The sequence below is a fragment of the Marivita lacus genome, assembly GCF_014637725.1.
GTDB lineage: Bacteria > Pseudomonadota > Alphaproteobacteria > Rhodobacterales > Rhodobacteraceae > Marivita > Marivita lacus.
Map to the genome: position 1 here is coordinate 224,827 of NZ_BMFC01000004.1, position 55,470 is coordinate 280,296.

The window sequence follows — 55,470 nt, forward strand, 5'->3', positions numbered from 1 at the left end:
GCAGCGCGCTGGCCGACCTGATCGCCCGGCTGCAGCATGACGCGCCAAAGCGCCCCATCCACCTGTTGGGCCATTCGCTGGGCGCGCGGGTCGCACTGACCGCGCTGCGCCACAGCGCACCGGGCGCGGTGCGCACCGCGATCCTTCTGAACGGCGCGGATTTCGACCGGCACGCGACCTGTGTCGCGGATCACCACCGGGGCACGCCGTTTCACCTGATCAACGTGACCAGCCGCGAAAACGCGGTGTTCGACGCGCTGACCGAGCTTTGCCTGCTGGCCCCGATGCGGTCCGAACGCGCCATAGGTCGTGGGCTGAGCGGGCCGAACACCGTGACCCTGCGGCTGGATCATGCCGAGGATCGCAAGCGGCTGGTCGGACTGGGCTTCGACGTGCCGCCACCGGACCGGTCGATCTGCCACTGGTCGACCTATCTGCGGCCGGGCACAGGCGCGCTTTACCGTGCGCTCTTTGACGGCTCGCTGCCCGCGCACCGGCTGCGCGCCGCATTGTCCGACACCCAACGCGGCAGCGCCCCACCCGCGCCGGACCTCGCTGCGCAGGCCATCCAGGCGCAGTCTCCAGCTTCTTCTTTTTCCAAATATGCACACGCAACAGCCCCCAAAGGCACATCGCCTGTCATGTCTTGAGGACCGATCGCCAGAGGCACCAGAAACCTGCATGCGCGTCAGCGCATTCACCCTGCTTCAGAAGGGCACGTCATCGGCGGCACAGATGAACCGTGCGACCACTTTCTTGGTGCCCGCCTTGTCGAACTCGATCTCGAGCTTGTCGCCCTCGATCCCCATCACGGCACCATAGCCGAATTTCTGGTGAAACACCCGTTCGCCCAGCGCGTGGGAGCTGATTGCGGTGGCGTCGATCACCGTGTTGCGCGCCTCGGTCGGCTGGCTGACCGGGCGCTGCTGCGACCGCGCCTGCAAGCGTCGCCAGCCGGGGGAATTGTAGACATTCGCGTCCGCCGCCTTCTGGTGCAGATCGGACCCGGCCATCATCTGGGTCGCGGGCGACGCCATGCCCGCAGCCCCGTAGCCGCCGCCATAAAGCCCCGGTGGGGTCAGCACGTCGACATGCTCTTCGGGCAGCTCGTCGATGAACCGCGAGGGCATGGCCGATTGCCATTGGCCGAAGACCCGGCGATTGGCGGCAAAGGACACCGTGCAAATCTCTTTGGCCCGCGTGATGCCGACATAGGCCAGACGGCGTTCCTCTTCCAAACCCTTGAGACCGCTTTCGTCCATGGAGCGCTGCGACGGAAACAGCCCGTCCTCCCAGCCCGGCAGGAAGACGGCGGGAAATTCCAGACCCTTGGCCGCGTGCAGCGTCATGATCGACACCTTCTCGCCGTCGCCGCCCTTGTCATTGTCCATGATCAGGCTGACATGCTCCAGAAATCCTTGCAGATTCTCGAATTCCTCCAACGCCTTGACCAGTTCCTTGAGGTTCTCGAGCCGCCCCGGCGCCTCGGGTGTCTTGTCGTTCTGCCACATGCCGGTATAGCCGCTCTCGTCCAGAACGATGCCTGCAAGTTCGGAATGATCGGTGTCTTCGGCCATGCGCCCCCAGCGGTCCAGATCGCGCACAAGCTGGCCCAGTTCGGATCCGCCCTTGCCCTTGATCAAGCCCTGTTCCACCGCCAGTCGCGCACCTTCGACAAGGCTCACGCCATTGGCGCGGGCGACGGTCTGGACGGTCTGCTGTGCCTTGTCGCCAAGACCGCGCTTGGGGGTGTTGACGATCCGCTCGAAGGCCAGATCGTCGTCCGGGCTGGTGACGAGGCGGAAATAGGCCATCGCATCGCGAATCTCCATCCGCTCGTAGAAGCGCGGGCCGCCAATGACGCGGTAGGGCAGACCGATGGTCAGGAACCGGTCCTCGAAGGCGCGCATCTGGTGCGAGGCGCGGACAAGGATGGCCATTTCGTCGAGCGATACCGCGCGCATGCCGCGCGTGCCGGACTGCATCGCCTCGACCTCTTCACCAATCCAGCGGGCCTCTTCCTCGCCGTCCCAATGGCCGATCAGACGGAGTTTCTCGCCCTCCTGCGCGTCGGTCCAGAGCGTCTTGCCCAGCCGTCCCTGATTGCCCGCGATCACGCCGGACGCCGCCGCCAGGATATGCGGCGTGGAGCGGTAATTCTGTTCAAGCCGCACCACATGCGCGCCCTCGAAATCCTTTTCGAATCGCAGGATGTTGCCCACTTCGGCGCCGCGCCAGCCATAGATCGACTGGTCGTCATCGCCCACGCAGCAGATGTTCTTGTGCGCGCTGGCCAGCAGACGCAGCCAGAGGTACTGCGCGACGTTCGTATCCTGATACTCGTCCACGAGGATGTATTTGAACCAGCGTTGATACTGGTTCAGCACATCGGGATGCGCCTGAAAGATCGTGACGACATGCAGCAGCAGGTCACCGAAATCCACCGCGTTCAGTTCCTTGAGCCGCGCTTGATAAAGCGCGTAGAGCTTTGGCCCCTGATGGTTGTACGCCCCCGCATCGGCGGCAGGTACCTTGTTGGGGGTGATCGCGCGGTTCTTCCAACCGTCGATGATGCCCGCCAATTGCCGCGCAGGCCAGCGTTTGTCGTCGATGCCGGCGGCCTGCACCAATTGCTTGAGCAGCCGCAGCTGGTCGTCGGTGTCCAGAATCGTGAAGTTCGATTTCAGCCCCGCCAGTTCGGCATGACGGCGCAGCAGCTTGACGCAGATCGAATGGAAGGTGCCGAGCCACGGCATGCCTTCGACGGTCTGGCCCAGAAGCCGCCCGACCCTGTCCTTCATCTCGCGCGCGGCCTTGTTGGTGAAGGTCACGGCCAGGATCTCGTTTGGGCGCGCCCGCCCGGTGTTCAAGAGATGCACGATTCGCGTGGTCAGCGCCTTGGTCTTGCCGGTGCCGGCCCCGGCCAGCATCAGGACCGGGCCATCCATCGTCTCGACCGCCTGGCGCTGTGCCGGGTTGAGATCATCCAGATAGGGCTGCGGGCGCGCGGCCATCGCGCGGGCGGACAGCGAGGCGTTTTCGAACGCCTCCATTTCATCGAAACTGCTCATGGGGGCCAAGATAGCGCCGGTGACGCCAGAGATAAAGATGTTCCGATAATGTTCACTTCATCACGGGGCGATTTCCAGTTGGGGAAATCATCGAATTTTCGAAAAATCCGCTTCTGGACAATTCCCCTCTTCTGTCCACAAATGCGCCTCTATGGATCATCACGCAAAATACCCCGCCATCCAGGATCTGAAAGCGCGCGCAGAGCGGCGCATTCCGAAATTCGTCTGGGAATATCTCGACAGTGCAACCGGCAAGGAAGCCACCTTGCGGCGCAATCGCGCGGCGCTGGACCGGGTGCTGTTCACCCCGTCCATCCTGCATGGCGAATTGCCCGTGGACCTGAGCACGACGCTCTGCGGCAAAGACTATGCCTTGCCCGTCGGCATCAGCCCGGTGGGCATGTCCGGCCTGATCTGGCCCGATGCCGAACGCAAGCTGGCGCGGGCCGCGACCAAGGCGGGCATTCCCTACAGCATCTCGACCGTGGCGACGCGCACCCCCGAAGAGGTTGCGCCGCATCTGAACGGCAATGGCTGGTTCCAGATGTATCCGCCCCGCGACGAGGGCATCCGGACCGACATGCTCAGGCGGGCCAAGGAGGCCGGGTTCTCGACGCTGATCCTGACCGTGGACGTGCCCGTGCCATCACGGCGCGAACGTCAGGTGCGGTCCGGCCTGACCACACCGCCGAAGCTGACGCCGCGCCTGCTGGCACAGATCGCGATGTGTCCGACATGGGCGATGGGCACTGCGACGCTTGGGATGCCGCGGATGCGGCTGATCGACGATTACGCGGGCAAGGTGACGGGGCTGAGTTCGACCCAGCACGCGGGCTACCTGCTGCGCACCTCGCCCGATTGGGACTACGTGCGCTGGCTGCGCGATGCGTGGGACGGCACGTTCTTCGTCAAGGGCGTTCTGAACCCCGACGATGCGCCGCGCCTTGAATCGGCGGGTGTCGATGCGATCTGGCTGTCGAACCATGCTGGGCGGCAGTTCGATGCCTCCCCCGCCCCGATCGAGGTCCTCCCCGCGATGCGCGACGCCACCACCCTGCCGCTGATCTTTGACAGCGGCATCGAAGGCGGGTTGGACATCCTGCGCGCCATCGCGCTGGGGGCGGATTTCGTCATGCTGGGCCGTGCGTGGCACTATGCGCTTGGCGCGCTGGACACCGAAGGGCCGGCGCATCTGATCGACATCCTGCAAAAGGACATGACCGCGAATATCGGTCAATTGGGCGTCACCCGACCGACCGATCTGCGCACGAAAGCCCGGATTGACGGGCTCGAGACCTTCGGACCACCGAGGCCGACCAGTTGAGACATTGACAAATCCTTTATAGTTTCCCTGAAGACCCAGAACGTCAGGACTCCTGCCATGCCAGACTTCAAGAAAATCCTCATTGCCAACCGGGGCGAAATTGCAATCCGCATCATGCGGGCCGCCAATGAGATGGGCAAAAAGACGGTCGCCGTCTATGCCGAGGAAGACAAGCTGGGCCTGCACCGATTCAAGGCGGACGAAGCCTACCGCGTCGGAGAGGGTCTGGGACCGGTCGCGGCCTATCTGAGCATCGACGAGATCATCCGCGTCGCCAAGAAATCGGGCGCGGACGCGATCCATCCGGGCTACGGCCTCCTGTCGGAGAACCCGGCCCTCGTGGATGCCTGCGTTGCCAACGGCATCACCTTTATCGGCCCGCGCGCCGAGACCATGCGCGCGTTGGGCGACAAGGCCAGCGCGCGGCGTGTGGCGGTCGAGGCCGGTGTGCCGGTGATCCCGGCAACCGAGGTGCTGGGCGACGATTTCGACGCCATCAAAAAGGAGGCCGAGGCGATAGGCTTTCCGCTGATGCTCAAGGCGTCCTGGGGGGGCGGCGGTCGGGGGATGCGCCCTGTCAACAACGCCAAGGAGCTTAAGGAAAAGGTGCTCGAGGGTCGCCGCGAGGCCGAGGCCGCGTTCGGCAATGGCGAAGGCTATCTCGAGAAGATGATCATCCGCGCCCGCCATGTCGAGGTGCAGATCCTCGGCGACAAGCAGGGCAACATCTATCACCTCTACGAGCGCGACTGCTCGGTCCAGCGCCGCAACCAGAAGGTGGTGGAGCGTGCCCCTGCCCCCTACCTGTCGGAAGCGCAGCGCGAAGAGCTGTGCGAACTGGGCCGCAAGATCTGCGCGCATGTGAATTACGAATGCGCGGGCACTGTCGAATTCCTGATGGATATGGATGACGGTAAATTCTACTTCATCGAAGTGAACCCCCGCGTGCAGGTGGAACACACCGTCACCGAGGAAGTGACCGGCATCGACATCGTGCAGGCGCAGATCATGATCGCCGAGGGCAAGTCGCTTTCCGAGGCAACGGGCAAGGCCTCGCAATACGACATCCGCCTGAACGGCCACGCGCTCCAGACCCGCGTGACGACCGAGGATCCGCAGAACAACTTCATCCCGGATTACGGCCGGATCACCGCCTACCGCTCGGCCACGGGCATGGGCATCCGTCTGGATGGTGGCACGGCCTATGCAGGCGGCGTGATCACGCGCTATTACGACTCGCTGCTGACAAAGGTGACCGCCTGGGCGCCGACCCCGGAAAAAGCGATTGCGAGGATGGACCGCGCGTTGCGCGAATTCCGGGTGCGGGGTGTGTCGACCAACATCGCGTTTGTGGAAAACCTGCTCAAGCACCCGACCTTCCTGAACAACCAGTACACGACCAAGTTCATCGACGAGACACCGGAGCTGTTCCAGTTCCGCAAGCGTCGCGACCGGGGCACCAAGGTGCTGACCTATATCGCCGACATCACAGTGAACGGCCATCCCGAGGTGGCGGGCCGTGCCAAGCCGCATCCCGATCTGAAGCCCGCCCGCGCGCCGAAATCGCGGGTGGACACGCCGCCGCCGGGCACCAAGACGCTACTGGACGAAAAGGGCCCGCAGGCGGTGGCCGATTGGCTGGCGGCGCAGACCGAAGTGTTGATCACCGACACGACGATGCGCGACGGGCACCAGTCGCTGCTGGCAACGCGGATGCGGTCGATCGACATGATCACCGTGGCCCCGGCCTATGCCGCGAACCTGCCGCAGCTCTTCAGTGTCGAATGCTGGGGCGGTGCGACCTTTGACGTGGCCTACAGGTTCCTTCAGGAATGCCCGTGGCAGCGCCTGCGCGACCTGCGCGCGCGGATGCCCAACATCATGACGCAGATGCTGCTGCGCGGCGCGAACGGCGTGGGCTACACCAACTACCCCGACAACGTGGTGCAGTTCTTTGTCAAACAGGCCGCCGAGACCGGGGTCGATGTGTTCCGCGTGTTCGACAGCCTCAACTGGGTCGAAAACATGCGCGTCGCGATGGATGCGGTGCTGGACACGAACCGCGTTCTGGAAGGCACGATCTGCTACACCGGCGATCTGAACGATCCGGCGCGGTCCAAGTACGACCTGAAATACTATGTCTCGATGGGCAAGGAACTGCGCGACGCCGGATCGCACATCCTCGGGCTGAAAGACATGGCCGGGCTGATGAAACCTGCCGCCGCCGGGCCGCTGATCAAGGCGCTGAAGGAAGAGGTCGGCCTGCCCGTCCACTTCCACACCCATGACACGTCCGGCGCGGGCATCGCCACGATCATGGCCGCCGCCGCTGCGGGCGTCGATGCGGTGGACGCGGCGATGGATGCGCTGTCGGGCAACACGTCCCAGCCGACGCTGGGATCGGTGGTCGAGGCGCTGCGCCACACCGAGAGGGAAACGTCGCTGGATATCTCCGCCATTCGCGAGATCAGCAATTACTGGGAAGCGGTGCGCGGGCAATACGCGGCCTTCGAAAGCGGCCAGCAGGCCCCGGCGTCCGAAGTCTACCTGCACGAGATGCCTGGCGGGCAATTCACCAACCTCAAGGCGCAGGCGCGGTCGCTTGGTCTGGAAGAGCGCTGGCACGAGGTGGCGCAGACCTATGCCGACGTCAACCAGATGTTCGGCGATATCGTCAAGGTCACGCCGTCCTCCAAGGTGGTGGGCGACATGGCGTTGATGATGGTGTCACAGGGTCTGACCCGCGCCGATGTGGAGGACCCCGAAAAGGACGTGTCCTTCCCCGATTCGGTGGTGGACATGATGCGCGGCAATCTGGGCCAGCCTCCGGGCGGGTGGCCCTCGGCGATCCAGAAGAAGATCCTCAAGGGCGAGACAGCCTTCACCGACCGCCCCGGCTTGCATGCCGCCCCGGTGGACATCGAGGAAACCCGCGCGAAGGTCATCAAGGAGCTGGAAGGCAAGGCGATCGACGACGAGGATCTCGCCGGATATCTCATGTATCCCAAGGTGTTCCTCGATTACATGGGACGCCATCGCACCTACGGCCCGGTGCGGGTGCTGCCGACGCACACGTTCTTTTACGGCATGGAACAGGGCGACCAGATCAGCGCCGAGATCGACCCCGGCAAGACGCTCGAGATTCGCCTGATCGCGGTGGGCGACACGCAGGACGATGGCGAGGTGCGGGTGTTCTTCGAGCTGAACGGCCAGCCGCGCACGATCCGCATTCCCGACCGCAAGGCCAAGGCCACCACGGCGGCGCGACCCAAGGCGGAAGTGGCCAACCCCAACCACATCGGCGCGCCGATGCCGGGGGTCGTGGCCTCGGTCGTCGTGACGGCGGGGGCGAAGGTCAAGGAGGGCGACCTGCTGCTGACCATCGAGGCGATGAAGATGGAAACCGGCCTGCACGCCGAGCGCGACGCGGTGGTGAAGGCGGTGCATGTGCAGGCGGCGGCGCAGATCGACGCGAAGGATTTGTTGATCGAGTTGGAGTGAGGGTGGGGTGTGGGTGGGGTGTGGGGCTCGAATCAACCATTCCTTTGGGAAGCAAAAATTGAATGCAGATGCTGCTGAGCATTCAAAAAGAACTTTTCTGAAAAGGATAAGTTGATGATTAACTTGCAAGAGGAGACACAGAAACTTCTCAAATCAAAGTCTGGATCTCCATTTCTTTTTGTTGGTTCGGGCTTCTCTCGAAGATATATCGGAATAGAAGATTGGAGAGGATTACTAACCCGATTTTGTGACGATATATTGGAATTTGATTACTACTCCGCGACAGCGAACGGAAACCTTCCAAAAGCAGCGACTCTCTTGGCGAAGGATTTCCATGAGATATGGTGGAAGGAAGCAAAGTATGAGAACTCCAGAAAAAAATACAAAGACAGCACAACTTCGATTTCCGACGCCTTAAAAAACGAAATTTGTGAGTACATTGGAAGCGTAGACACCACTGGGAACTCAGCTAAAAATATTCAGGCGGAACTCTCAATCCTAAAAGAGATAAACGTTGACGGGATTATAACGACAAATTGGGACTTTCTTCTTGAGGAAGTATTTCCTGAGTATAGAGTTTTTATCGGACAAGAAGAGTTACTTTTCTCAAATCCACAAGCGATTGCAGAGATATACAAAATCCATGGATGCGCGAGCAGACCAAGTAGTTTAGTCCTCACTGAAGAAGATTACGAAGATTTCGAAGGTAAGAACCCATACCTGGCCGCTAAGCTCATCACGCTCTTTATCGAACATCCTATATTTTTTATCGGATATTCAGTCACCGACCCACATATACAAACAATTATTTTCTCAATTGCCCAATGCCTCACAGAAGAGAAATTAGAGAAATTCAGCGAAAACCTCATTTTTGTTCGAAGGGCAAACGGTGAAAAGGAGTCCATGCAAAAACTAAACTTCAGCACAGCTGGTCGAAACATAATTGCTACTGTACTCGTAACCGATGACTTCTCAAAAATATACTCAGCAATAAACGAGAATAAACGCAAGATTCCTGCCCGAATACTGAGATACTGCAAGGAGCAAATGTATGAGCTTGTCAACTCAGAAGAACCAGAGAAAAAACTTTCAGTAATCGACATCGATGAACTCGACACTAGCGATGAGGTGGAGTTTTTAGTTGGCGTGGGCGTCGCCCAAGCGCACTCTGAAGAACAAGATAAACTTGTTGTACAAACGGAAAAGGCGCTTGCTGAAAGCGGGTATCAGGGCGTGAACCTGTCAGATATATATACAGATTTCACAAAAGCAAAATCAGTTTTCGACGCCGAAAAGCTATTGAAACTCGCCTTTCCTGTGTTTCGACGATCAAATACAACTTTTATTCCTGTATTCAGGTACCTCCATGAAGTAGGAATAACCAATGCTCACGAACTTGATAAGTCAACTTACACCTCGGCCAAGATCATTTGCAAGAAGATGGCCAAAAAGAAATACGCGCTTTCATCTTATAAAAGTCAATACGACAATTATTGGTCGAGCAAATCCACATCTGAAATAATCCGTGAAGCTGATCCACAAAAGGTGGCAATATTTGTCACTCATCAAGACCCGAAGGACGTTGAACTTGACGCACTCAAGGAGTTCTTGTCGGTACACAAGCCAGATGACTTTGGAGACCCGTACTCATCATACTACCGAAAGCTTTGTTCCTTTTACGACAGGCTGGCGTACGGGTTTGATCTCAAGGCTTAACTGATAAATACATAAGAGAGAATCTGAGGCGCGTGACGAGAATGGCTACGGACTAGCCTCCCCCACCCCCAAATTTTCCTCTTGCACCCTGCCCCGACACACACTAAATCCGCCCATACCAGATTGGCAGCGCGGGCGTAGCTCAGGGGTAGAGCATAACCTTGCCAAGGTTAGGGTCGGGCGTTCGAATCGCCTCGCCCGCTCCAATCCGGTACGACGATGGCAGCGCGGGCGTAGCTCAGGGGTAGAGCATAACCTTGCCAAGGTTAGGGTCGGGCGTTCGAATCGCCTCGCCCGCTCCATCGTCCTTTCTCCTTCCGTGTGGTGCATCTCCCCCCTTTTCGGGGCGCGCGGTGCTGCCTATAAGGCCGCAACCCAGCCCAAGGAGAGGCGATATGCGCAGCGCCACGATCACCCGCACCACAGCCGAGACAAAGATCACCGCAACGGTCGATCTGGACGGCACCGGGAGCTATGACAACCAGACAGGCGTGGGCTTCTTCGACCACATGCTGGACCAGTTGGCGCGCCATTCCCTGATCGACATGACAGTGCGCTGCGAGGGCGATCTGCATATCGACGATCACCACAGTGTCGAGGATGTGGGCATCGCGCTGGGTCAGGCGCTGAGCGAGGCCATGGGCGACAAGCGCGGGATCGTGCGCTACGGCGCGTGCCTCCTGCCGATGGACGACGCGCTGGTGCGCGCGGCGCTGGACCTCTCGGCGCGGCCGTTCCTCGTGTGGAACGTGGCGATGCCGACCGCCAAGGTGGGCACATTCGACACCGAACTGGTGCGCGAATTCTTCCAGGCGTTCAGCACCCATGGCGGCATCACGCTGCATGTCGACCTGCTGCACGGTGTGAACAGCCACCACATCGCCGAGGCCACGTTCAAGGCGGTGGCGCGCAGCTTGCGCGATGCATTGGAGGTCGATCCCCGCAAGGGCGATGCGATCCCGTCCACCAAGGGGGCGCTGTAACCCGTGCTGACAGCGATCATCGACTACGAGAGCGGCAATCTGCACTCTGCCGAGAAGGCGTTTCAGCGCATGGCTCTGGAGGTCGGCGCGGGATCGGTCGTGGTCACGGCCGACCCCGAGGTGATCGCGGGCGCCGACCGGATCGTGCTGCCCGGCGACGGCGCCTTCCCGGCCTGTGCTGCGGCGCTGCGCGCGTCAGGGGCGTTCGCGGCGATGATTGAGGCGGTCGAGGTCAAGGCCCGCCCGTTCCTCGGAATCTGCGTCGGCATGCAGCTCATGGCGCGTCAGGGTCTGGAATACGAGGCGACGGATGGTCTGGGCTGGATCGACGGCGTGGTCGAACGGATCACGCCCGAAGGTGCGGGCATGAAGGTGCCGCATATGGGCTGGAACGATCTGGTGATCGACGCGCCCCACCCGGTGCTGGAGGGGGTCGAGACCGGCGAACACGCCTATTTCGTGCATTCCTACCAGATGCGCGTCGATACCCCGCACCAGCGTGTGTCCCATGTCGACTACGGCGGCGACGTCACTGCCGTCGTGGCGCGCGACACCATGGTCGGCTTCCAGTTCCACCCCGAGAAAAGCGCGGCCACCGGCCTGCGGATGATCGCCAACTTCCTGCGGTGGGCGCCGTGACGCGCTGAACCCGCAGGAACCGGATCGCCCCGGCACCGGAACAGGCGCAAGCTGATGTCCTGACACAAGGGACATCCCCATGACCGAACCCGTCCTCGCCCTGCTGATCTTTCTGTTCCCGCTGGCCTACAGCCCCGGCCCCGGCAACATGCTCTTCGCCGCCAATGGCGCAGTTTTCGGGCTCCGTGCCACCCTTCCCGCCAGCGCCGGCTATCACCTGGCCACATGGGCGGCGACCGGCTTGCCCGCGCCTTCCGCGACGACCAAAGCGCTGTCTGGCTGAACCGGGGCTTTGCGGCGGTGCTGGCCGGGGTGGCGGTCTGGATGCTGCTGGTCTGAGGCATGTGCAGGGCTCACGCCCGACCGACATGCTCCAGTCCGATCTTCTTCGGTTTCGAAATACCTTGGGGGGTCTGGGGGGCAAAGCCCCCCAGCGTGTCGCGGGGGCGCTGCACCCGCGACACGCAGATCACTTCACCCGCGTCCAGGTCTGGCCGCGACAGATGCCCAGCACGCAGCCTTCGACCTCGAGCTGGTTGCCGCTGAGCGTCATCTTGGAATTGTAGGTCTTGTCGCGGTCCGGGGCCCAGATCTTGCCACCCCCATACGCGCCACCGCCCTGCGGTTTCATCGCCCAGATCATCTGTCGTCCGATATTGGGCGAGGCGATCTTGTTGCCGCTGGCATCATAGCCCTGCCCCAGCACGCCACAGATCTCGGCACCGCAGGGGCTGATGGTGACCAGCCCGTAATTGCCGTCATCACCGGGCTGGGTTTTCCACGTGCCTTCGACCGGATCGGCAAAGGCGGCGGTTGCAGCAAGGACAAGTCCTGCGGCGAGTGTCATCAGTTTCATCTCTGTCTCCTCCCTCAGAGTGGTGCGGAAACTCTGACCCACGGAGTTCGAACCGATCAAGATTGACGCGAGGTCGCGTTGCATGTGCCGTTCCGTCATGTCAAAGCGCGAGGCGACATCTGACCGGAGACCGCGCCATGATCCTTTACCCCGCCATCGACCTCAAGGACGGACAGGCCGTGCGCCTTTTGCGTGGTGACATGGAGAAGTCCACCGTGTTCAACGACGACCCGGCCGCACAGGCGATGGCCTTCGTCGAGGCCGGCTGCGAGTGGCTGCATCTGGTTGATCTGAACGGCGCTTTTGCCGGAGAGCCGGTGAACGCGGCAGCGGTCGAGGCGATTCTCGAGCGCTGCAAGGTGCCCGCGCAACTGGGCGGCGGCATTCGTGACATGGCGACCATCGAGCGCTGGCTCCACAAGGGCTTGCAGCGGGTGATCCTTGGCACCGTAGCGGTCGAGAACCCCGATCTGGTGCGCGAAGCGGCAAAAGCGTTTCCCGGCCATGTGGCTGTCGGCATCGACGCCCGCAATGGCCGCGTGGCGACCAAGGGCTGGGCCGAGGAGACCGACGTGATGGTGACGGATCTGGCAAAATCCTTCGAGGACGCGGGAGTGGCGGCGATCATCTATACCGACATCAACCGCGACGGCGCGATGCAAGGGCCCAACGTGGAGGCCACCGCCGATCTGGCGCGCGCCGTGTCGATCCCGGTGATCGCCTCGGGCGGTGTGTCCTCGCTCGACGATCTGATCGCGCTGCGCGATTGCGGCGCGCAGCTTGACGGTGCGATCTCGGGCCGGGCGCTGTACGATGGCGCGCTCGACCTGACAGAGGCGTTGGCGGTGCTGCGCGCCTAGTTGCTCGCAGCGTCCGTAAACCGCGCCAACGCGCCTGCCATGGGCTGCAGATAGGCGGCATCCTCGGACACGCCGCCAAGCCTGCCCAGCATCGCGGCCGGGTCTTCATAAACCACCTTTGTGGCGCCCATTGCGTCCTGATAGACCAGCACCTTGAGCGGCAGGAACAGGCCTGCCACCGGATCGTCCTTGATCGCGGGTGTGCCCACCTTGGGCGAGCCAAAGATCAAAAGCTGCGATGCGCCGATGTCTTCGCCGATGGATTGCGCCCCGGCCCCGTGGTCGACACGAGCAAAGACGGTGATCCCCGCGCCCTCCATTGCAGCGACCATTGCATCGACAGTCTCGGTCACGCCCAGGGCGCTGGCCTTGGTGGTCATGCCATTGTCCCCGGCAGGGGCGGTTGTGGCGGCCAAGGCAAGCCCGGCGGCAAAGATCAGGTGTTTCATGACTGTCCCCTCAGGTGATTTGACCGCAGGATCGGACAGGTTCCGGTCACTTGATATGCACGATGACGTGAGCGGCCCAAGGGACGCTCAAATCGACCCCGCTTCGACCATGTAATTGTTGGCGGTGCACATCGCCGCGTCGTCGGAGGCGAGGAACAGCACCATGCGGGCCAGGTAGACCGGTTCGATCAGATCGGGCAGGCACTGGCGGTCGCGATGTTTCTCAAGCGCCTCGGGGCTGGCCCAGAGGTCCTTCTGCCGTTCGGTCATCACCCAGCCCGGCACGACCGTATTCACACGGATGCGGTGCCCACCCAGGTCTCGCGCCATGGTGCGGGTCAGGCCATGCACGGCGGCCTTGGCGGTGGTGTAGGCGGGCATGTTGCCCCCCGCTTCCCACCAGCTGTTCGATCCCATGTTGATGATCGACCCACCGCCTGCGTCGATCATGTCGGGGGCCACGGCCTGAATGGCAAAGAACATGTGGCGCAGGTTGGTGGCTTGCCGTTCGTCCCAATACTCGGGCGTCACCTCGCGCCAGTCGTGGCGGTCATCGCGCGCGGCATTGTTCACCAGCACCTGCGCCGGACCAAGCTTGGCCTTCAGCCTGTCAAACGCCGCCTGCAACGCCGGGATGTCGCGCAGATCGGCCTGTTCCCATGCCACCGTGCCCTCGGTCGCCCCTGCCAGTGCCTGTGCGCCCTCGGCGTCCAGATCGACAAACCCCACCTTCGCCCCCTGCGCGGCAAAGGCGGTGACGATCTCGGCCCCGATGCCGGACGCGCCGCCGGTCACGAAGACGGTTTTTCCCTCGAGGCTGGGGTAGCGGGCGAATGCGTGTGACATGGAAGGCTCCTCTTTCATTGGCCCCAAGGCATAATGCGCAACACGCAGGCTTCACAAGCGGCGATCTTCGGGGTACGCGAAGGGCCATGTTGAAGACCCGTATCATCCCCTGTCTCGATGTCGCCGATGGCCGCGTGGTCAAGGGCGTCAATTTCGTCGATCTGCGCGACGCCGGTGATCCGGTCGATGCCGCTCGCGCCTATGATGCGGCGGGCGCGGACGAGATCTGTTTCCTCGACATCCACGCGACCCACGAAAACCGCGGCACGATGTTCGACGTGGTGACCCGCACCGCCGAGCAATGCTTTATCCCGCTGACCGTGGGGGGCGGTGTCCGCACCGTGGCGGATGTGCGCGCGCTCTTGCTGGCAGGGGCCGACAAGGTGTCGTTCAATTCCGCCGCCGTCGCCAACCCGGATGTGGTGGCCGAGGCCGCCGACCAGTTCGGCAGCCAGTGCATCGTCGTCGCCATCGACGCCAAGACGGTCAGCCCCGGCAAATGGGAGATTTTCACCCATGGCGGGCGCAAACCCACGGGAATCGACGCGGTGGATTTCGCCCGCACCGTAGTCGCCAAGGGTGCGGGCGAAATCCTGCTCACCTCCATGGACCGCGACGGCACCAGAGCAGGCTTCAACCTGCCGCTGACCCGCGCGATATCGGACGCCGTGGATGTGCCGGTGATCGCGTCGGGCGGCGTGGGCACGCTGGATCACCTTGTCGAAGGGGTTACCGAAGGGGGTGCCAGCGCAGTGCTGGCCGCGTCGATCTTCCATTTCGGCGAATACACGATCGGCGAGGCCAAGGCGCACATGGCCGCCGCAGGTATCCCGGTGAGGCTGACATGACGCTGGACGAGCTTGAACAGATCGTGGCAGCCCGCGCCACCGCGCCCGCAGACGAAAGCTGGACCGCGAAACTGCTGGCCAAGGGCCCCGAGAAATGCGCCGAGAAATTCGGCGAAGAAGCCATCGAGGCGGTGATCGAAGCGGTCAAGGGCGACCGCGACCGCCTCACCTCGGAGGCGGCCGACGTGCTCTTTCACCTGCTGGTGATGCTGAAATCGCGGGACGTGGCCTTGGCCGACGTGATGGCCGAGCTTGACCGCCGTCAGGGCCAGTCCGGATTGCAGGAAAAAGCAAAGCGGTCCTGACCTTCTCTGGTTTCCAAATACCTCGGGGGAGTCGCCTGAAAGGCGACGGGGGCAGCGCCCCCACTCGTTTCCGCCTGCGGAAACGCACGATGCGTCACCGCATCGTGACCCGGCCTCAGAGCTTGGAGGACAGGATACCGGTGTTGAACCCGCCCATGCGCAGTTCGCCGAAAAGCCGCTGGTATTCGATCTTGGGGCAGCGGTTCATCACGACATCCACACCGCGCGCTTCGGCCTTGGCCGCCGCGTCGGCATGCTCCACACCGATCTGCATCCACACGGTCTGCAAATCGGGGAACTGCTCCAGCGCCTCGTCCACGATGGGCGGCACCGCCTCGGAACGCCGAAAGATGTCCACCATGTCAACGGGACCGTCGATGTCCGAGAGCGACGCCTTCACCTCCGCGCCGAAAAGCTGCTGGCCCGCATGTCCGGGATTGACCGGGATCAACGTGAACCCCTTGAGCGACAGGTAGCGCGCCACGTAGTAGGAGGGGCGCACGGGGTTCATCGACACGCCCACAACCGCCACGGTCTTGGTGCGTTTCAGGATGGTGCGCAGGAAGTCATCGGAATAGGTCATGGCCCCTCTCTAGCCTGTCGCGCGGCAAAGAAAAAGCGCCCAAGGCAACCTTGGGCGCAAGTGTTGGAACGAGGGACAGTGAAGGTACGACGGGTGTTCCAGTCCCGCGACCCTGCATTTCAGTTAGGGTCGATTCTGAGCGTTTAAAGGGAAAAACCACCAATCCTGGTCACAGTTGCGTCAGCGATCAGGGCAAAAGCGGCTCTGCCACGACCTGAGGCTCGGTGACATGCAGCGTTTCGTGTATGCGCTCGGACGGATCGTCACCCACCCGGCGCGAGCGGCGATAGAGGAACAGCTTTCCCCAGCCTTTCCAATTGCCCGAGGACGGCGCGTGCACGTTCTGCGCAAAGCGCATGCGCCAGTTTTCGGGCAGCGGCAGACCGGCGCTTTCGGCCCGGTCGAGCATCCAGACCAGCGGGATATTGGCCAGCGGCCGCGCCTCTTCATGGCCGCGCAATTGCCCGCCGATATCGCCATGCACCCCCTTGAACCAGACCTGTTCCACATGCCCGCCCCAGCCCGGCGGGCAGGACCAGAGCACGGGCTCATAGGCCATGCGTCGTTCGTGATAGGCCAGCGCGTGAAAGCCGTGCCGGATCGAGGGGCCAAGCTGGTCGCTGTGGAATGCGTGTTTGTCATTGGTGAAGCGCCAGATCAGCGGCAGCCGTATGCCCAGCGCCTTGACCGTGTCCCAGACCCCGACAACCGTGATCTCTGGCGCGTCGTGGCAGTAGGCGCGGACAAAGGCCTGCGCGGTGCAGGCTTCGGATGCATAGCGGTAGAGGCGGTAGGCTTGGCGGACATTGCGTTCGGTCGCATGTTCGGCCCGTACCAGCCCGATCCTGTCGATCACCCCGGCCAGCGACCGCACCGCATAGGCGCCCCGGGAATAGCCGAAGAAAAAGATCCGGTCCCCCGGTCGATAGCGCGAGGCCAGAAAGCCGTAGGCTCGGCAGATCTGGCGGTTGATCCCGCGCCCGACTGCGATGTCCGACGCGCTGCGCCAGTCCGACCATTGCAGTCCGGATTCGTAATAGACCGACAGATCGCCGCCCACCTCTTGCAGCAGGCGGTAGAGACAGCCTGCATTGCTTTCGCATCCCGGCTCGAGCGAGGACAGCGTGCCGTCAAGGATGATGACGTGATCGCGGGAGCCGCGCCGGACGGAAACCTGTGACTGGCCCGCAGAAAACCGTCTGCGGAACCAGCCAAGAATTGTGTCACTCAGCCGCGACGCGCGCATCCTGCAACATGCCCCAGACCCGTTGCGGTGTGAACGGCATGTCGGCCTGACGCACGCCGCGTGACCACATGGCGTCCTGAACGGCGTTCGCCACGGCTGCCAGCGCACCGACAGTGCCCGCCTCTCCGCAGCCCTTCATGCCCATCGGGTTGGTTTTGGACGGCGTCGCTTCCGTGGTGAATCCGATCATGGGAATATCATTGGCGCGCGGCATCGCGTAGTCCATGAACGTTGCCGTGAGCAGTTGCCCGTCTTCGTCATAGACCACCCGTTCGGTGATCGCCTGCCCCAGACCCTGCGCCACGCCGCCATGCACCTGGCCCTCGGCCAGCATCGGGTTGATGAGATTGCCGAAATCGTCCACGACCGTATAGCGGTCGACGATGACATGGCCCGTGTCGGGGTCGATCTCGACCTCGGCCACGTGAGCACCGTTGGGGAAACTGCGCGCGTCCAGAGTTGCGGTCGCGTCAAAGGTCAGCAGGTCCTCGCGCCCCGCCTCGCGCGCCATCTGCGCCACTTCGAGCATGGTCGGTGTGACGTTCGACGTGCCGACGCGGAACTGTTCGTCGTCAAAGCTGATCTCGCTTTCCTCGACGCCCTGCGCGTCGGCAAGGAAGGCTGTGAAGGCGGTGAGGATCTTGTCCACCGCCGCCAGCGTCGCGGTGTTCTGGATCGTGACAGACCGCGATCCACCCGTGCCACCGCCGCGCGCGATCAGGTCGCTGTCGCCCTGCACGAAACGGATCTTCTCCGCCGGGATGCCCGTCTGGTCCGCCAAGAACTGCGTGAACACGGTCTCGTGCCCCTGCCCGTTGGATTGCGTGCCGACATAGATCGACGCGCCGCCATCCTCGTCGAAGGTGACCTTGGCGTCCTCGACCGGCGCACCGAGAATGCTTTCGATGTAGTAGCACAGCCCGATGCCCCGCAGCTTGCCCTCTGCTTCGGACGCAGCACGGCGGGCATCGAACCCGGCACGGTCGGCAAAGCCTTCGGCGCGGGTCAGAACGCGGTCGAAATCGCCAACGTCATAGGTCTCGCCGGTGGTTGTCTTGTAGGGAAACTGGTGCGGCTTGATGAAATTGATGCGGCGCAGTTCCCACGGATCAAGACCCAGATCGCGCGCGGCGCGGTCCATGACGCGCTCCAGAAGGTAGATCGCCTCGGGCCGCCCGGCCCCACGGTACGCATCGACCGGCGTGGTGTTGGTATAGACGCCTTCGACCTGCAGCCACGAGGTCTGCACGTCATAGGTGCCCATCAGGACCTTGGAGAACAGGTTCGTCTGGATGGCCTGCGCGAAATGCGAATTGTACGCGCCCATATTGGCCACGGTCTGCACCCGGTAGGCGGTGATGCGGTTGTTCTGGTCAAAGGCCAGTTCAGCCGTGTGGCGCAGGTCGCGGCCCGCATTGTCCGACAGCATCGCCTCGGTGCGGTCCGACATCCAGCGCACGGGCTTTCCCAGCATCTTGCAGGCGATGGCGGTCAGGAAATTCTCGGGATGCGGCATCGCCTTCATGCCGAAGCCACCGCCTGTGTCGGGGTTGGTGACGCGGATATCACCCTCGGCCATGTTGAGCACGCGGGCCATCTGTTTCTTGTGCTCCCAGACACCCTGCGCGTTCAACGCGAAATGCAGGCGGCCGCCCTCCATCTCGGCGTAGCAGCCGCGCGGCTCCATCGCGTTGACGATGATGCGGTTGTCCTCGACATCCAGACTGACGGTGCGGTGCGCGGTCTTGAACGCCTGTTCCGTCGCGTCCTCGTCACCCATGCCCCAGTCGAAAGCCACGTTGCCCGGTGCCTTGGAATGCAGTGCTTCACCGCCCGAGGCGAGGCCCAGATGCACCGGCTTGTCGGTATAATCGAACTCGATCAGCTCTGCGGCATCGCGCGCCGCCTGAAGACTTTCGGCCACGATGAACGCCACCGCTTCGCCGACGTAGCGCACGGTATCCGTCGCAAGGATCGGGCGGAACGGTGCGGCCCCCATGGTGCCGTCGCGGTTCGGAACGGTGGTGCCCCAGAGCCCCTCTGTATAGCCCGCCTCGGCCAGATCGGCGGCCGTCAGGACCAGATGAACACCCGGTGCCTCGCGCGCGCCCGACACATCCAGCGTGTCGATATCGGCATGGGCCACGTTGGAGCGGAAGACGTAGCCCCGCAGAGCATCCACCGGCGCGATGTCATCGACATAGCGCCCGGTCCCGTTGAGAAAGCGAATATCCTCAACCCGTTTGACAGGCTGTGACTTGCCGAATTTTTCCATGTCCGTCCTCGCGCGATTGACCCCGTGGGCTTGAGCGGGACACTAGCCTGCGAGACCGTACTGTCCAGCCTCTTCGCGTCAATCGGACAGGTCGATCATGTGGCGTGTGCCATATCCGTTGAACCCGGTGACCAGCGCGAGACTGTAGGCCCCTGCCCCGGTCAGCAGGATATGGTCCTGTTCGGCTGTATCGGCAGGCAAGGCCCATGTGCCGGGCACCCGGTCGAGGCTGTCACAGGTGGGGCCGAAGATGGTGAAGGGCTGTGCCTTTGCGCTGCGGTTTTGCCCCGAACCATCGAACACGGAATGCTGCGCAGGCACCGGCATGTCGCGCCATTCGCCCAGCGCGCCGTACAGCCCGTCATTGAGGTAAAGCGAGTCCCCGCTGCGCGCCTTGACCCGCAGCAAAAGCCAGAGCGCATCGGCCACCATCGCCCGCCCCGGTTCACACCAGAGCCGCGGCGTGTGATCGGGAAACCGCGCGGCGGTGGCGCTGCGGATGGTGTCGAAAATCCGGGCAAGCGGGTTGTCCTGCGTGTCGCTGACCGCCGGAAATCCGCCACCGACATTGAGCGCAGCAAGACGCACCCCGGCGTTCCGGGCGATGGTCGCACAGGCGGCGATGTAATCCGCCCAGCTGGACGCATCGGTACATTGCGTGCCGGGATGGAAGGTCAGCGCAGGCGTCAGCCCCCGCGACGCCACCTCTTTCAGAAGCGCAGTTGCGTCCTCGGGTGAGGCGCCGAACTTGCTGCCGAAATCATAGGCACCACCGCTGCGGCGCAGGGTCAGGCGCACGGCGATTTCGGTGTCTGGCGGCAGATCGCCCAGTTTGTCGAGCTCTGACACGCGGTCGACGGACCAGGACGCGATGCCCAGCGCCTTGGCCTCTGCGATCTCGGTCATGGACCGGATCGGGTTGTGATAGTGCAGCCGCGCGTTCGGACAGACGCGCCGCGCCGCCTGCATCTCGGCGACCGAGGCGACATCGAACGTGGTGATCCCTGTCTTCGTCAGAATGGACAAAATCTCGGCGGCGGGATTGGCCTTGACCGCGTAGCTGACCGTTCCGGGAAACCCACGCTGAAAGCCTTGCGCGGTGCGGATCAGCGCATGGGGCCGGAACAGCGCCAGCGGCGCGTCGGGCTGTGTTTCGCGGATCAACGTTGCAACACGGGCCTGATCGAACCGCGCATGTTTGATGTCGTCTTCGCCTGCACTCATCGGGGGCCTCGTTCTGCGACGGGTTATGCTCTGGTCCAAGTCTGCGGCCGGACGCCGTCAGATCCTGTCGGCAGTTCTTGCAAAAATGACTCTTTTGCACTCAAACTGACGGGATGACGCTACAGATCGACGAAACAGATGCCGAATTGATCGCCCTGCTGCGACGCGATGCGCGCATGCCGGTGGCAGAACTGGCGCGCAAGCTGGGGCTGGCGCGCACAACGGTGCAGGGCCGCATCGACCGGTTGCTGGAACGCGGCGTGATCGCCGGGTTCACCCTGCGCAGCGGCGATGCGCTGGCGGCACCGATCCGGGCGACGGTGCTGGTGTCGATTGCGCCACGCACCGGGCCGGGGGTGCTGTCACGGTTGCGGGCGCTGCCCAGCGTGGAAGCGGTGTTCACCGTGTCGGGGAGGGTCGATCTGGTGGTCGAGATCAGCGCGCAGACAACACAGGATCTGGACCGCGCGCTGGACGACATTGCCGAAGCGAAAGGCGTTCAGAGCTCCGAGAGTTTCATCCACCTGTCGACCAAGATCGACCGACGGGGATAGGCGACGCGCCTAGTCTTCCTCGGCGGTGCTGTACTTCTGGATCAGCCCCGCCTGCGCGACGAAGAAGGCAAAGGTCACGCCCATTTGTCCGACCGTGTCCCACAGGACGAAAGCCTGTTCCGACATCAATTGCCAGATCGCAACGTTCAACACCGCCATCCCGAAAAAGAACCCGGTGACGCGGCGCGTCAGCTTCATCCAGCCGTCATCCTGAAGGGGCATCAGTTCTTCCATCACGTAGCGCAGCCATGATCGGCCGAAGAGCAGCCCGATGCCAAGGATGGCCCCGAAGGCACCATAGATCAGTGTCGGCTTCAGCTTGACGAAGCGGTCATCATTGAACCACACGGTCAGCCCGCCCATGACAATCAGAACCACTGCCGTGAACACCTGCATGCGCCCGATGGTGCCGGTGAGCCACCAGATCGCTGCCATCGAGGCAAGCAACACGGGCACGAACACTGCCGTCATCGCTACAAAGGCGCTGTAATCCTGCCCGCCAACGGTGAAAACAGTGTCCTGAAACCAGAAATAGGCTGCAAGAAAGCCCAGCACCGGACCCAGTTCGAGGGTGGATTTCACCCATTGCGGGATGTGCCGTTGTGTCACTGATCAGTCTCCGAATTCCACGATGACAGCCCCTAACGCGATCAGGGCCATGAGCGCAATCCTGCGCGGTCCCACGGTTTCCTTCAAGAACACCCAGCCGATGATCGCAGCGAACACGGTCGATGTCTCGCGCAACACCGCCGCTTCGCCCACATTGTCGAGGCGCGTGGCCACCATGATGGAGCCAAAACTGAAAAAAGCCACCAGCCCGCCGATCACACCTCTGACAGCCAGCGGCCCCAGAGCGGGCCTGAGCGCCATGTTGCGATAGCGCCGCGCCGCGATGACCGGCATGACAAACCCGTCGATCATGAAGAACCACGCAAGGAAGGTGAACGGGTCGGCCGTCGCGCGGATACCGTAGGCGTCATAGGTGGTGTAAAGCGCCACGAAGAGCCCCGTGGCAATCGCCAGCATCAGCGCCACCGCAAGCGTGTCGCGTTCGGGCACGAGGTAGATCAGGTTGTAGACCGCAAGCCCGAAGATGCCCGACAGCAGCACCGCAAGGCCAAGCCATTGCGTTGGGGAAAACACCTCTCCGAAGATCAGATAGGCACCGATCACCGCGAAAAGCGGCCCCGTGCCGCGCACCACAGGGTAGACGACCGTATAGGCGCCCTTGGTGTAGGCCTGCGCCTGCAAGAGCTTGTAGAGCAAATGAATCACGAAAGCCCCGAAGAAGATCAGCCACATATGCGGCTCGGGCCAGGGCACGACGAAAAGCGCAAAGGGTGCGGCCATCAGGCAGTAGCTCGCATCAATCGCGCCGCGCGACATCCAGGGATCATGCCGCCCTTTCTGCAAGGCACCAAAGATGGCGTGCAGCAGCGCCGCCAGAAGCGCAAGCCAGAGGGCAAGCTGCTGACCGGCAGCCGTCCCTTCGATCGACACAAGCCAGGCGCTCATCTGCGGAACAATGCCTCGCGCCGGATCGTTGGGAGGTGAGACATGTCTGAGGCCACTTTATGGAATTCCTGCTCGACGACCTGACCAGCACCTTTTCGGAAGTGCCCGCAGGTGTTGCGTTCCTGCGGATCGTGAGCGCGGTGGTTCTGGCAGCCGTGATCGGTCTGGAACGGGAACGGCGAAAAAAGCCCGCCGGGTTGCGCACGCATATCCTTGTGTCCGTTGCGGCCTGCCTTTTCGTGATTTTGGGTCAGGAGATTGCCGCGCTGGATTTCGGCGGTGACGCCAAGCGGGTCGATCCGCTGCGCATGATCGAAGCGGTCACGGCCGGTGTCGCGTTCCTTGCGGCCGGTCTGATCTTTACCTCCAACGGCGAAGTGCGGAATGTCACCACGGGCACATCGCTCTGGCTGGCGGGTGCGGTGGGTCTGGGCTGTGGTGCGGGTCAGATCGCGCTCGCGGCGATGGCAACCGGGGTTGTCATGTTCGTGCTGATGCTGTTGCGCCAGTTGGAAAAACTGATGGGCACGCACTAGTCGGTCACACCGGTGAGCGCCGCCGCGAATTCCTCGGGGTCGAAAGGCTGCAGATCGTCGATCTGTTCGCCCACACCGATGGCGTGAATGGGCAGGCCGAACTTGTCGGCCAAGGCCACCAGCACGCCACCCTTGGCAGTGCCGTCGAGTTTCGTCATCACGAGGCCGGTGACATCGGCCAGTTTCTGAAAGGTTTCGACCTGGCTCAGGGCGTTCTGGCCCGTGGTGGCATCAAGGACAAGAATGGTGTTGTGCGGCGCGTCGGGGTCTTTCTTGCGGATCACGCGGACGATCTTGGCCAGTTCCTCCATCAGGTCGGCGCGGTTCTGCAACCGACCTGCGGTGTCGATCATCAAGAGATCCGCACCATCCGACTGTGCCTTGGTCATGGCGTCAAAGGCAAGGCTGGCGGGGTCCGATCCTTCGGGCGCGGTCAGCACCGGCACACCGGCGCGGTCCCCCCATATTTGAAGCTGTTCCACAGCCGCCGCGCGGAACGTGTCACCGGCGGCGATCACGACGTTCTTGCCCGCGGCGCGAAACTGGCTGGCCAGCTTGCCGATGGTCGTCGTCTTGCCCGACCCGTTCACGCCCACCACCAGCACCACCTGCGGCTTGGTCGGATAGAGAGGCAGTGGTCGCGCGACAGGTTCCATGATGCGGGTCACTTCGGCGGCGAGCAATTGCTTGATCTCGCGCACGCTGAGTTTCTTGCCATAGCGCCCTTCGGCGATGTTGGCGGTGACCCGCAGCGAGGTATCGACCCCCATATCGGCTTGGATCAACAGCTCTTCGAGCTGTTCCAGCATGGCGTCGTCAAGTTCGCGCCTCAGTTCCGTGGGTGCCGCTTTCCGTCCCAGAAGGCGATCCAGGAAACCCGGCTTGCCGGCAGTTTCAGGGCGGGCTTCCTCGACAGGTGCCATGCCGCCGCGGGCGATCTCGGCAACACCGATGTCCTGCACGGCGGCCTGCCCCATCGATTGCACGGGTATTTCGGTCGGCGGGCCCGGCGGGATTTCCGATGGCGGCGACGGGGTCGGGTCACTGGGTTGTGGTGCCTCCGACGGTGGCGGTGGCGGGCTCACCGGTGTCGGTTCGGGCGCGGGCATGTCCGGGCCGGGTGTGCTGGGCGGTTCCTGCCCCGGCACATCGGGTTCCGGCACTTCCTGCGGGCGCTCGGGCTCGGGCAGATCCGGCTGCGGCACCTCGCGCGGCGCGTCCGGGTCGGGCAGATCGGGTTCCGGCACCTCTTCGGGCGTTTCGGGCGCTGGCACGTCCGGCGGCGGCGAGGCCGGCTCCGGCTCGTTCGGAGGCGTGTCGGGGGGTGGATCGTTCGGCGGGGGTGCTTCGGGTGTGGGCGTTTCCGCGCCGCCATCCGCGACGATGGCGTCAAGCCCCTCGTCCAGCTTGGACGAGGATTTGAAAAGCTTCGATTTCAGCTTGCCGAAAAAGGACATAGGGGACCGTTCGTTCAAGGGTCGTTCCCTTTCACCTAGTCCTTTCCGGGCAAAGATGGAAGGCTCAGACCTCGTCGGGGAAATGCTTCATGGTCAACCGGATGGGGTTCGGCGCCGCCTGTCCCAGACCGCAGATCGACGCATCCGCCATCGCCTGACAAACGTCCTCCAGAAGCGGTTTGTTCCAGCGTTCGGCCTGCATCAGCTTGACCGCCTTTTCGCAACCCACCCGGCACGGGGTGCACTGACCACAGGACTCGTCCTCGAAAAACCGCAGCATGTTGAGCGCGGCATCGCGCACGCGGTCGGTGTCGGACAGCACCACGACAGCAGCGGACCCGATGAACGACCCGTGCGGCTGCAACGTGTCGAAGTCGAGCGGAACATCATCCATCGACGCAGGCAGGATGCCCGAGGACGGACCGCCGGGCTGATACGCCTTGAAGCCGTGCCCCTCGGCCATGCCGCCCGCGGCCGCGATGATGTCGGTGATCGTGCTGCCCGCGGGCAGAAGATAGACACCCGGATTGGCGACGCGACCGGATACGGAATAGGACCGCAGCCCCTTGCGGCCGTTGCGTTCGACGGTGTTCAGAACTTCCGGCCCCTCGCGGCAGATGCGCGTGATCCAGTGCAGGGTCTCGATATTGTGCACCAGCGTGGGCCGATCAAAGAGCCCGACCTGCGCCACATAGGGTGGACGGTGACGCGGGATGCCGCGCTTGCCCTCGATGCTTTCGATCATCGCGGATTCTTCACCGCAGATATAGGCCCCCGCCCCGCGCCGCAGGTCGATATAGCCGGGTGCGACCATGCCAGCGGCTTCAAGTGCCGCGATCTCGCGGCGCAGGATGGCAAGCACGGCGGGGTATTCGTCGCGCATGTAGATGAAGCAGGTCTTGGCCTCGACCGCCCAGGCGGCGATCAGCATGCCTTCGAGGAAGAGATGCGGGATGCGTTCGAGGTAGAACCGGTCCTTGAACGTGCCCGGTTCGCCCTCGTCGCCGTTTACGGCAAGATAGCGCGGGCCGGGATTGGCACGCACGAAGCCCCATTTCCGGCCTGACGGGAACCCAGCCCCGCCCAGACCGCGCAGGCCAGAAGCCAGCACCTTGTCCTGTACGTCTTCCCAATTGCCATTGGCGCGCAGGTCGATCAGCGCGGAATAGCCGCCGGTCTTCAGGTAGGCGTTCAGATCCTGGTAATCGGGGATGTGGGCATGGGTGTCGCCCGCCGCGATCGCCGTCTGCACCTTTTCGGGGGTGGCGTGGTCGATATGGTTGTGGCCCAGCTCCAGCACCGGTGCGGTGTCGCAACGGCCCATGCAGGGGGCACGCACGACGCGCACCGCAGTCGGATCAAGCCCGTCCTCCAGTGCCTGTTGCAGCGCCTGCGCGCCTGCCAGTTCACAGGACAGCGAATCGCAGACCCGGATGGTCAGCGCGGGCGGCGGGGTTTCGCCTTCCTTCACGACGTCGAAATGCGCGTAGAAGGTCGCGACCTCGTAGACCTCGGCCATGCTCAGGCGCATCTCTTCGGCCAGCGCGCGCAGGTGGTCGGCGCTCAGATGGCCGTATGCGTCCTGAATCAGGTGCAGGAACTCGATCAGCAGGTCGCGCCGGCGGGGTTGGTCGGCCAGCAGCGCCTGTACCTCGGCCAGCGCTTCGTCGGTGTATTGACGGCCCTTGGGCGTCTTGCGGCCCTTGCCACGTCCGGATTTCCACACACCCTTGCGTTCGTCCAATGCCATCGAGATCGTCCTTTGTTCGCGCCACGCCGCAAACTCGCACAGGCGCGACCCTGCCACGAGCCTGAAAACGACGCTAAACGCAGCCCAACCGCCTTGGCACCGGCGTGCATGGGCAACCTGTGTGGAATTTCGGAAATCTTACGCCGATGTCATTTGAACCGGGCGCGCGTCTTGGCTAGGCTTGCGCCATGTTGAACACACTCAAATCCGCCACGCTTGCGATCCTTCTGGCCACGCCCTGCCTTGGGGCTGAGCCGATGAACGGCGCGCAGTTCGAAGCTTATGTGACCGGAAAGACGCTTTATTTCGGGCAGGGCGGTCAGGCCTACGGCGTTGAGGAATATCTCGAGGACCGCCGCGTGCGGTGGTCGTTCCTGGACGGCAAGTGCAAGGACGGCATCTGGTACGAAGAGCAGGACATGATCTGCTTCGTCTACGAGGACAATCCGACGCCGCAATGCTGGTCGTTCTTCAAAGAGGCCAACGGGTTGCGGGCAATTTTCGAGAATGACCCGAACGCGACGACACTTTACGAGGCGCAGCAGAATGACGAGCCGATGGTGTGCCTTGGCCCGGAGGTTGGGGTCTGAGGTTTGTGCGGTCGGTGCGGATGATGCGCTCTGCGCCGAAATAGCAAAGCGCATGCGTTGATCACAGCTGCGTTCGACCCCGCACTTGGCTGTTTTTACGGCAGAAACAACTATTTTTTAAGAACTGTCTTAGAAACTTAGTACTAAGTTTCTTGGGGCCCTCCATAAAATTCTGGCGGAAGCGTGCGGCAGGTGGCGCACCATGTCACCACCAGAAATCCCAAGCTCGGTCTGAACAGGCGGCACTCCAAACGCACAAAAAAAGGGGCCAGCCTTTCGGCCAGCCCCTTCGATGTCGGAAGGTCGACGTTACTCGCGGTTGCCGAACAACTGCAGCAGGAACATGAACATGTTGATGAAGTTCAGATACAGGCTCAGCGCGCCCATGATGCCCGACTTCGTCATCCATTCCTTGTCGCCGTGCGCGGCGTGCTCAAGGTACGTGTTCTTGATGTTCTGCGTGTCATAGGCCGTCAGACCTGCGAAGATCAGCACGCCAAGGATCGAAATCGCGAACATGATCGCCGGCGACTGCAGGAAAATGTTGACGATCATCGCCACGACCAGGCCGATCACACCCATGATCAGGAACGCGCCCCAACCCGAGATGTCCTTCTTGGTTGTGTAGCCATAAAGCGACAGCCCCGCGAAGGCGATCGAGGTCACGAGAAAGATCTGTGCGATCGACATGCCGGTGAAGGCCACGAAAATCCACGCGAGGCTCAGGCCCATGACCGATGCGAAGGCGTAGAAGAACAATTGCGCGCCAGCGGCGGACAGCTTGTTGATCATCGCGCTCATGGTGAAGACCATGATCAGCGGGGCGAACATGATGATCCAGCCAAGAATGTTCGGCTGAAGCGTCGCCGGATCGCGGAAAATCGCCAACAGGTCAGGGCTTGTGCCCACGGCCCAAGCGACAGCAAAGGTGAGCAGCATGCCGACAGACATGGTGCCATACACCTTGTTCATGTGCGCGCGCAGACCCTCATCAATCTGGGCGGCTCGGGCGCCAGCAACGCCGGTCGACCGGATTGTGTTAAACTCAGCCATTCATCCCTCCGAAATACAATGGATGCCACCCGCGTCTGCGGGGACAGATGAGCAGAATATCGGGGCTTGCCGACCGCATTTCAAGCATTGCTGCATGATCTGCATGTCAAAAAATGCACCGAATTTGCATTTTTGGGCATTTTGGGGGGAAGGTCGGTCCTGAGTCATCCGATCCAAGAGGCCGGAGCGTCCCAGACCGGGCGATTTGCCTCGGCTTCGGCGGTGCGGCGATCAACACCGATATCCGCCAGAAGATGCGCGTCGAGCGTCGCCAGACGGGCGCGGCTGCGCTGCATCGCCAGCGCGGCCGAAAGGCGGGTCAGCAGGCCGGTGCGGTGGGCGGGCCGCGACGGGATTTCAAAACCAGAGTGCATCATGCGCGACATGTCATGTCCTTTCCATTTCGTGATGTGTTCGATCCGAACCATCGTATTGCCTGATGCATATGGCGATGCTATCGTCATTTGTGAAACGAATGTTATTGAAGTCATCCATCATGGTTTGTGATATATGAGAAACTTGGACATCACGACGCTGCGGTCCTTCATCGCGGTGGCCGATGCGGGCGGCGTTACACGGGCCGCGTCCTTTCTGAACCTGACGCAATCCGCCGTGTCGATGCAGATCAAGCGGCTGGAAGACAGCCTCGATCTGACCCTGCTCGACCGGCAGGGGCGCGGCGTGGCACTCACCTCGGCGGGCGAACAGCTTCTGGCCTATGCGCGGCGCATCGTCGATCTGAACGACGAGGTCTACGGCAAGCTGACCAACACGGTCTGGGAAGGCGAGATCGTCCTCGGCGTGCCGCATGACATCATCTATCCCGCGATCCCCAATGTGATGAAGGCGATGCAGCGCGATTTTCCCCGCGTGAAGGTGCAGCTTATCAGCTCGTACACGAGTGATCTGAAGGATCAGTTTGCGCGCGGCGAGGTCGATGTCATCCTGACCACCGAGACACGGCCCGACAGCGCCGCCGAGATCATGATGAAGGTTCCGCTGCGCTGGTACGGTGCCCCCGGCGGTCAGGCGTGGAAGGTCAGCCCCCTGCCCGTCGCCTTCTGCAACCATTGTTCGTTTCGCCCCGTGGCGCTGGGAACGCTGGAAAAGACCAGCACGGCCTGGGATCTGGTTCTGTCCTCTGACAGCGACCGCGCCATCGAAGTGGCGGTCTGCGCCGATCTCGCGATCACGTCGGTGCTTGAAGGCCACGAACCGCCGCAATTCGAAGCCATCCCGCTGAGCGCCAACCTGCCCGATCTCGGACAGCAGTCCGTTGCGCTCTATCGCGGCACGGCGCGGCCACAGATCATTGAGCCGCTGTGCGACCTGCTGCGCCGGGAATTCGCGGCGATCTCGGGCGTCGATCTGCGCGCGGCGGCAGAGTAAGGCGCGGGCTTAGGCCTCGTCGGCCAGACGGATGACAACCTTGCCGGTGGAGGCCCGGCTGCGCAAAAGCTCCAGCCCCTCCGCCACCGTGTCCAGCTCCAGAACATGGCTGACATGCGGCTTCAGCTTGCCGTCGCAATACCAGTCCATCAGCGTCGCAAGGCTGCCCGTGACCACTTCGGGCCGGAACTGCAGATAGCCGCCCCAGTAGACCCCCAGCACCGAGATGTTCTTGACCAGCAGATGGTTCGACTTGATCTGCGGCACGTCCCCGCTGGCAAAACCGATGGGCAGAAGCCGCGCCTCGGGATTGCAGGACCGGAACGCCGCGATGAACTGGTCGCCACCCACCGGATCATAGACCACGTCCGCGCCGCCCAGCGCCTTCATCTCGGTGCGGATGTCCTGCGTCGCGGCGTCGATCAGGTGATCCGCTCCCGCCGCCCTGGCCGCGTCGAGCTTGGCCGCGCCGCGTGCGCAGGCGACCACCTTGGCGCGCATCAGCTTGCCGATCTCGACCGCCGTCAGCCCGACACCGCCCGCAGCCCCCAGCACGAGCAGCGTTTCGCCCGGTTTCAGCCGCGCCCGGTGATCCAGCGCGACATGGCTGGTGCCATAGGCGATCTGGAACGCCGCCGCGTCGATCATCGACATCGCATCCGGCAGACGCACCGCGCGGCGCGCGTCGAAACAGCCATACTCGGCCAGCCCGCCCTGCCCGCCGAACACCGCAACACGGTCGCCGACCGCAAGCCCCGTCACCGCGTCGCCCAGCGCATCCACCGTTCCCGACACCTCCATACCGAGAGTGAAGGGAAGCTGCGGCGTGTCCTGATAGGTGCCTTTGACCATCAGGAGATCGGCGAAATTCAACCCGCAAGCATGGATTCGCACCCGGATTTCACCCGCTGCGGGGTCAGGAACGGCCACATCGTGAATCTCCGGTGCGGCGTCGTGACTATGGACCTGATATGCCTTCAAAACGGGCTCCCACGTTAAATTTTCATTTTGCCACTTTGGCTTACGTGCACGTCACTGTCACGCGCCGCAGTGCTTTTCGAGCGGCCAAAACGCACCAACCCAGCGTCCGGTTACCGTTTGTTAACCATTTTCCGATGCGGCAGGCCAATTTTCTTGCCCTCATACCTGTCATGCTATAGCTTCCGGGCATCAATAACCGGATAGGTTGTTCTGCCTCCGTCTTGCAAGACTATCGAGACCCGGCATTCTATCCGACAGAACAAGACGCAAGATGCGTTTGGCGAAAGGGAGCAATATGGCACATCCTGTTGACATCCATGTGGGAAAACGAGTTCGGCACCGGCGTTGGCTGGTCGGCATGACCCAGCAACAACTGGCTGAAAAAGTCGGAATCAAATTCCAGCAGATCCAGAAATACGAAACCGGTGCTAACCGCGTCAGCGCCTCCCGGCTCTGGGACATCGCGGATGCGCTGGACGTGCCCGTGGCCTTTTTCTTCGAAGGCATCGAGGACGCGCAGAAGAAAGACGCCGCATCCGTCGGCATCGAAGCGATCCCGGCCGATCTTCTGGGCGACAAGGAAGCACTGGACCTGATCCGCTCCTACTATGCGATCCCGGAAAACCAGCGTCGTCGCCTGTTCGAACTGGCACGCGTCCTGTCCGACGTCGCTTGAGCACGCCTGCCACCTGAGGTAGCCCTTGGCGGGCTGCGTTCAGGAGGCGTTTCATGACAGAGTTTACCCCCGACGATGCCGCTGACCTTTGGTCAGTGGCAGACCGCATGGCGTATGCCGCCCGCGCGGCGATCCTGCCGCATTTCCGGTCCGGCGGGCTGGCCACCGACAACAAGCTTGCGGGCGGGTTCGATCCCGTCACCATCGCCGACCGCGCCGCCGAGACCGCGATGCGCGACGTACTGGCCGACCTGCGCCCCGATGACGGCATTCTGGGCGAAGAGCACGGCAGTGTCGCGGGCACCAGCGGCCTGACCTGGGTGCTCGATCCGATCGACGGCACGCGCTCCTTCATCAGCGGCACGCCGACATGGGGCGTCCTGATCGCACTGTCGGATGAGACCGGCCCTGTGATGGGCATGATCGACCAGCCCTATATCGGCGAACGCTTCATGGGCGGGTTGGGCCGCTGCAACTGGACCGGCCCTCGGGGCAAGGGCGCGCTTGCCACGAAATCCACCACCGACCTGTCACAGGCCATCCTGTTCTCGACCTTCCCCGAGATCGGCAGCGACGATCAGCGCACGGCGTTCCAGCGTGTCACCCGCGCGGTCCAGCTGACCCGCTATGGCTGTGACTGCTACGCCTATGCGCTGCTGGCCGCCGGACAGATCGATCTGGTGATCGAGGCGGGGCTGAACGCCTATGACGTGCAGGCCCCCATCGCCGTGATCGAAGCGGCGGGCGGCATCGTCACCCAATGGGACGGCACGCCTGCGCATGATGGCGGCACGACGCTCGCTGCGGCCACTCCAGAACTGCACGCCGCGGCACTGTCCCTGCTCAACGGCTGACAAACCGCGCAATTCACGCTACACGTTCCCCGCCCGGGCGAGTCCTTGCGCTCCTTTTCTGTCGCCTTGGCGGGTAATCCACACCGAAAAGGGCAGGATATGTGTGGAGCACGCGGCATGACAAGTCTCATCAAGAATGCGTCAACCCTTTTGACGATGGACACGACGCAGTCCGAACTGACCAACGCGGATATCCGCATCGAACATGGTGCGATCACCGAAATCGGGCATGGCCTGACCGGCGCGGACGAGACCATCGACGCCAGGGGCTGTGTCGTCACACCCGGTCTGGTGAACACCCATCACCATCTCTACCAGACCCTGACCCGCGCGGTGCCCGGCGGGCAGGATGCGCTGCTTTTCGGCTGGCTTCAGACGCTCTATCCGATCTGGGCGCGGTTCGGTCCCGAAGAGATGTTCATCTCGGCGCAGATCGGGCTGGCGGAACTGGCGCTGTCGGGCTGCACGCTGACCTCGGATCACCTTTACCTCTACCCCAACGGCGCGCGGCTGGATGACACGATTGCCGCAGCGCAGGACATCGGCATGCGCTTTCACCCGACGCGCGGCGCCATGAGCATCGGGGAAAGCGATGGTGGCTTGCCGCCTGATGCGCTGGTCGAAGACGAGGCGGCGATCCTCGAGGACTGCATCCGCCTCATCGACGCGCATCACGACGCCAGCGACGGCTCGATGGTGCGCGTCGGCGTGGCCCCCTGTTCGCCTTTTTCAGTCAGCCGTGATTTGATGCGCGATGCAGCCCTTCTGGCCCGCGACAAGGGTGTGATGCTGCACACACATCTGGCCGAAAACGACGAGGACATCGCCTACAGCCTCGAGAAATTCGGCTGCCGCCCCGGCCAATATGCCGAAGACCTTGGCTGGACCGGGCCGGATGTCTGGCACGCGCATTGCGTGAAACTCGACGGGCACGAGATTGATCTCTTTGCCAAATCCCGCACCGGCGTCGCGCATTGCCCATGCTCCAACTGCCGCCTTGGATCGGGCATCGCGCCGGTGCGCGCCATGCGCGATGCCGGCGTGCCGGTGGGTCTGGGTGTCGACGGATCGGCCAGCAACGATGCGGGCAACCTTGTCGCTGAAGCCCGTCAGGCGATGCTTCTGCAACGGGTCGCCAACGGGGCCAATGCCATGAGCGCCCGCGAAGCGCTGTTCATCGTCACGCGCGGCGGGGCGGACGTGCTGGGCCGCCCCGATTGCGGCCAGATCGCGGTGGGCAAACGCGCCGATATCGCCATCTGGGACGTGACCGGCGTGGAAAGCGCCGGAAGCTGGGACCCGGCAGCGCTGCTTCTGGCAGGGCCGACGCGGGTGAAACACCTGCTGGTCGAGGGGCGACAGGTGGTGCGAGACGGGCATGTCACGACCATCGACCTGCCCCGCGTGATCGAGCGTCAGACCGCGCTGGCCCAAAGGCTCATGGGCTAGCCCGCATATTCCTGCGCAAAAGAATGCCGGATGCGCCGAAGCATCTGGCACGCGCGATTTGATTTGTTAGTGTCCGTGCAAACCTATGCAGAAACGGGGCCGAGCCAATGACGCGCATCAAGACCACCCATGTCGGATCGCTGCCACGCACGCAGAAGGTGGTTGATTTCATCTTCGCCCGCGAGAACCGGCAGGAGTATGACCCTGCCGCCTTTGACACCGCTATGACCGAGGCATCGGCAAATACCGTGCGCCGTCAGGTGGACGCGGGCATCGACATCGTGTCGGATGGCGAGACTTCCAAGATCAGCTACGCCACCTACGTCAAGGACCGCTACACCGGCTTTGACGGCGACAGCCCCCGCAACGCGCCTGCCGATCTCAAGCTGTACCCGACCTTCCTAGAACGGCTCAAGAACGATGGCGGCACCCCGAAATATGCCCGTCCCATGTGCGTGGGAGAGGTAAAGTCCAAGGGTCAGGGCGAGTTGGAAACCGACATCGCCAATCTCAAGGCCGGGATGGCGGTGCACGGCGCAACCGAAGGCTTCATGAACGCCGCCTCCCCCGGTGTGATCTCGCTCTTCCTGCAGAACGATTTCTACCCCACCCGCGACGCCTATCTTGCCGCACTGGCGGATGCGATGCGCGCCGAATACCGCACCATCGTGGACAGCGGGCTGATGCTGCAGCTTGACTGCCCCGACCTCGCCCTGTCGCGGCACATGATCTTCACCGACCTGTCGGATGCCGAGTTCGTCAAGATCGCGGACAGCCACGTGGAGGCGATGAACCACGCGCTGGACGGGATCGACCCGTCCCGCGTGCGGGTGCATATCTGCTGGGGCAATTACGAAGGGCCGCATGTCTGCGACATCGACATGGACACGGTGTTCCCGACCCTGATGAAGGTGCGCGCGGGCCAGGTGCTGTTCGAGACCTCGAACCCCCGCCATGCCCATGAATGGACCGTGTTCCGCGACCGCAAATCCGAGATCCCGGATCACATGGTTCTGGTGCCCGGCGTGATCGATTCGACCACCAACTTTGTCGAACATCCCGAAGTGGTCGCACAACGGATCGAACGGTTCACCGACATTGTAGGCCCCGACCGCGTGATCGCGGGCAGCGATTGCGGCTTTGGCACCTTCGCCGGGTTTGGTGCCGTTGATCCCGAGATCGCCTATGCCAAGCTGGAAACGCTGGCCAAGGGTGCGGCGCTCGCGTCGGGGCGTCTCTGATCCATGATCGAACCCGTCGTTTTCCTGCCCGGCATGATGTGCGACGCGCGGTTGTTCGAGCCGCAGATCCGCGCCTTTTCCGCCACCCACCCGGTAATGGTCGCGCCGATCACCCATGGCCAGCGGATGGAAGAGATCGCGTCCGGCATCCTGCCGCTCTTGCCGCACAAATTCGCTCTGGCGGGGCTGAGCATGGGGGGCATCGTGGCGATGGAGATCCTGCGCCGCGCGCCCGAACGGGTGACCCGCGTGGCGTTGATGGACACCAATTGCCTCGCCGAAACGCCTCCCGTCGCCGCCAACCGCGAGCCGCAGATCGTCAAGGTGAAGTCCGGCAAGCTGACCGAGGTGATGCGCGACGAACTGAAACCCAATTACCTCGCCCCCGGCCCGCGCCGCCCCGCCGTGCTGCAAACGGTGATGGACATGGCGCACACGCTGGGGCCGGAGGTGTTCATCCACCAGTCCCGCGCCCTGCAACGCCGCCGCGACCAGCAATCCACCCTGCGCAAGATCCGCCAGCCCGCGCTGGTGCTCTGCGGCGCGCATGACGTGCTGTGCCCGGTCAAGCGGCACAGCTTCATGGCCGAACTGATCCCGCATGCGCGGCTGGTCGTGCTCGAGGATGCGGGCCACCTGCCGACGCTGGAAACCCCGGACGAGACCAATGACGCGCTGTGGGAGTGGCTGCATCAGCCCTACGTGCTGCGCTGAGGCCACGATGCGTCGACGCATCGTGGATGGTCCGTCGACGGACCATCTTGAGGGCTCTGCCCTCAAACTCCCGAGGGTATTTTCAAACCAGAGAAGACAAGGGACCGCACAGCGTGAAATGGGGCGATTGACCGCGGTGCCGTCTTCGCCTACGCCACAGCTCGCGCGGAGGGCTGGATGGCCGCCCCTTTCATACGGGGGAGGAAAGTCCGGACTCCCTGAAGCAATGGTGCCGGGTAACGCCCGGGCAGGGCAACCTGACGGAAAGCGCCACAGAGAACAGACCGCCCCGATCTCGATCGGGGTAAGGGTGAAACGGTGGGGTAAGAGCCCACCGGGGGGCTGGCAACAGCGCCCGCATGGCAAGCCCCACCGGGAGCAATGCCGAATAGGGGGATCGCGCCGCGTGTCGGCAGGGTCGCTTCAGCCCAGATCCCCGGGTTGGCAGCACGAGGCCGGTGGCAACATCGGTCCCAGAGGAATGGTCATCCATCCTCGGGGCAACCCGAGGGGGACAGAATCCGGCTTACAGGCCCTCCGCGCGTTTTTCTGGGCCTTTCGTGCAAAGAACCCCGCCTCAAGGGTTGACTCACCCGCGCGCGACGGTAGAAGGCAGCTTTCATGATGGAATTCACGGGCAGTCCTTGCCCGATGCAGGAGACGACCCATGGCGAAGCCGACCACAATCAAAATCCGCCTGAACTCGTCTGCGGGAACGGGTCATTTCTATGTGACCAAGAAAAACGCGCGGACGATGACGGAAAAGATGTCTGTTCGGAAGTACGACCCCGTCGTGCGCAAGCACGTCGAGTACAAAGAAGGCAAGATCAAGTAAGCCTTCCGGTCACACGGACAGTGAAGAAAAAGCCGCGTCAGGGTGATCCTGTGGCGGCTTTTTCATTTGAAGACGCAGGGTTGCTATGGTGATCACGGCATGGTCCTCACCAGGCATGCAGGATTTCGCATGCCGGGAATAACGAAAACGTGATCGCCAAATCCGCGATTTTCGCGCGTCGCAACCATTTCCCCTCAAAGAAATCTGGTAGGCTTTGGTCGCAAACATCCATCGGACATTGCCTTGACCCGATTTCGAGCCCTCTCCGCTCTGGCTTTTATGGCAACATTGCTGGCCATGGCAGCCCCCAGCCATTCGCAGGGCTACGGCACGGAGCGCCGCGGAGGCGGCACGACGCAGGTAGAGGTCGATGGCGTCATTCGGGGCTTCACCGAGGGTGTGCAGCAATTATGCGGCAATATCCCTGACCCTGCTTTCAGGGTAGACTGTGTCGCAGATTATTTCGACTGGCTTGCCGACAGACTTCCTCAAACCCAGGAGTTTCGAGAAGCAGAACGGATCATCCGCGACGCAGCGAGCCAGTTGAACCGCGTTGCGCGCGACAATGCCTCCACGACCAAGCGTCCGGCAGTGTTCCGCCTCGGAAACAGCAGCAGGCAAACCAGCCGCGCCGTGATCCCCGTCGCCCCCGAGCGTCAGGCCAGAGCGCGCTCTGCAGCCCTCGCGATCGTGGAAGAGGCCGAAACAAGACTTCTGCGCTCCGCAGACAGATCACAACGCAGCAGGGTCGCCTTCGCAAACATTGCAGCAATCGTGGGAGATTCGTCTGCAGTCCTGTTGCGAGCGAGCTAGCCCGGGCCGTCCAAGTGACACGCACGTCGAGTACAAGGAAGGCAAAATCCATTGTCCTCCGGTCATGCGGACAGTGGAGAAAAGCCGCCTCAGGAGTGGCTGTAGAGCGTTCATCGAAATATTCCTGCCGGCAGAAGCGTGCAGACCGGTTTCGGCGCGAAAAGCAAGATGCACTTGGTTCGCGCGACCAAACCTCAGCCCATCCTCTGCCCCATCACCCAAACCCCGGACACCGCGCGGTCGTCGCCCATCATGATCGTCGGGAACACCGCCTCCCAGATATCCGCCGCGCGGCGGCTGCGTTGGGCGATGGCGGGGGTTGAGCCCAGATCGAGCGTGATGAAATCCGCCTCGGTCCCCGGTGCGAGGTTCCCCACGCGGTCCGCGATCCGCAAGGACCGGGCCGAGCCTTCGGTGGCCAGCCAGAGAAGCGCCGACGGGTGCAGCGCCGTGCCGCGCAGTTGCGCCACCTCGTAAGCCGCCGCCATCGTTCGAAGCATGGAAAACGAGGACCCGCCGCCGGTATCGGTGGCCAGCCCCACGCGCTGACCCTCGGCCACCAGACCCGCCATGTCGAACAGGCCCGACCCGATGAAGGTGTTGGAGGTCGGGCAATGCACCAGCGCCGCGCCCACCTCGCGCAGACGGTCGCGTTCGCGCGGCTCCAGATGGATCGCATGGCCGTAAACCCCGTTTGCCCCCAGCAGCCCATGCGCCTCATAGGTGTCAAGGTAATCGCGCGCCTGCGGGTAGATCCCGCGCACCCAGGCGATTTCGTCGGTCTGTTCGCTCAGATGTGTCTGCATCAGGCAATCGGGGTGTTCGGCCCACAACGCTCCCAGCGCCGACAGCTGGTCGGGCGTCGAGGTGGGCGAAAAGCGCGGCGTGATCACATAAGACGCCCGGCCCTGCCCGTGCCAGCGCGCCAGCAGCGCCTTGCTGTCGTCATAGGCCGATTGCGCCGTGTCCCGCAGCCCATCCGGCGCATTGCGGTCCATGCAGGTCTTTCCCCCCAGCACCCGCATCCCCCGCGCCTGCGCCGCGTTGAAATAGGCCTCCACGCTTTGCGGATGAATGGTGCAATAGCTGCACATCGTCGTCGTGCCATGCGCCAGCGCCAGGTCCAGATACCGCCCCGCGATCTCTGCCGCATAGTCTGCATCGCCGAACCGCATCTCCTCGGGGAAGGTGTAGGTGTTGAGCCAGTCGATCAGCCGCTTGCCCCAGCTCGCGATCATCGCGGTCTGCGGGTAATGCACATGGGCGTCGATGAACCCCGGCAGGATCAGTGCCTGCCCGTGATCCTCGACCGCCGCCTGCGGATGGTCTCGGCGCAGATCATCCGCCGTGCCCCGCGCCAGAACATGCCCGTCCTGCACCGCGATGGCGCCCCGCGGATCAAAGCGCGCGGCGTCCGGTCCCTCGGTCATGGGATTGTCGGTGAACCAGAGGGTCTGGCCGAGATGAAGCGTGATGTCTGACATGGAAGGCTCTTTTTGGCTTGGCCGGATGACCCTATCGCGGCACGCCACGTTGGTAAATTGCGCGCATGCCCTGTTGTCTCGCGTCCAGATTGCGTAAACGTGAGGGAAGCCATTCAGCAAGGGGGCAGCGGGCAAGATGAGCGACGACCAAACCATCGAGGCACCCGAAATCGAGGAAACCGAAGACGCCTACAGCCTTGGCCGCAAGGCGGTGGCGCAGATCCTCTTTGCCGTGGACCGCGACGACCGCGATCAGCTTGTCGAGTTGATGGAGCCGCTGCACCCCGCCGACATCGCCGACCTTCTAGAGCAGATCAACGCCTTCGACCGGATGCGGCTGATCAAGCTCTATGACAAGGAATTCGACGGCGACATCCTGTCGGAACTCGACGAATCGATCCGCGAGGAGGTGATCAGCCTCCTGTCGCCGCAGGTTCTGGCCGACGCGGTGCGCGACCTTGACAGCGATGACGTGGTCGACCTTCTCGAAGACCTCGACCAGCCGCAGCAGGACGCGATCCTCGACGCGCTCAAAGACAGCGACCGGGTCGCCGTCCAGCAGTCGATGACCTACCCGGAATATTCCGCGGGGCGCCTCATGCAGCGCGAGGTGGTGATGTCACCGGAACACTGGAACGTCGGTGAAGCCATTGATTACCTGCGCAATTCCGACGATCTGCCAGAACAGTTCTACCACATCGTGCTGGTCGATCCGCGCCTGCGCCCGGTGGGCAATGTCACGCTGGGCAAGCTGATGGGGTCGCGCCGCGAGGTGATGCTGCAATCGCTCGTCGAAGAGACGTTCCACATCATCCCGGCCACGCAATACGAAGGCGACGTGGCCTATGCCTTCAACCAGTACCACCTGATCTCGGCGCCCGTGGTGGATGAAAACGAACGGCTGGTGGGTGTCATCACCATCGACGACGCGATGGCTGTGCTGGACGAGGAACACGAGGAAGACGTGCTGCGTCTTGCCGGTGTGGACAGCGAAAGCTCGCTCTCCGACCGGGTGCGCGAAACCACCAAGCGCCGGTTCCCGTGGCTGTTCGTGAACCTCGTGACGGCGATCCTGGCCAGCCTCGTGATCGCGCAGTTCGAAGACGCCATCGCCACCATTGTCGCCCTCGCGGTGCTCATGCCGATCGTGGCCTCCATGGGGGGCAACGCGGGCACGCAATCCCTGACCGTTGCGGTGCGGGCGCTGGCCACCAAGGATTTGACGCGCTCGAACGTCTGGCGGGTGATCCGCCGCGAGGTGATGGTGGGGCTGATCAACGGGCTGGCCTTTGCCGTCATCATGGGCACTGTGGGCTATATCTGGTTCGGTTCACTGGAACTGGGTGGCGTGATCGCGGCGGCCATGGTGATCAACCTCGTGGTGGCGGGGCTTGCGGGCACGGGCATTCCCATCGTGCTCGAAAAGCTGGGCATCGACCCGGCGCTGGCCTCGGGGGCGTTCGTGACCACCGTGACCGACGTGGTGGGCTTTTTCGCCTTCCTCGGACTGGCCGTCGTGGTGCTTCTGTGACGCTGGAACAGCACAAGGCCGACGCGCGCAAGGCCGCCTTTGCCCGGCGCAAGCTGGCGCATGAGGCAGGCCATCGCGGTGCTGCGGGCCATCTGAGCGCCGTGCTGGCGGGCTATCGCGGTGTGCCGCTGTCGGGCTATCTGCCGATCCGGACCGAGATCGACCCCCTGCCCGCCATGGCCGAGGCTGCGGCACACGGGCTGGTTGGCGTGCCAGTGATCCGCGCCAAGGCGCAGCCGCTCGTGTTCTCGCAATGGGAGCCGGACTGCGCGCTGATCGACGGCCCGTTCGGCGCGTCTGTGCCTGCGGTGGAACGGCTGATCACGCCCGAAGTGCTGATCGTGCCGCTGGTCGCCTTTTCGCGCGCGGGTGGTCGGTTGGGTTATGGCGGCGGGTTCTATGACCGCACGCTCGAAGGCCTGCGCGCACAGCGTCCGACCCTTGCCATCGGCTTTGCCTATGCCGCGCAGGAAGCCGACGATCTGCCGCTGGAGGCGACAGACCAACCACTCGACATGATCGTGACGGAACGAGAGGTCATAGAGATCGGTCGGTGACCCGCACCTACCCAGCGCGCGGTCCGCTGTAATCCGCGTCGGACACGTGCTCCATCCAATTGGCCGTCTTGCCGTCGACCGAAGTCTGCACCGCCAGATGGGTCATCGCGCAGTCGGGCGATGCGCCGTGCCAGTGCTTCTCTCCGGGTGCGAACCAGACCGTATCGCCCGGACGCAGCACCTGCACCGGCTGCCCTTCGGACCCGGCCAGCCCCAGACCCGAGACCACGTGCAATGTCTGACCGGCAGGATGCGTGTGCCACGCCGTCCGCGCGCCGGGTTCGAAGGTCACGGACAGGATCTTGACGGCCGACTCATCGTCTCCTGATACAACCGGGTCCATCCGAACGGTGCCGGTGAAATACTCGGGGCTTGGAGATTGCGAAGGCCGGTCTCCGGCGCGGTGGATTTTCATGTCAGGCTCCTTTTTGACTGTGTTGTCCGGGGTATATCAGGCTTTCCCCAACACGCCCGAAAGAAAATGAGCCCGCATTCCACAACCTCTGCGGTCACGCCATCCCGGTCTGCAACCAAGCTTCGGCCTGATCCCGTTCGGTCAGTTCGAACCCCTTGATGTCGATCCCTGGAAACAGCGTGCCCTCGATCTCGGCAGCGTTTCTGATCCACCCGACATCGCACAGCACGGCGCAACGGTCGAACCGGCCCAGAAGCCCGAACATCTTGGGCAGGCGCACCATCTCGACGGCCATCGCCCCGAGATCGGGAAAGGCGAACGAGGTGATCGTATAAAGCATCTTACCCTCGTTCACATCCTGCGACTTGTCCAGCAGGTCATCGAGCCCCTTGGCCATTTCGTCGGAATCGATCTTGCCGGACAGTTCGATATCCACCCGGTTCGGTTCAGGTTTGGTGATGGTCAGCATGGTCGCCTCCTTGAGCTGGAGCCTGAGTCCACACCAGAATCCGTGACACCACCATGACGCAGATCAACCTAAGCAAGAATCCGCTGCAGGAAGACGGCAGGAAAGTCGATGCCGGGGCGCAGTGGCACAACAATGTCGCCCCGTGCCTCAAAACCCATCGCTTCGTAGAACGGGACCGCGGTGCGCGTGCTCTGGCAATGCAGCTGCGACATGCCCGACGCCAGCGCGTGCAGCGCGATATGCTCCATCAGCGACCGCCCGATGCCCTGCCGGGTGCGCCTGTGATCGGTGACGACGTGGCGGATATGGCCGATGCCGCGCGCACCGGGTCTGCCGCCCGGTGCCTGCATCGTCCAGCCGCCCGCGCCGACGATCTCCTGCCCGTCACAGACGACGAAAAAGCTGCCCGACGCGATCAATGCCGGTTGCGCCCGCGAGATCAGCGGCACCGCCGTGACCAGCACCGAAGGCGGGTAATCGTCCTTGAGCAGCGCCGGATAGCTTTGCCCGAACAGCCGGTCCAGCGCCTCGAAATCCGATGCGTCCGCCGGGCGCAATGTCAGCGTGTTTCCCGCCATGTGACCCTCCATCCTGCTGGTTCCTGTGAGGCAACATAGGTCGGAGGACCACAGGCTCCAGCCACTTCGCAGGCAAGTTCGCCCGGTCAGCCATCGGTCCGGGTTGGCCCTGCCGGATCATCGGTCGACCGCACCCGGTACATCGACGCCTCGCCGGTCATGGCGGGGATGAGGCTGTGCGCCAGTCCGGGCGGCACGGCGACCGTATCACCGGGGTTGAGCGCGGTTGTGCCGCCCTCCCAACTCAGCCGCCAGTGACCCCGCACCGGCATCAGCACCTCGTGGTCAGCGACGCTATACATGTCCTCGGGGATCGACCCGCGCGTGATGAAATCCACCTCGAAGCCCGGCCGGTCGCGCAGCTTGGCATCAGGTCCGATCACCTTGGCAGGCTTGCGGCCCGCCAACCCCATCAGATCCCAGTAGCGCGCCACGTGGCCGGGAATGACCTCTGCTGCTGCCGGCTCGGGAAACGCCTTGAGCTGCTCCTCGGTCAGGACCGGCATCGGCTTGACGCCCTCGGGCAACGACTGCCCCGCCTTGGTGTCGTAAAGCTTGCCGTTCTCACCCAGCACCAGCCCGTGATCGCGTGCATCCTCGATCACCTGCGGCGCCCAGATCACCCCGCCCCCGGCATCGTCGCCACCAAGCACCGCCATGATCATCCCGTAATCGGTGCCGATATTCTCGAACCCGCGAAAGATGCCGGTGGGGATGTTGATGATGTCGCCCTGCTCCAGCACCACCTCGCCCGCGGTGCCCCAGCGCCCCCAGAAGAAGCGCCAGCGCCCCGACAGCACAAAGAACACCTCGGCGGTGCGATGGCTGTGCAGCGAATTGCGGCACTTGGGCGGCTGGCCCGCCGCGCCAATGTTGAAGCCCGGCGTTTCGGTGATGTGCACGTGCTGATCGGCGCTTTCCGACACACCGCCGCCGATGATGGTAAAGTTTTCCTTTTGATTGCTGCCCGGCGTATGGGCGTCGATAAAGGCGGTGCGGCAGGGGCGCAGATCGCCGTAACGGACGATGCGGGCTTCCATCTCTTGCGGGGTCATTGGTCTGTTCCCTTTGTGGTGTCAGCCCTGATGGGCCAGAATTTGCATCCAGATCGCGGTCTCGTCGTAGAGCGTCCATTCCCGGCGCAGCCCGCGCGGGCCGAACTCGGCATGGGTGATCCCCATGACATGCACGTCTGCGCCGGTCGGTGCGCCAAAGCTGCCCCACCCGTCATGTGTGCCGCTCAGCGACCAGCGGATCGCGGCGCGCGGCGGCATGTTGGGTTCCTCCATCCCGATCATGTGCTGGATCTTGAACGCCGCAGACGGAAAAGAGGACCGCAGGCCCAGCCAGAACGCATCGACCTCGGCGGTGCCGTGAACGGTCAGACCACCGGGATAGTCCGCCTGCACCGCGCGGTCGTACTGATCGGGGATCACCGACAATTCGCCCGCCATGATCCGCGTCAGCAGCGCCGCAAGGCCCTGCCCCCACTGGTTGTCATTGCCCCGGCCCGTATAGGGGCCCTGCACGTCGATCTCGGGACGGAACGGCTGGGTTTCGGGATCGAGACCGGAAAGACGGGCGCGCGCCCAGTCCTTGACGTCAAAGCCCAGCTGCCGCAGCACCGCGCCATTGTCCCGGATCAGCCATTCGTCGCTGATCATGTTGGCCTTGGCGTAACAATCGGCAATCGCGCGGTACCGCACCTTGCGCCCGGTCGCTGGCCCGAACATCCCGTCGCGCATATGCGTTGCAGTGGACAGGATGCGATGCGACGACAGCATCCCCACCTCGGGTGTACCCGACCAGATCACGTCCTCGCCCAGCAGCACCCGGTCGGGAAATTCCACCAGCGTCGCCATCGTCGCCGCAGTCGAGGCGGGCTCGCCAAACGAGATCCCGCCGGGCATGCGCACGATCACCTCGGGGTGGTAATACTCCTTCATGCGCGCGCCCAGCCCGCGGTCCTCCCAGATCTCCCTGGTGATCCCGAGGATGTAATCGGGGAAATCCGCGAAACGGTTGTCGAACCCTCTCATGCCAAGCCTTCCGGTATGCGGGCCGATCCGCGCAGGATCAGCGGCCCGTCGATTTCTGTCACCTCCGCTTGCGCGGATTTGTCTTCGATTTGGTTAACAAGCGCCGCAACCGTTGCCTTGACCATGCGTCCCACGGGTTGGCGCACGGTGGTCAGGTCGTAGGCCGCAAACCCCGCCATCGGCACATCGTCATAGCCCACGACCGACACGTCGCCGGGGATTTTGAGGCCCAGCGCAGAGCGCAGGTGATCCATCACCGCAAACGCCATGTGATCGTTGCCGACAAACAGCGCATCGACGCCCCTTGCGACCAGCACGTCCGTCGCCCGCACCGCCTCGGCATGGTCATAGCGTCCGTCTTCAATGCCCACCGCCTCCTGCCCCAACTCGGCAAGCCGTGCGACAAACCCCTCGGTCCGGTCGCGCCCGGTGGACGATCCCTGCCAGCCCGCGACATGGCCAATACGCCTGTGCCCCCCCGCCACGAGGAACTCCGCCACCTTTGCCCCGCCCAGCCGGTTGGCCGAGGTGACCTGCGCCAGCCCGCTGCCCGCCTGACCGCGGTTGAACAGCACCACGGGAATGCCCGCCGCCTCGCACCGTGCCGCAAGCGCATCGCCCAGACCGACACTGGCCAGCACGATCCCGTCGACCTGGTGATCCAGCATCTGCTGGATGATCCGGTCCGTATCGGTGTCCCCCGCGCCTTCGGGCAGCGTAAACACCAAGGTATGATAGCCCTCGTCCTGAAACACCCGACTGAACCGCTCCAGCGCGTCGGGGTAGAACGGGTTGCCCAGGTAGGCGACCACCATGCCGATGATCCGGCTGCGCCCCGTGATGAGCGACCGCGCCAGCACGTTGGGCCGGTAGCCCAAAGCCTCGGCCGCTTCGCGCACCTTGTCCGACGTGGCCTTGCTGGCCGATGCGCCGGAAAACACCCGGCTCACCGCCGACTGGCTGACCCCGGCGCGGGCGGCCACATCGAAAGAGGTGACGCGCCGTGTCATCCCGCCGTCCATCCGCCATCGACAAGGATCGACGTGCCGGTGACCAGCGCGCTCGCATCCGAAGCCAGAAACAGGCACGCGCCCATCACATCCTCGACCTGCCCCACGCGCGGCAGCTTGATCTTGGCCTCGATCCACGCGCGCTTTTCCGGATCGTCAAAGGTGGGCTTGGTCAGGTCCGTCAGGATGAAGGTCGGGCAGATCGTGTTGACACGGATGCTCTGCGGGCCCCATTCGATCGCCATCGCCTTGGTCATGCCCTCGACGGCGTGTTTGGTTCCGCAATAGACCGCGCGGTCAATGCCGCCGACATGGGCCATCTGGCTGGAGATCTGGATGATCGACCCACCACGACCGACCATCTGCCGCGCCGCAGCCTGTGCCAGGAAATAGGCCGCCTTGATGTTGACTGCCGCCACCGCATCGAAATCCTCGGGTGTGGTTTCCAGCGCCGGGCTGTGCCGCGCGAGGCCCGCCGAATTGACCAGCACGTCTACCGGCCCGATCGCGTCAAAGGCATCACGCACCGCTGCGACATCCGTCACATCCAGCACCAGTGCCTCGGCACTGAACCCGGCCTGCGCCATCTCGTTCACCGCCGCCTGCACCTGCACCGCGTTGCGCGCCGCCACGATCACATGCGCGCCTGCTTCGGCCAGTGCAACGGCACAGCCAAAGCCAATGCCGCGCGACCCGCCAGCGACCAGCGCCCGCTTGCCATCCAGACGAAACGACGGGGTTCTGGGCAGGGTCATGAGGCGTCTCCGTGGATTTGCATAGGTGTGCAAAATCAGGCTATCGCGGCACAGTGGCCCTGTCCAGCCCCCGCATCACGGATAGGCGATGCCCCGAAACGGCGGGAAATCGACATAACGCGCGGCGCGCTGCCCGGGTGCCTCGGAGGGCTCCGCGCCCGCCCGAACCAATGTCCCTTTCGGCGCGATATAGCTGTCGATGCGCCGGGGCGGATCAGGCCGCCACGAGATGTTGAAGGCGCAGAGCTTAGGAAAGAACCACGTTTCGGCAAAGGGCAGATGATCATACAGCCACCACGCCAGATCGCGCCAGTCGCGCCCCTGCTCATAGCGGTCGGCAAACCACGGGATCACGATGCTCGCGCCCGCGACCTCCACCTCCGGCCTGTCCCAGATATGGCATTCCAGCGGATACGCGTTGCGCGCGCAGTTCAACCCGTTCTCGTTGCCGAACGTATTGAGCATGGCCGACCGATAGCCTGACCGCACCGCGATACGCCCGAATGTCTCCTGCAACGGATCAAGCAAGGTTTCGCAAAACGCCCGCCCCCGCGCGATAGCCAGATCGGGATCGTCGGGAATGTTCTGGATCTGATGAAAATTCCCGATCTCGGAATAGAGAAACTCCCGCATGTAGAAATGCCGCGACAACCGGACCCGGCCCAGTGTCTCGAGGCTCCACATGCTTTGGGGTCGTCTCAATACCCGTTCCAGCGGAACGCGCCATCGCCCTCGCGCAAGGGCGAAAACGGGTTATGCGCCACTTCCCAGATATGGCCTTCCGGGTCGCTGAAATAGCCGTGGTAGCCGCCCCAGAACACATCCTGCGGCGGCTTCAACACGGTACCACCTGCGGCCTCGACCCGCCCCATGACGTCATCCACCCCCGCCCGGTCCGGTGTGTTGTAGCCCAAGGTCAGCGCCCCGCGCCCCAACTGAGCCACGTCGATCCCGATATCCTCGGCCAGCTTGTCCAGCGGATACAGCCCCAAGGTCTGCCCCAGCAAGTCATAGGCGATCACGCCGTCCTGCGTCTCGACACGTGCCCAGCCCAGCGCGTCGTAAAACGCCGCCGCCTTGTCCGCATCCATCACGCCCAGCGTGATCAGCGATATCCTCTGCTCCATGCCAGCTCCTTCATCCGGGCAAACACATCCACCCCGATCTGAGCGTACACATCCAGCAGGTCCACGAGAACCCAGTTTTCGCGGATCAGCCCGTGCTCCAGCCGCCAGAAATCCAGACTGCGCAAGGTGATCCGTCGCCCTGTCGGCGGCAGGCCCAGCCAGCCGTCCCCGGTCAGGGTCTGTTGCATGTTGGGCCAGCCGGTCACGCCGACATAGGTCCCCTCGGCCATGAAATGATGCGTTGTGCCCTCGGGATGCTGCCCCCTGTCGGGCATGGCGTTCAGGAACGGGATCTGGTGGAACCGCCGAAACTCCTCCACCCCGCGCGCCGTGCCGATCCCCGCAGGCCCGTACCACATGAACTTCGGATGCCAGAACCGCTCCAACTCCATCACCGCCGGTCCACCCTGCGCCGGGTGCCGTATCATCGCGGTCAGCATGTCGATCACATGCTGCGCGCTCGCCTCCGACAAAGCCGGATCATGCGGCCCCAGCCCGTCCTGCGTCATCGGGGCGGGCGCATGGAGGAACCGCCCCAACTGCGGCGCCATCGGCCAGACCCCGGCCTGCATCATCATCTCGGGAATGTCCCAGACCGCCTGCATCTCGGCGCAAGAACCATCCTCGATCCGGTAGAACTCGTGAAACCGCATCACAGCACTGCGGCCGGTCGACGGGATACCCAGCCAGGGCGCAGTCCACCGCCCCGCATAGTGCCCACCCGAGCCGACCCAAAGCGCGCCATCCGCATCAAAGCCCGCAATGCGGATCACCTCCTGCCGCTCCAGATCGGGCAGTGCTGCCTGAAACGGCGCAAACACATCCGCAACAAACGCCTCTGCCCCGTGCAGGTCGCCAAACGGATGGCACATCCGAAACAGAGCCTCCGGCGCAACCTGCGCAAGCGCCGCCTCAACGCCATCGCAATCCCGCATCGCCGCAAACACCGGCGCCATCACTGCCTTCGCGTCCTCGACCTCAGACATGAGGCCCCCTTGCTTCTTCTTTTCCCAAATATGCCGGGGTCTGGGGTGGAACCCCAGTGTTTCCGTCAACGGAAACAGACGATGCGTCGACGCATCGTCTCCCGCCCAAACTCACTCCGCCGCGTCTCGATAGGGCGCGCCTTCACCGTAAGGCACGTTCACCCCGCCATAGCGCCGCACCCGCACGTTGCACTGCTCGGCATGACCGACAAACCCCTCGAGCATGCACAGCCGCGAGCCGTATTCCCCGATCAGCGTCGCCGCCTCGTCGGTTGTGATCTTCTGATAGGAGTGGGTTTTCAGAAACTTGCCGACCCAAAGCCCGCCGGTATAGCGCCCGGCCTTCCGCGTCGGCAGGGTATGGTTGGTCCCGATCACCTTGTCGCCGTTCGACACATTGGTCCGCGCGCCAAGGAACAGCGCGCCGTAGCAGGTCATGTTCTCCAGATACCAATCGTCGCGGTCGGTCATCACCTGCACGTGCTCGGAGGCGATGTCGTTGGCGACTGCCAGCATCTCTTCATGGTCAGCGCAGAGGATCACCTCGCCATAGTCGCGCCAACTGACCGATGCCGTGTCCCGCGTCGGCAGGATTTCCAGCAGCCGGTCCACCTCTTTCAACGTCTCTTCCGCCAGCTTGCGCGAATGGGTTACCAGCACGGCGGGCGAATTATACCCGTGCTCCGCCTGCCCCAGCAGATCGGTCGCGCAGATCTCGGCATCCACCGTGTCGTCTGCGATCACCATTGTCTCGGTTGGCCCAGCGAACAGATCAATGCCCACACGCCCGAATAGCTGCCGCTTTGCCTCGGCCACAAACGCATTGCCCGGCCCGACAAGCATATGCACCGGATCAATCGTTTCCGTGCCGATCGCCATGGCACCGACCGCCTGTATCCCGCCCAGCACGTAGATTTCATGCGCTCCGCCCAGATGCATCGCGGCGATCACCGCCGGGTTGGGTTTGCCCTGCCAGGGCGGCGTACAGGCGATGATCCGTGGCACACCCGCGACAGACGCGGTCGCTACCGACATATGAGCCGAGGCCACCATCGGGAACTTGCCACCGGGCACGTAACAGCCCACCGACTGCACCGGGATGTTCTTGTGACCAAGGATCACGCCGGGCATCGTCTCGACCTCGATATCCAGCATCGAGTCGCGCTGCGCCTGCGCGAAATTCCGCACCTGCGCCTGCGCAAAGGTGATGTCGGCCAATTCGCGCGGGGTCAATTCTGCGATCAGCGCATCAATTTCGCCCTGCGTCAGGCGAAAGCTGTCGGGCGTGTAATTGTCGAATTTCGCCGCCAGGTCGCGCACCGCCGCATCGCCGCGCGCTTCGATATCGGCCAGCGTCGCCTCGACCACGGCGCGGGTCTTTGCGTCATCCTCGGCGCGTTCGGTCTCGGGTTTGCCCCGTTTGAGATAGTCGGCCATGGTCCCTCCCCGGATCAGATGTCCGACTCAGCATAGCGGGGCGTGCCGCCCTCTCAAGCGATTTTTGCATACGATTGCAACATTACCCCTCAGCCCAGAACCTCAAGGATCGCCTGTTCGATATGGCGCAGGTTCGCTGGCTCGGAAAAGCGGTGATCCGTGCCCTTGACCAGCGTCAACCGCAGGTCGGGGCTGTCGATATGGTCCAGGAGCCGCAGCGCGGTTTCACGGCTGACGGCGGTATCTTCGGTTCCCTGAACCAGCCGCACCGGATAGGGCATCGGCAAAGGCGACCGAAGGACAAGATGGTCGCGCCCGTCCTCGATCAGCCGGCGCGTGACGATATAGGGATCGCCGTAGTCCGAGGGCAGCGCGATCCGCCCCTCCTCCATCACCTGTCGGCGCTCATCCTCGGAAAACCCGGCCCAGAACCCGTCCTCGGTAAAGTCGGGCGCGGCCGCGATGCCGACAAAGCCCACCACACGGTCCATGCGCTGCGTCAGCAAAGACGCGATCCAGCCGCCCATGGACGATCCCACCAGAACCACCGGACCGTCACACGTGGCTTCTATCACCGCCTGCGCATCGCGCGCCCAGTCTCCGATGCACCCGTCTTCGAACACGCCGCCCGACACGCCGTGCCCCGAATAGTCGAACCGCAGGAACGCCCGGCCCTGCGCCTTGGCCCAGGCCTCCAGATGCACCGCCTTGGTGCCCTCCATGTCGGATTTGTAGCCCGAGAGGAACACGATGGCCGGCCCTTCGCCGTCGGTCTTGGCATAGGCCAGCAGGGTTCCATTGGGTCCGTCGATCTGCTGAATGGATGTCACATCTGCCTCCGCTTGCGTTTGCGGCGCAGTTTACGCAAAGCGCACCGGAACCCAAGGGGGCGCGGAGATCCTAGCCGGTTTCGACCTCGTCCAGCCGCAGTGCAAGCACCCCGCCCGCAAGCGACAGCACCACGAACCCGATCAGCGCAGCGACCGGACCCGCAAGGGCAAGCAGCCCGCCGAACGCCCCGGTGACCAACAACAGCACCCCGATGGCCGTATTGGCCAAGGCCGCATAAGACGACCGCGCGTCTTCGGGGGCCATGTCGACAAGATAGACCGACCGCGCCGACCGCACGCCCTGATAGGACAGCATGAAGAAGAACAGGATCACCGGGATCACCCAGACAGTTTGCGCCCACCCGCTCAACTCGGCCAAAACGGCGAGCGTGGCAAACCCGGCCGCCAGCAGTCCCGACAGGAACAGCACCTTGCGCGAGGATTTGTCCGACAGGCGGCCCCAGACATACGACCCGGCAAAGGCCGCCGCCGCCGATGCCAGAAGCAATGCACCCAACCCCTGCAAGGCCGATTGCTCGCCGCCCAGCAGCACGAAATAGGGCGGCGCCAGCGCCGTGACCGTCAACAATCCGCGCACCGCGATGAACAGGCGGAACTGCCTGTCTTCTTTCAACGGAGTCAGATCGAACATGGTGCTTTCAACCTCTTCCGACGCCTGTTCCTCGAGCCCTGAAAACAGCATCGCCGCCACGATCCAGAGCACGGAGGCCAGAGCGATGGCGACAATCACCGGCGTCACGTCGCGCAACACGCCAGACAGCAGCAGTCCCGCAAAGATCAGCACGGCAATCGATGCGGTGGACCCGGCCACACCCGTGACGGCCCCGCGGCGGGTTTTCTGCACCGTCTTGCCCAGAATATCCTTGTAGCTGACCGAACAGGCCGCCCGCGACACCGCCAACACCGCCAGCGCTCCGCACAGGGCCAACCCGGCGGCGAGCCCCTCCATCGTCAGCGCGATGACCACGATGGCCAGTGCCGCGATGCCCTGCCCCGCGGACCCAAGGACCCAGGCCCATTTGCGATGCTTCATCGCTTCGACCCGGCCCGCGAACAGGATCTGCGGCAGCAACGCCCCCGACTCGCGGATCGGAACCAAAAGCCCCGTCAGCGCGGCAGGCGCGCCCAGCGACCCGGCCAACCAGCTGAGCACCAGCTTGGGGTCGATCAGCCCGTCCGCCACCTTGGTCAGCGACAGGCTCACCATGTGCCGCACCCCGTTGCGCGCCTCGCGATCCCGGACCGACGCGTCGGCCCCCGTGATCTCTTCATAGACGTCGGTGACGGGATGGGTCATGCGGCTCGGCTCCTCGGGCTAGCATCAACCGCGTGCAAACGCCCAAAACGACAAAGAGTTCCTGAACACCTCGAAACAAGTGTGAAAACATGACCTTGGTAAAGATTACACTCCATTAAGTTACCCTATTGTCACGTGACTAAAGAATCACGTATAGTCACTTTCATGGACATGATCTTCAAAGCCCTCAACGACCCCGCCCGCCGCGCGCTGCTCGACAGTTTGCGACGCAAGGACGGGCAGACGCTCACCGAACTGGAAGAGCAGCTCGACATGAGCCGGTTCGGCGTGATGAAGCACCTCAAGGTTCTCGAAGACGCCCATCTTGTCATCCCGCGCAAACAGGGGCGGTTCAAATACCATTACCTGAACCCCCTGCCCCTGCAGGACATGTTCGACCGTTGGGTCGCGCCCTTCCTGCAACCGCAAACGCGGATGGTGAGCGATTTGAAATCCCGATTGGAAAGAGAGACCAGAATGGGAAAACCCGATTTCATGATGCAGACCTTCATCCGCTGTTCGCAGGATGCGCTGTGGGACGCGCTGACCAAGGCCGACCAGATGGCCGCCTATCACTTCATGTACAACGAGGTGCGCGGCGACGCGCGCCCCGACAACGTGACCGAATTCATCATGCCCGATGGCACCCCGATGCTGCGGCAGGTCACGACCGAGATGGACCCCAAGACCCGCATCGCCATGACGTTCGAGCCGTTGTTCATGGGTCCGAACGCGCCCGCGTCCCACTTTGTCTACCTGATCGAACCGCAAGGCGAGACCTGCAAGCTGACCATCGAACATTACGATCTGGCACCGGGGCAGGAAGGCTTTGCCGAAGGTTGGGCGCGACTGGCGGCATCGCTCAAGTCGTATCTGGAAACCGGTACCGCCCTCAAGATGGCAAGCTGAAGGACAGCCCCAATGACCAAACCAGATTTCATGATGCAGACCTACATCCGCTGTTCGCAGGATGCGCTCTGGGACGCGCTGACCTCGGCCGACGCCGTGGCGAATTACGACTTCCTGGGCCAGAGCGCGAAACGTACCGGCGACACGCTGATCTACTCGACACCTGACGGTTTCGAGACCCTGCACACACGCGAGATCCTGCTCGATCCGAAAACCCGGATCGTCACCAGTTTCGAGCCGAAATGGGAACCCGACGCCAAGACCAGCGAAGTCACGTATCTCATCGAGGCCGAAGGGGATTACTGCAAACTGACGGTCGAGCATCGCGGCTTGGCGCATGATCCGAGCGGCGGCACCGCAGATGGCTGGGTGCGGACATTGTCCGGCCTCAAGACGTGGCTGGAAACCGGCCAGCCGATGCAGTTCGGCGGCGACCACCTGTGGGATGAGCATGAGGGAGAGGCGCCTTAGGGGCGCGGTTACAAAACTGCCTCGTCCCTTTCAGCGGCGTAAAAAGTGAAGAGTGGGTTTTTCAACCCACCTTCACCCGCCGATATAGGCGCCGGACTTGGGGCGGTAAAAGTTCTTCTGGTTGTGCAGACGGCCCAGAAGGTCATTGATCCGCTTCATCGAGGCATCGACCTCGCGGGTGTTCTCGCAAGGGTGCAGCGGGTCCGCGTCCTGTTCGAGAACAGCAGAGTTGAGCGACCGCGAAGTGGTCCGCAATGCGTCCTCGATCAGCTCCATGTCGTCGACCGTCAATTCGAATTGCGTGTTGTATCCGGGCATTGTCTGCTCCCCCGTTCTGTATGACGCAAAAGTTTCCGATAGTGGAATGTCGTTATACATAGCAATTGCGTCGCTTTCGTCCATAGCAATCCGCATCGGCAAGTCATTGATTCAAAACGCTTTCCCATAATACATTGGTATACCGCGAAAGAATCTTTCGTGGCTGCATACAAAACTCGCGACTCACCCGGTCGATAGACCATCCGCATCTTGACGCGCCGCACCCCCGCTGCCACAAGCCGCGCACGATACATAACCCGCAACCGGGCGTTCCGTGGGCGCCAAACTGACGAGGAGCTGCGCCAATGAGCCAGATTTCCCTGACCTTCCCCGATGGCACTGTACGCGAGTTCGACAAGGGTGTGACCCCTGCCGAAGTGGCCGAGAGCATCTCCAAATCCCTGTCCAAGAAGGCGATTTCCGCCACCGTGGACACCGCGCACTGGGACCTGCAATGGCCCATCGAGGCCGACAGCCGCATCGCCATCAACACGATGCAGGATGACGCCCCCGCGCTCGAACTGATCCGGCATGACCTTGCCCACATCATGGCGCGCGCCGTGCAGGAGATCTGGCCGGACGTCAAAGTCACCATCGGCCCGGTGCGCGACAATGGCTGGTTCTATGATTTCGACCGCAAGGACCCGTTCACGCCCGAAGACCTCGGCACCATCGAAAAGCGGATGAAGGACATCATCAACGCCCGCGATACCGTGCGCACCGAGCTTTGGACGCGCGAGAAGGTGCGCCAGCACTACACCGACAACGGCGAGCCCTATAAGGTCGAGATCCTCGACCGGATCCCCGAGGGCGAAGACATCCGCATGTACTGGCATGGCGACTGGATGGATCTCTGCCGTGGGCCGCACCTGCAACACACCGGGCAGGTGCCCGCCGATGCGTTCAAGCTGATGAACGTCTCCGCCGCCTATTTCCTCGGCGACAACACGCGGCCCATGCTGCAACGCATCTACGGCGTGGCGTTCAGGAACCGCGACGACCTGAAATCCTACCTCACCTTCCTTGAAGAAGCCGAAAAGCGCGACCACCGCCGTCTTGGCCGCGAGATGAACCTGTTTCACATGCAGGAAGAAGCGCCGGGCCAGATCTTCTGGCACCCGAACGGCTGGACCATCTACACCCAGTTGCAGGATTACATGCGCCGCAAGCAGCAGCGCGGCGGCTATGTCGAGGTGAACACCCCGCAGGTGGTGGACCGCAAGCTGTGGGAGGCCTCGGGCCACTGGGAGAAGTACCAGGACCACATGTTCATCGTCGAAGTCGACGAAGAGCATGCCCGCGAAAAGGCGGTCAACGCGCTCAAGCCGATGAACTGTCCCTGCCACGTCCAGATCTTTAACCAGGGGTTAAAGTCTTACCGAGATCTTCCCCTGCGTATGGCCGAATTCGGCTCGTGCGCTAGATACGAGCCATCCGGTGCGCTGCACGGTATCATGCGCGTCCGCGGGTTTACCCAGGATGACGCTCATATCTTCTGTAGAGAGGACCAGATCCAAGATGAAACAAAACGCTTTATCGACTTCCTGTCAGACATCTACCGCGACCTCGGGTTTGAGCAGTTCAAGATCAAGTTCTCCGACCGTCCGGACACCCGCGCCGGTTCGGACGAAGTCTGGGACAAGTCCGAAAGCGCCCTCAAGGCGGCCACGGCTGCCGCAGGTTGCGAGTTCGAGCTGAACCCCGGCGAAGGCGCGTTTTACGGTCCCAAGCTGGAATTCGTTCTGACCGATGCGATCGGCCGGGACTGGCAATGCGGCACCTTGCAGGTGGATTTCGTGCTGCCCGAACGGCTGGACGCCACCTATATCGGCCAGGACGGCGCACGGCATCGTCCGGTGATGCTGCACCGCGCGTGCCTCGGGTCGTTCGAACGGTTCATCGGCATCCTGATCGAGGAACACGCCGGCAAGCTGCCCTTCTGGCTGGCCCCGCGTCAGGTGGTCGTCGCCTCCATCGTGTCCGAGGCGGATGACTATGTGCACGAGGTCGTCGCAGCCCTGACCAAGGCCGGTGTCCGTGCAGAGGCGGATATCCGCAACGAGAAGATCAACTACAAGGTTCGCGAACACAGCGTCGGCAAGG

Annotated in this window: 55 protein-coding genes, 2 tRNA genes, 1 other RNA gene and 1 pseudogene (2 of these 59 cut by a window edge); 29 read left to right on the forward strand and 30 right to left on the reverse strand. The window is 63.1% G+C overall.

Going from position 1 to position 55,470, the window contains the following annotated elements; translation table 11 throughout:
• Positions 1–650: the 3' portion of a DUF726 domain-containing protein gene (locus IEV82_RS10960; protein WP_188482064.1), read on the forward strand. The gene continues 295 nt to the left of window position 1, outside the view; only the last 650 of its 945 coding nucleotides appear in the window; its start codon lies off the left edge, out of view; it ends in the stop codon at positions 648–650.
• Between the two features lie 57 nt (positions 651–707).
• Here IEV82_RS10960 and IEV82_RS10965 read toward each other — a convergent pair whose 3' ends face one another.
• Complete coding sequence (locus IEV82_RS10965) at positions 708–3,071, reverse strand: ATP-dependent helicase (protein WP_188482065.1); 2,364 nt, start codon at positions 3,069–3,071, stop codon at positions 708–710.
• A gap of 151 nt (positions 3,072–3,222) precedes the next feature.
• Between IEV82_RS10965 and IEV82_RS10970 the strand changes: the two genes are divergently transcribed.
• From IEV82_RS10970 to IEV82_RS11005, 8 genes and pseudogenes are all read left to right on the forward strand, one after another.
• Complete coding sequence (locus tag IEV82_RS10970; RefSeq protein WP_188482066.1) at positions 3,223–4,395, forward strand: alpha-hydroxy acid oxidase; 1,173 nt, start codon at positions 3,223–3,225, stop codon at positions 4,393–4,395.
• Positions 4,396–4,452: 57 nt separating this feature from the next.
• Complete coding sequence (locus IEV82_RS10975; protein WP_188482067.1) at positions 4,453–7,896, forward strand: pyruvate carboxylase; 3,444 nt, start codon at positions 4,453–4,455, stop codon at positions 7,894–7,896.
• Positions 7,897–8,010: 114 nt separating this feature from the next.
• A complete protein-coding gene (locus tag IEV82_RS10980; protein WP_188482068.1) occupies positions 8,011–9,612 on the forward strand; it encodes an SIR2 family protein in 1,602 nt (533 codons plus the stop codon).
• 131 nt (positions 9,613–9,743) lie between these two features.
• Positions 9,744–9,818, forward strand: a tRNA-Gly gene (locus tag IEV82_RS10985).
• Between the two features lie 21 nt (positions 9,819–9,839).
• Positions 9,840–9,914, forward strand: a tRNA-Gly gene (locus tag IEV82_RS10990).
• A 93-nt stretch (positions 9,915–10,007) separates the two neighbouring features.
• Complete coding sequence (hisB, locus tag IEV82_RS10995) at positions 10,008–10,595, forward strand: imidazoleglycerol-phosphate dehydratase HisB (protein WP_188482069.1); 588 nt, start codon at positions 10,008–10,010, stop codon at positions 10,593–10,595.
• A 3-nt stretch (positions 10,596–10,598) separates the two neighbouring features.
• Positions 10,599–11,234, forward strand: a complete 636-nt coding sequence (hisH, locus tag IEV82_RS11000) for an imidazole glycerol phosphate synthase subunit HisH (protein ID WP_188482070.1) — start codon at positions 10,599–10,601, stop codon at positions 11,232–11,234.
• A 79-nt stretch (positions 11,235–11,313) separates the two neighbouring features.
• A pseudogene (locus IEV82_RS11005) lies at positions 11,314–11,472 on the forward strand (LysE family translocator); the annotation flags it as partial.
• 231 nt (positions 11,473–11,703) lie between these two features.
• Here IEV82_RS11005 and IEV82_RS11010 read toward each other — a convergent pair.
• Complete coding sequence (locus IEV82_RS11010) at positions 11,704–12,090, reverse strand: DUF2147 domain-containing protein (RefSeq protein WP_188482071.1); 387 nt, start codon at positions 12,088–12,090, stop codon at positions 11,704–11,706.
• A gap of 137 nt (positions 12,091–12,227) precedes the next feature.
• Between IEV82_RS11010 and hisA the strand changes: the two genes are divergently transcribed.
• Positions 12,228–12,950 (forward strand): 1-(5-phosphoribosyl)-5-[(5-phosphoribosylamino)methylideneamino]imidazole-4-carboxamide isomerase, encoded by a 723-nt coding sequence (hisA, locus tag IEV82_RS11015; protein WP_188482072.1) that lies wholly within the window; start codon positions 12,228–12,230, stop codon positions 12,948–12,950.
• Here hisA and IEV82_RS11020 read toward each other — a convergent pair.
• Together IEV82_RS11020 and IEV82_RS11025 are read right to left on the reverse strand one after the other, a co-directional pair.
• The gene (locus tag IEV82_RS11020) at positions 12,947–13,399 is read right to left on the reverse strand and encodes a DUF302 domain-containing protein (RefSeq protein WP_188482073.1); all 453 of its coding nucleotides are present in this window, start codon (positions 13,397–13,399) and stop codon (positions 12,947–12,949) included. The genes hisA and IEV82_RS11020 overlap by 4 nt on opposite strands.
• Positions 13,400–13,486: 87 nt before the next feature.
• A complete protein-coding gene (locus IEV82_RS11025) occupies positions 13,487–14,245 on the reverse strand; it encodes an SDR family NAD(P)-dependent oxidoreductase (protein WP_188482074.1) in 759 nt (252 codons plus the stop codon).
• 86 nt (positions 14,246–14,331) lie between these two features.
• On the opposite strand from IEV82_RS11025, the gene hisF reads away from it, so the two are divergent.
• Positions 14,332–15,093: an imidazole glycerol phosphate synthase subunit HisF gene (gene hisF, locus IEV82_RS11030; protein WP_188482075.1), complete on the forward strand. Its 762-nt coding sequence runs from the start codon at positions 14,332–14,334 to the stop codon at positions 15,091–15,093.
• The gene (locus IEV82_RS11035) at positions 15,090–15,398 is read left to right on the forward strand and encodes a phosphoribosyl-ATP diphosphatase (RefSeq protein ID WP_188482076.1); all 309 of its coding nucleotides are present in this window, start codon (positions 15,090–15,092) and stop codon (positions 15,396–15,398) included. Before hisF ends, IEV82_RS11035 begins: the two co-directional genes overlap by 4 nt.
• Before the next feature lie 115 nt (positions 15,399–15,513).
• Here the strand turns inward: IEV82_RS11035 and IEV82_RS11040 are convergent, their stop codons facing one another.
• The 4 genes from IEV82_RS11040 to IEV82_RS11055 all read right to left on the reverse strand — a co-directional run bounded on the left by IEV82_RS11040 (position 15,514) and on the right by IEV82_RS11055 (position 20,726).
• The gene (locus tag IEV82_RS11040) at positions 15,514–15,981 is read right to left on the reverse strand and encodes a CoA-binding protein (RefSeq protein WP_188482077.1); all 468 of its coding nucleotides are present in this window, start codon (positions 15,979–15,981) and stop codon (positions 15,514–15,516) included.
• A 187-nt stretch (positions 15,982–16,168) separates the two neighbouring features.
• The gene (locus tag IEV82_RS11045; RefSeq protein WP_188482078.1) at positions 16,169–17,227 is read right to left on the reverse strand and encodes a T6SS phospholipase effector Tle1-like catalytic domain-containing protein; all 1,059 of its coding nucleotides are present in this window, start codon (positions 17,225–17,227) and stop codon (positions 16,169–16,171) included.
• Positions 17,205–19,502, reverse strand: coding sequence for a xanthine dehydrogenase family protein molybdopterin-binding subunit (locus tag IEV82_RS11050; protein ID WP_188482079.1), 2,298 nt, complete (start codon positions 19,500–19,502; stop codon positions 17,205–17,207). Before IEV82_RS11050 ends, IEV82_RS11045 begins: the two co-directional genes overlap by 23 nt.
• A 78-nt stretch (positions 19,503–19,580) precedes the next feature.
• The gene (locus IEV82_RS11055; RefSeq protein WP_188482080.1) at positions 19,581–20,726 is read right to left on the reverse strand and encodes a type III PLP-dependent enzyme; all 1,146 of its coding nucleotides are present in this window, start codon (positions 20,724–20,726) and stop codon (positions 19,581–19,583) included.
• A 113-nt stretch (positions 20,727–20,839) separates the two neighbouring features.
• On the opposite strand from IEV82_RS11055, the gene IEV82_RS11060 reads away from it, so the two are divergent.
• A complete protein-coding gene (locus IEV82_RS11060; protein ID WP_188482081.1) occupies positions 20,840–21,280 on the forward strand; it encodes an Lrp/AsnC family transcriptional regulator in 441 nt (146 codons plus the stop codon).
• A gap of 9 nt (positions 21,281–21,289) precedes the next feature.
• On the opposite strand, the gene IEV82_RS11065 is transcribed toward IEV82_RS11060, so the two are convergent.
• Both IEV82_RS11065 and IEV82_RS11070 read right to left on the reverse strand, forming a co-directional pair.
• Complete coding sequence (locus tag IEV82_RS11065; protein ID WP_188482082.1) at positions 21,290–21,889, reverse strand: inner membrane-spanning protein YciB; 600 nt, start codon at positions 21,887–21,889, stop codon at positions 21,290–21,292.
• Positions 21,890–21,892: 3 nt separating this feature from the next.
• On the reverse strand, positions 21,893–22,795 hold the full coding sequence (locus tag IEV82_RS11070; protein WP_188482083.1) for an EamA family transporter: 903 nt from the start codon (positions 22,793–22,795) through the stop codon (positions 21,893–21,895).
• A gap of 59 nt (positions 22,796–22,854) precedes the next feature.
• Here IEV82_RS11070 and IEV82_RS11075 point away from each other — a divergent pair, with 59 nt between their 5' ends.
• Positions 22,855–23,331, forward strand: coding sequence for an MgtC/SapB family protein (locus tag IEV82_RS11075; RefSeq protein WP_188482084.1), 477 nt, complete (start codon positions 22,855–22,857; stop codon positions 23,329–23,331).
• On the opposite strand, the gene ftsY is transcribed toward IEV82_RS11075, so the two are convergent.
• On the reverse strand, positions 23,328–24,788 hold the full coding sequence (gene ftsY / locus IEV82_RS11080; RefSeq protein ID WP_188482152.1) for a signal recognition particle-docking protein FtsY: 1,461 nt from the start codon (positions 24,786–24,788) through the stop codon (positions 23,328–23,330). The genes IEV82_RS11075 and ftsY overlap by 4 nt on opposite strands.
• A 64-nt stretch (positions 24,789–24,852) precedes the next feature.
• A complete protein-coding gene (locus tag IEV82_RS11085) occupies positions 24,853–26,538 on the reverse strand; it encodes an NAD(P)H-dependent oxidoreductase subunit E (protein WP_188482085.1) in 1,686 nt (561 codons plus the stop codon).
• Between the two features lie 188 nt (positions 26,539–26,726).
• Here IEV82_RS11085 and IEV82_RS11090 point away from each other — a divergent pair, with 188 nt between their 5' ends.
• Positions 26,727–27,128, forward strand: coding sequence for a hypothetical protein (locus tag IEV82_RS11090; RefSeq protein WP_188482086.1), 402 nt, complete (start codon positions 26,727–26,729; stop codon positions 27,126–27,128).
• Positions 27,129–27,437: 309 nt separating this feature from the next.
• Here the strand turns inward: IEV82_RS11090 and IEV82_RS11095 are convergent, their stop codons facing one another.
• Together IEV82_RS11095 and IEV82_RS11100 are read right to left on the reverse strand one after the other, a co-directional pair.
• On the reverse strand, positions 27,438–28,181 hold the full coding sequence (locus IEV82_RS11095; protein ID WP_188482087.1) for a Bax inhibitor-1/YccA family protein: 744 nt from the start codon (positions 28,179–28,181) through the stop codon (positions 27,438–27,440).
• A gap of 164 nt (positions 28,182–28,345) precedes the next feature.
• Positions 28,346–28,567, reverse strand: a complete 222-nt coding sequence (locus IEV82_RS11100; protein ID WP_229747755.1) for a DUF1127 domain-containing protein — start codon at positions 28,565–28,567, stop codon at positions 28,346–28,348.
• A gap of 124 nt (positions 28,568–28,691) precedes the next feature.
• On the opposite strand from IEV82_RS11100, the gene IEV82_RS11105 reads away from it, so the two are divergent.
• On the forward strand, positions 28,692–29,570 hold the full coding sequence (locus IEV82_RS11105) for a LysR family transcriptional regulator (RefSeq protein ID WP_188482088.1): 879 nt from the start codon (positions 28,692–28,694) through the stop codon (positions 29,568–29,570).
• A gap of 9 nt (positions 29,571–29,579) precedes the next feature.
• Here IEV82_RS11105 and IEV82_RS11110 read toward each other — a convergent pair whose 3' ends face one another.
• The gene (locus tag IEV82_RS11110; RefSeq protein ID WP_373285204.1) at positions 29,580–30,500 is read right to left on the reverse strand and encodes an NADPH:quinone oxidoreductase family protein; all 921 of its coding nucleotides are present in this window, start codon (positions 30,498–30,500) and stop codon (positions 29,580–29,582) included.
• A gap of 346 nt (positions 30,501–30,846) precedes the next feature.
• On the opposite strand from IEV82_RS11110, the gene IEV82_RS11115 reads away from it, so the two are divergent.
• The 8 genes from IEV82_RS11115 to IEV82_RS11150 all read left to right on the forward strand — a co-directional run bounded on the left by IEV82_RS11115 (position 30,847) and on the right by IEV82_RS11150 (position 37,133).
• Entirely contained in the window at positions 30,847–31,227 is a 381-nt protein-coding gene (locus tag IEV82_RS11115; RefSeq protein WP_188482090.1) for a helix-turn-helix domain-containing protein, read from the forward strand.
• A gap of 53 nt (positions 31,228–31,280) precedes the next feature.
• Complete coding sequence (gene hisN / locus IEV82_RS11120) at positions 31,281–32,081, forward strand: histidinol-phosphatase (protein ID WP_229747756.1); 801 nt, start codon at positions 31,281–31,283, stop codon at positions 32,079–32,081.
• Between the two features lie 117 nt (positions 32,082–32,198).
• Positions 32,199–33,530, forward strand: a complete 1,332-nt coding sequence (locus tag IEV82_RS11125) for an 8-oxoguanine deaminase (RefSeq protein ID WP_188482091.1) — start codon at positions 32,199–32,201, stop codon at positions 33,528–33,530.
• 107 nt (positions 33,531–33,637) lie between these two features.
• Positions 33,638–34,771 carry a cobalamin-independent methionine synthase II family protein gene (locus tag IEV82_RS11130; protein ID WP_188482092.1) on the forward strand — a complete coding sequence of 378 codons (1,134 nt, stop codon included), beginning with the start codon at positions 33,638–33,640 and terminating at the stop codon, positions 34,769–34,771.
• Positions 34,772–34,774: 3 nt separating this feature from the next.
• Positions 34,775–35,485: an alpha/beta fold hydrolase gene (locus IEV82_RS11135; RefSeq protein WP_188482093.1), complete on the forward strand. Its 711-nt coding sequence runs from the start codon at positions 34,775–34,777 to the stop codon at positions 35,483–35,485.
• Positions 35,486–35,650: 165 nt separating this feature from the next.
• Positions 35,651–36,030, forward strand: an RNA gene (gene rnpB, locus IEV82_RS11140) — RNase P RNA component class A.
• A gap of 122 nt (positions 36,031–36,152) precedes the next feature.
• Positions 36,153–36,320, forward strand: a complete 168-nt coding sequence (gene rpmG / locus IEV82_RS11145; protein WP_139075265.1) for a 50S ribosomal protein L33 — start codon at positions 36,153–36,155, stop codon at positions 36,318–36,320.
• A 243-nt stretch (positions 36,321–36,563) separates the two neighbouring features.
• Entirely contained in the window at positions 36,564–37,133 is a 570-nt protein-coding gene (locus IEV82_RS11150) for a hypothetical protein (protein ID WP_188482094.1), read from the forward strand.
• A 194-nt stretch (positions 37,134–37,327) separates the two neighbouring features.
• On the opposite strand, the gene guaD is transcribed toward IEV82_RS11150, so the two are convergent.
• Positions 37,328–38,617, reverse strand: a complete 1,290-nt coding sequence (gene guaD / locus IEV82_RS11155; protein ID WP_188482095.1) for a guanine deaminase — start codon at positions 38,615–38,617, stop codon at positions 37,328–37,330.
• A gap of 136 nt (positions 38,618–38,753) precedes the next feature.
• On the opposite strand from guaD, the gene mgtE reads away from it, so the two are divergent.
• Entirely contained in the window at positions 38,754–40,148 is a 1,395-nt protein-coding gene (mgtE, locus tag IEV82_RS11160) for a magnesium transporter (RefSeq protein ID WP_188482096.1), read from the forward strand.
• Positions 40,145–40,705, forward strand: coding sequence for a 5-formyltetrahydrofolate cyclo-ligase (locus tag IEV82_RS11165; protein ID WP_188482097.1), 561 nt, complete (start codon positions 40,145–40,147; stop codon positions 40,703–40,705). Before mgtE ends, IEV82_RS11165 begins: the two co-directional genes overlap by 4 nt.
• Positions 40,706–40,712: 7 nt before the next feature.
• Here the strand turns inward: IEV82_RS11165 and IEV82_RS11170 are convergent, their stop codons facing one another.
• From IEV82_RS11170 to IEV82_RS11230, 13 genes are all read right to left on the reverse strand, one after another.
• The gene (locus IEV82_RS11170; RefSeq protein ID WP_188482098.1) at positions 40,713–41,120 is read right to left on the reverse strand and encodes a (R)-mandelonitrile lyase; all 408 of its coding nucleotides are present in this window, start codon (positions 41,118–41,120) and stop codon (positions 40,713–40,715) included.
• 94 nt (positions 41,121–41,214) lie between these two features.
• Positions 41,215–41,589: a SpoIIAA family protein gene (locus IEV82_RS11175; protein ID WP_188482099.1), complete on the reverse strand. Its 375-nt coding sequence runs from the start codon at positions 41,587–41,589 to the stop codon at positions 41,215–41,217.
• A 68-nt stretch (positions 41,590–41,657) separates the two neighbouring features.
• Positions 41,658–42,167: a GNAT family N-acetyltransferase gene (locus tag IEV82_RS11180; protein WP_188482100.1), complete on the reverse strand. Its 510-nt coding sequence runs from the start codon at positions 42,165–42,167 to the stop codon at positions 41,658–41,660.
• An 86-nt stretch (positions 42,168–42,253) separates the two neighbouring features.
• Positions 42,254–43,222 (reverse strand): cupin domain-containing protein, encoded by a 969-nt coding sequence (locus tag IEV82_RS11185; protein ID WP_188482101.1) that lies wholly within the window; start codon positions 43,220–43,222, stop codon positions 42,254–42,256.
• Positions 43,223–43,243: 21 nt separating this feature from the next.
• Entirely contained in the window at positions 43,244–44,206 is a 963-nt protein-coding gene (locus IEV82_RS11190) for a nuclear transport factor 2 family protein (protein ID WP_188482102.1), read from the reverse strand.
• Complete coding sequence (locus IEV82_RS11195) at positions 44,203–45,216, reverse strand: LacI family DNA-binding transcriptional regulator (protein WP_188482103.1); 1,014 nt, start codon at positions 45,214–45,216, stop codon at positions 44,203–44,205. The genes IEV82_RS11190 and IEV82_RS11195 overlap by 4 nt, the downstream gene beginning before the upstream one ends.
• Positions 45,213–45,971 carry an SDR family NAD(P)-dependent oxidoreductase gene (locus IEV82_RS11200; RefSeq protein WP_188482104.1) on the reverse strand — a complete coding sequence of 253 codons (759 nt, stop codon included), beginning with the start codon at positions 45,969–45,971 and terminating at the stop codon, positions 45,213–45,215. The genes IEV82_RS11195 and IEV82_RS11200 overlap by 4 nt, the downstream gene beginning before the upstream one ends.
• Before the next feature lie 75 nt (positions 45,972–46,046).
• Positions 46,047–46,655, reverse strand: coding sequence for a hypothetical protein (locus IEV82_RS11205; protein WP_188482155.1), 609 nt, complete (start codon positions 46,653–46,655; stop codon positions 46,047–46,049).
• A 14-nt stretch (positions 46,656–46,669) separates the two neighbouring features.
• A complete protein-coding gene (locus IEV82_RS11210) occupies positions 46,670–47,098 on the reverse strand; it encodes a VOC family protein (RefSeq protein WP_188482105.1) in 429 nt (142 codons plus the stop codon).
• On the reverse strand, positions 47,077–48,084 hold the full coding sequence (locus tag IEV82_RS11215; protein WP_188482106.1) for an ester cyclase: 1,008 nt from the start codon (positions 48,082–48,084) through the stop codon (positions 47,077–47,079). Before IEV82_RS11215 ends, IEV82_RS11210 begins: the two co-directional genes overlap by 22 nt.
• 111 nt (positions 48,085–48,195) lie before the next feature.
• Positions 48,196–49,521: a histidinol dehydrogenase gene (gene hisD / locus IEV82_RS11220; protein WP_188482107.1), complete on the reverse strand. Its 1,326-nt coding sequence runs from the start codon at positions 49,519–49,521 to the stop codon at positions 48,196–48,198.
• An 89-nt stretch (positions 49,522–49,610) separates the two neighbouring features.
• On the reverse strand, positions 49,611–50,342 hold the full coding sequence (locus IEV82_RS11225; RefSeq protein ID WP_188482156.1) for an alpha/beta hydrolase: 732 nt from the start codon (positions 50,340–50,342) through the stop codon (positions 49,611–49,613).
• A gap of 79 nt (positions 50,343–50,421) precedes the next feature.
• On the reverse strand, positions 50,422–51,669 hold the full coding sequence (locus IEV82_RS11230) for an MFS transporter (RefSeq protein WP_188482108.1): 1,248 nt from the start codon (positions 51,667–51,669) through the stop codon (positions 50,422–50,424).
• Between the two features lie 165 nt (positions 51,670–51,834).
• On the opposite strand from IEV82_RS11230, the gene IEV82_RS11235 reads away from it, so the two are divergent.
• Both IEV82_RS11235 and IEV82_RS11240 read left to right on the forward strand, forming a co-directional pair.
• On the forward strand, positions 51,835–52,578 hold the full coding sequence (locus IEV82_RS11235) for an ArsR/SmtB family transcription factor (RefSeq protein WP_188482109.1): 744 nt from the start codon (positions 51,835–51,837) through the stop codon (positions 52,576–52,578).
• Positions 52,579–52,590: 12 nt separating this feature from the next.
• The gene (locus IEV82_RS11240; protein ID WP_188482110.1) at positions 52,591–53,049 is read left to right on the forward strand and encodes an SRPBCC domain-containing protein; all 459 of its coding nucleotides are present in this window, start codon (positions 52,591–52,593) and stop codon (positions 53,047–53,049) included.
• A 72-nt stretch (positions 53,050–53,121) separates the two neighbouring features.
• On the opposite strand, the gene IEV82_RS11245 is transcribed toward IEV82_RS11240, so the two are convergent.
• Positions 53,122–53,367 carry a hypothetical protein gene (locus IEV82_RS11245; RefSeq protein ID WP_188482111.1) on the reverse strand — a complete coding sequence of 82 codons (246 nt, stop codon included), beginning with the start codon at positions 53,365–53,367 and terminating at the stop codon, positions 53,122–53,124.
• Between the two features lie 305 nt (positions 53,368–53,672).
• Between IEV82_RS11245 and thrS the strand changes: the two genes are divergently transcribed.
• Positions 53,673–55,470, forward strand: the 5' portion of a protein-coding gene (gene thrS, locus IEV82_RS11250) for a threonine--tRNA ligase (RefSeq protein WP_188482112.1). Its footprint extends 149 nt past the window's final position; only the first 1,798 of its 1,947 coding nucleotides appear in the window; it begins with the start codon at positions 53,673–53,675; its stop codon lies beyond the right edge, outside the window.

What these genes read in the sequence shown, in the direction of transcription:
- hisB (WP_188482069.1), top strand. Translation starts at nt 10,008, where the DNA reads ATGCGCAGCGCCACGATCACCCGCACCACAGCCGAGACAAAGATCACC.
- IEV82_RS11210 (WP_188482105.1), bottom strand. Translation starts at nt 47,098, where the DNA reads ATGGAGCAGAGGATATCGCTGATCACGCTGGGCGTGATGGATGCGGAC.
- IEV82_RS11200 (WP_188482104.1), bottom strand. Translation starts at nt 45,971, where the DNA reads ATGACCCTGCCCAGAACCCCGTCGTTTCGTCTGGATGGCAAGCGGGCG.
- IEV82_RS10965 (WP_188482065.1), bottom strand. Translation starts at nt 3,071, where the DNA reads ATGAGCAGTTTCGATGAAATGGAGGCGTTCGAAAACGCCTCGCTGTCC.
- IEV82_RS11215 (WP_188482106.1), bottom strand. Translation starts at nt 48,084, where the DNA reads ATGTCTGAGGTCGAGGACGCGAAGGCAGTGATGGCGCCGGTGTTTGCG.
- IEV82_RS11035 (WP_188482076.1), top strand. Translation starts at nt 15,090, where the DNA reads ATGACGCTGGACGAGCTTGAACAGATCGTGGCAGCCCGCGCCACCGCG.
- hisA (WP_188482072.1), top strand. Translation starts at nt 12,228, where the DNA reads ATGATCCTTTACCCCGCCATCGACCTCAAGGACGGACAGGCCGTGCGC.
- mgtE (WP_188482096.1), top strand. Translation starts at nt 38,754, where the DNA reads ATGAGCGACGACCAAACCATCGAGGCACCCGAAATCGAGGAAACCGAA.
- IEV82_RS11095 (WP_188482087.1), bottom strand. Translation starts at nt 28,181, where the DNA reads ATGGCTGAGTTTAACACAATCCGGTCGACCGGCGTTGCTGGCGCCCGA.
- IEV82_RS11230 (WP_188482108.1), bottom strand. Translation starts at nt 51,669, where the DNA reads ATGACCCATCCCGTCACCGACGTCTATGAAGAGATCACGGGGGCCGAC.
- IEV82_RS11190 (WP_188482102.1), bottom strand. Translation starts at nt 44,206, where the DNA reads ATGAGAGGGTTCGACAACCGTTTCGCGGATTTCCCCGATTACATCCTC.
- IEV82_RS11135 (WP_188482093.1), top strand. Translation starts at nt 34,775, where the DNA reads ATGATCGAACCCGTCGTTTTCCTGCCCGGCATGATGTGCGACGCGCGG.
- IEV82_RS11175 (WP_188482099.1), bottom strand. Translation starts at nt 41,589, where the DNA reads ATGCTGACCATCACCAAACCTGAACCGAACCGGGTGGATATCGAACTG.
- IEV82_RS11020 (WP_188482073.1), bottom strand. Translation starts at nt 13,399, where the DNA reads ATGAAACACCTGATCTTTGCCGCCGGGCTTGCCTTGGCCGCCACAACC.
- IEV82_RS11205 (WP_188482155.1), bottom strand. Translation starts at nt 46,655, where the DNA reads ATGTGGAGCCTCGAGACACTGGGCCGGGTCCGGTTGTCGCGGCATTTC.
- IEV82_RS11240 (WP_188482110.1), top strand. Translation starts at nt 52,591, where the DNA reads ATGACCAAACCAGATTTCATGATGCAGACCTACATCCGCTGTTCGCAG.
- IEV82_RS11115 (WP_188482090.1), top strand. Translation starts at nt 30,847, where the DNA reads ATGGCACATCCTGTTGACATCCATGTGGGAAAACGAGTTCGGCACCGG.
- IEV82_RS10980 (WP_188482068.1), top strand. Translation starts at nt 8,011, where the DNA reads ATGATTAACTTGCAAGAGGAGACACAGAAACTTCTCAAATCAAAGTCT.
- IEV82_RS11055 (WP_188482080.1), bottom strand. Translation starts at nt 20,726, where the DNA reads ATGAGTGCAGGCGAAGACGACATCAAACATGCGCGGTTCGATCAGGCC.
- IEV82_RS11130 (WP_188482092.1), top strand. Translation starts at nt 33,638, where the DNA reads ATGACGCGCATCAAGACCACCCATGTCGGATCGCTGCCACGCACGCAG.
- IEV82_RS11025 (WP_188482074.1), bottom strand. Translation starts at nt 14,245, where the DNA reads ATGTCACACGCATTCGCCCGCTACCCCAGCCTCGAGGGAAAAACCGTC.
- IEV82_RS11085 (WP_188482085.1), bottom strand. Translation starts at nt 26,538, where the DNA reads ATGGCATTGGACGAACGCAAGGGTGTGTGGAAATCCGGACGTGGCAAG.
- IEV82_RS11045 (WP_188482078.1), bottom strand. Translation starts at nt 17,227, where the DNA reads ATGCGCGCGTCGCGGCTGAGTGACACAATTCTTGGCTGGTTCCGCAGA.
- IEV82_RS11100 (WP_229747755.1), bottom strand. Translation starts at nt 28,567, where the DNA reads ATGTCGCGCATGATGCACTCTGGTTTTGAAATCCCGTCGCGGCCCGCC.
- IEV82_RS11070 (WP_188482083.1), bottom strand. Translation starts at nt 22,795, where the DNA reads ATGAGCGCCTGGCTTGTGTCGATCGAAGGGACGGCTGCCGGTCAGCAG.
- IEV82_RS11245 (WP_188482111.1), bottom strand. Translation starts at nt 53,367, where the DNA reads ATGCCCGGATACAACACGCAATTCGAATTGACGGTCGACGACATGGAG.
- IEV82_RS11090 (WP_188482086.1), top strand. Translation starts at nt 26,727, where the DNA reads ATGTTGAACACACTCAAATCCGCCACGCTTGCGATCCTTCTGGCCACG.
- IEV82_RS10970 (WP_188482066.1), top strand. Translation starts at nt 3,223, where the DNA reads ATGGATCATCACGCAAAATACCCCGCCATCCAGGATCTGAAAGCGCGC.
- guaD (WP_188482095.1), bottom strand. Translation starts at nt 38,617, where the DNA reads ATGTCAGACATCACGCTTCATCTCGGCCAGACCCTCTGGTTCACCGAC.
- IEV82_RS11060 (WP_188482081.1), top strand. Translation starts at nt 20,840, where the DNA reads ATGACGCTACAGATCGACGAAACAGATGCCGAATTGATCGCCCTGCTG.
- hisF (WP_188482075.1), top strand. Translation starts at nt 14,332, where the DNA reads ATGTTGAAGACCCGTATCATCCCCTGTCTCGATGTCGCCGATGGCCGC.
- IEV82_RS11075 (WP_188482084.1), top strand. Translation starts at nt 22,855, where the DNA reads ATGGAATTCCTGCTCGACGACCTGACCAGCACCTTTTCGGAAGTGCCC.
- IEV82_RS11125 (WP_188482091.1), top strand. Translation starts at nt 32,199, where the DNA reads ATGACAAGTCTCATCAAGAATGCGTCAACCCTTTTGACGATGGACACG.
- IEV82_RS11235 (WP_188482109.1), top strand. Translation starts at nt 51,835, where the DNA reads ATGGACATGATCTTCAAAGCCCTCAACGACCCCGCCCGCCGCGCGCTG.
- ftsY (WP_188482152.1), bottom strand. Translation starts at nt 24,788, where the DNA reads ATGTCCTTTTTCGGCAAGCTGAAATCGAAGCTTTTCAAATCCTCGTCC.
- IEV82_RS11180 (WP_188482100.1), bottom strand. Translation starts at nt 42,167, where the DNA reads ATGGCGGGAAACACGCTGACATTGCGCCCGGCGGACGCATCGGATTTC.
- IEV82_RS11195 (WP_188482103.1), bottom strand. Translation starts at nt 45,216, where the DNA reads ATGACACGGCGCGTCACCTCTTTCGATGTGGCCGCCCGCGCCGGGGTC.
- hisN (WP_229747756.1), top strand. Translation starts at nt 31,281, where the DNA reads ATGACAGAGTTTACCCCCGACGATGCCGCTGACCTTTGGTCAGTGGCA.
- IEV82_RS11105 (WP_188482088.1), top strand. Translation starts at nt 28,692, where the DNA reads ATGAGAAACTTGGACATCACGACGCTGCGGTCCTTCATCGCGGTGGCC.
- IEV82_RS11170 (WP_188482098.1), bottom strand. Translation starts at nt 41,120, where the DNA reads ATGAAAATCCACCGCGCCGGAGACCGGCCTTCGCAATCTCCAAGCCCC.
- IEV82_RS11010 (WP_188482071.1), bottom strand. Translation starts at nt 12,090, where the DNA reads ATGAAACTGATGACACTCGCCGCAGGACTTGTCCTTGCTGCAACCGCC.
- hisD (WP_188482107.1), bottom strand. Translation starts at nt 49,521, where the DNA reads ATGGCCGACTATCTCAAACGGGGCAAACCCGAGACCGAACGCGCCGAG.
- IEV82_RS11050 (WP_188482079.1), bottom strand. Translation starts at nt 19,502, where the DNA reads ATGGAAAAATTCGGCAAGTCACAGCCTGTCAAACGGGTTGAGGATATT.
- IEV82_RS11040 (WP_188482077.1), bottom strand. Translation starts at nt 15,981, where the DNA reads ATGACCTATTCCGATGACTTCCTGCGCACCATCCTGAAACGCACCAAG.
- rpmG (WP_139075265.1), top strand. Translation starts at nt 36,153, where the DNA reads ATGGCGAAGCCGACCACAATCAAAATCCGCCTGAACTCGTCTGCGGGA.
- IEV82_RS11185 (WP_188482101.1), bottom strand. Translation starts at nt 43,222, where the DNA reads ATGACCCCGCAAGAGATGGAAGCCCGCATCGTCCGTTACGGCGATCTG.
- IEV82_RS10975 (WP_188482067.1), top strand. Translation starts at nt 4,453, where the DNA reads ATGCCAGACTTCAAGAAAATCCTCATTGCCAACCGGGGCGAAATTGCA.